Origin of the sequence: Streptomyces sp. SID8352, assembly GCF_009862265.1 — a bacterium.
Classification (GTDB): Bacteria; Actinomycetota; Actinomycetes; order Streptomycetales; family Streptomycetaceae; genus Streptomyces.
The window spans coordinates 1-56,540 of record NZ_WWGX01000047.1 but is presented as its reverse complement, the minus strand read 5'-3'; the positions used below and the strand labels follow the sequence as shown (position 1 = coordinate 56,540).

Here is a 56,540-nt window from a genome sequence, read left to right as displayed (position 1 = left end):
CTCCGGCCTGGGCGGACTGGCCCAGGTGGTGGCCCGCTCCTGGCTGCACAGCGACCGGAGCGTGCCGCGCGACCAGGCGGTGCAGTTGCTGGCCTCGCTGGCCTGGCGGGGCATCGCGGGCTTCCCGCTGCACGGCACCGAGCAGCACTGAGCCGGGGCGGACGGGCACACCCCCCAGACCCGGACCCCGAGGCCCGGACCCGCGCCCCGGCCGCTCGGTACCCCGTTCGTCCGGCACCCGGCCCGGGGGCGCCGCCCCACCCGGGCCCGCGCCCCGGCCCCGCGCCCGGCGCGGCCACCGTCCGCCGCCGGGCTCGCGCCCGCGCGCCCGCGGAACACCCGGCCACCCTGTTCGCTACCGGCGTTCAGGGACGCGCGGTGTACGTCCCCTCACCGGGTTAATGTGTGCTGGGTACGGCGCGTAAGGTCGCGCACCACTGACCGTCGGAGGGACATAGGCCGTGGAGGTCAAGATCGGCGTGCAGCACGCACCCCGCGAGATCGTTCTGGAGAGCGGTCAGAGCGCCGAGGAGGTCGAGCGCGTCGTGGCCGAGGCGCTGGACGGCACAGCGCGGCTGCTGAGCCTCGTGGACGAGCACGGCCGCAAGGTCCTGGTCCCGGCCGACCGCCTCGCCTACGTGGAGATCGGCGAGCCCAGCCCCCGCAAGGTGGGCTTCGGCGCGCTGTAGCCCGCGGGCGGCGCGTCGCAGGACGTATGAGCGAGGGCCCGGCGGCCATGGCCGCCGGGCCCTCGCGTTCACTGAGAGCGCACAGGGGGCACACAGGAGGAGGGTTGTGTTCCACGGGCCGCGGGTAGATCGGACAGTGCTGTGACCGACGGCTTTCCGGGCAGACCGGCCATGTGGGAGGGACCCCGACATGATCTTGGAAGTGCTCGGCGCCGTGATCCTCGGCCTCGCGTTCGCGGGGGCCGCCCTGCACCGTCTGCCGCACCGCCTGCCCGCCCGGCTCCTCGTCCTCGCCACCGGCCTCGCCGGGGCCCTGTTCGGGGCCCTGGTCACCCACAGCGCGCTCGGCGCGGGCGGCCCGCTTCCGGCGCTGCTGGGCGCGGCGGTGGTCTCGGCGGCCTCGCTGTCGCTGCTGCTGCGCCCCGACCGGGGCCTGCGCCGCGGCTCGTCGGCCACCACCGCCTGACTCCCGGGCCCTCCGGACCCCGTCGGCTCCCGGTCCGGGCGCCGGGCGCTGCCCCTCCCGCCCGGCCCAGCCTCCCGGGAGCACACTCCCCGTACCGTCCCCGAGCACTCCCCGCACCCTTCTGAGCGGCCCTTCCGGGCCCCTCCCGCCCGGCGCGGGCTCCGGGCCGGACTCGGCAGCGCCCGGCTCCGGGAGCGCCGGCGGCCGGGGCGAGCTCGCCGGGCCGGGGCAGGACGTCGGGCGGGGCAGGACGTCGGGCCGGTGCGGGAGGTCAGGCCGCGAGCCCCAGCGCCGCCATCCGCTTGGTGTGCGCCTCGGTGATCCGGGAGAACATCCGGCCGACCTCCGCGAGGTCGAAGCCGTCCGCGACCCCGCCCACGAGCATCGTCGACAGCGCGTCCCGGTCCGCGACCACCCGCTGGGACTGCGAGAGCGCCTCGCCCATCAGCCGCCGCGCCCACAGCGCCAGCCGCCCGCCGAGGCGGGGGTCGGCGTCGATGGCCGCGCGCACCTTCTCCACGGCGAAACCGGCGTGCCCGGTGTCGTCGAGCACGGCCAGCACCAGCTCCCGGGTGTCCGAGTCGAGCCGGGCGGCGACCTCGCGGTAGAAGTCGCTGGCGATGGAGTCCCCGACGTAGGCCTTGACGAGCCCCTCCAGCCAGTCCGAGGGGTCCGTCTGCTTGTGGAAGCCGTCGTAGGCGGCCACGAAGGGCTCCATGGCGGCGGTCGGCTCCTCGCCGATCCCGGCCAGCCGGTCGCGCAGCCGCTCGAAGTGGTGGAACTCCGCCGAGGCCATCTTCGCCAGCTCCGCCTTGTCCGCCAGCGTCGGCGCCAGCTTGGCGTCCTCCGCGAGCCGTTCGAACGCCGCCAGCTCGCCGTACGCGAGGGCGCCCAGCAGGTCGACGACCGCGGCGCGGTACTGCGGGTCGGCGGCGGCCGTCGCCCAGTCCCGGGCGGCGACCCCGGTGCGTTCGGGGGGAGTGGCGTCGGCGGCCTTGCCAGGCTTGTCAGAGCTCGTCATGGAGCGCACAATAGCCCGCTCCCCGCCCCCGGTAAGGCGCTGGTCAACCAGTGTGAGAACGACTACGTGACCGAATCGGCCATCGCATGTGCGTCAATCCGGGGTATGGTGGTAAAGCGCCTGCCGAGTATGTGACGTACGGGTACGTGACGTCTTCGTCGGGCCGCACGCATGAGGATGCCCGGTCGGTGGCCCGATCGGCTCCGACCCGACAGCCCTCCATCCGTACGGACTGCGTACGGGCTCCGGAGGGGGACCCTCAGCGGTACGAGCGCTAGAGCGTCGGCAGAGGTCCCGTGTCCCAGGGCTCGCCACACCAGGCGGCCGACGTCCCCGGCCCGGTCCGGCACGACCCCCGCGCTCGCCTCGCACCGCGCACACAGAAGAGGCAGCACCCTGACTACGACGTTCCGTTCCCTCGGAATCCTCCCCGAGACCGCCGAGGCCCTTGAGGCCGTCGGCATCGTGAACCCCTTCCCCATCCAGGAGATGACGCTCCCCGTGGCCCTGTCGGGCACGGACGTCATCGGCCAGGCCAAGACCGGCACCGGCAAGACGCTCGGCTTCGGGCTCCCGCTCCTCGAGCGGGTCACCGTCCCCGCCGACGTCGAGGCCGGCCGCGCCGCTCCCGAGGCCGTCACCGACACCCCGCAGGCCCTCGTCGTCGTCCCGACGCGCGAGCTGTGCCAGCAGGTCACCAACGACCTCCTGACCGCGGGCAAGGTGCGCAACGTGCGCGTCACCGCGATCTACGGCGGCCGGGCCTACGAGCCCCAGGTGGAGACGCTGAGGAAGGGCGTCGACGTGGTCGTCGGCACCCCGGGCCGGCTGATCGACCTGGCGGGCCAGAAGAAGCTCAACCTGAAGCACGTCAAGTGCCTGGTCCTCGACGAGGCGGACGAGATGCTCGACCTGGGCTTCCTGCCCGACGTCGAGAAGATCATCAACCTGCTGCCGGCCCGCCGCCAGACCATGCTGTTCTCGGCGACCATGCCGGGCGCGGTCATCGGCCTCGCCCGCCGCTACATGTCGCAGCCCACGCACATCCGCGCCACCGCGCCGGACGACGAGGGCGCCACGGTCGCGAACATCAAGCAGTTCGTCTACCGCGCGCACAACATGGACAAGCCCGAGATGGTCTCGCGCATACTGCAGGCCGAGGGCCGCGGGCTGGCCATGGTCTTCTGCCGCACCAAGCGGACCGCCGCCGACATCGCCGAGCAGCTCCAGCGGCGCGGCTTCGCCTCCGGCGCCGTCCACGGCGACCTCGGCCAGGGCGCGCGCGAGCAGGCGCTGCGCGCCTTCCGCAACGGCAAGGTCGACGTGCTCGTCTGCACCGACGTCGCCGCCCGCGGCATCGACGTCGAGGGTGTGACCCACGTCATCAACTACCAGTCGCCGGAAGAGGAGAAGACGTACTTGCACCGCATCGGCCGCACCGGCCGCGCGGGCGCCAAGGGTACGGCGATCACCCTCGTCGACTGGGACGACATCCCCCGCTGGCAGCTCATCAACAAGGCGCTCCAGCTCGACTTCAACGACCCGCCGGAGACGTACTCCACCTCCCCGCACCTCTACGCCGACCTGGACATCCCGGCGGGCACCAAGGGCGTCCTGCCGCGCTCGGAGCGCACCCGCGCCGGGCTGGACGCCGAGGAGCTGGAGGACCTGGGCGAGCCGGGCGGCCGGACCGGCCGTGGCCGCGGCGGCCGCGGCGGCCGGGAGGAGTCCCGCCCCGCCGAGCGTGAGCGCCCCGCGCGGACGCCGCGCCGCCGCCGCCGGATGCGCGGCGGGGCCCCGGTGGACGCGGAGGCGGCCGGGCAGACCGCGCCCGAGACCGTGACCGGCGGTGCCGACGTCGCCGGAACCGAGGGCGCCGCCCAGGCCGCCCGCACCCCGCGCCGCCGCCGCCGTACCCGTGCCGGCGACGCCCCGCAGCAGCAGGTGGCCGCCGGGACGGCGCCGGAGGCCGAGGCCGCCGTCGCGACCGCGGAGGGCACCGCTCCCGAGGCCGCCGAGGCCCCGGCCGCGCCTCGCCGCCGCCGGACCCGGGGGGCCGTGGAGGCGGCCGAGCCGGTGACCGCCGTGGCGGAGACCGCCCCGGTGGCCGCCGAGGCCGTCCTGGAGCCCGCTCCGGTGGCGCCCCTCGCTCCTGTGGCGGAGGAGCCCGCCGAGAAGCCGCGCCGCCGGACCCGGAAGACGGCGACGGCCGCCGAGGCCGCCGTCGACACCGTCGAGGCCCCGGAGGCGGCGGCCGAGGAGGCCAAGCCGCGCCGGACGCGGAAGACCGCGGCCACCAAGGCGGCCGAAGCCGCCGAGACGGCCGTGGACACCGCCGAAGGCACCGAGGCCAAGCCCCGCCGCCGCACCCGCAAGGCCACGGCCGGCGCCGAGACGGCCACCGAGGCCCCGGCCGACATCCCCGCCCAGGCCGCCCAGGAGCCGGAGACCGCCCCCCGGCGCCGGACCCGGAAGACCGCCGCGGCCGCCGAGGCCCCCGCCGACGCTGCCGAGGAGAAGCCGAAGGCGCGCCGCACCCGGAAGACGGCCGCGGCCGTCGCGCAGCCCGCGGAGCCGGTCGAGAGCTGATCCGCGCCGCCCGCGCACCCACACCGTCGGCCCGGTCCCGCCACCCAGCGGGGCCGGGCCGTCGGCCTTCCCGTCCGGCGCACCGGCCCGCGCCCGCCCCGCCCGGCACCCGAACCGCCCCGCCCGGCACCGTCCTCCCCCGGTGATCACCGCTCGGCCCGGCTACGCTCGCCGCGTGAGCAGGAACGCCGTCTTCGCCCCGCCCCCCGATGCCCGCGCCCACCGCCTGCGCACCGCGCGCGGCGCCTTCGCCGTCGTCGACTCGCCCCCGGCGGCCGGTGCCGGACCCCGGGGGACGGTGCTGATGCTGCCCGGCTTCACGGGGAGCAAGGAGGACTTCACCCTGCTGCACGGACCGCTCGGAGCCCGCGGCTACCGCACGGTCGCGGTGGACGGGCGGGGGCAGTACGAGACCGGCGGGCCCGAGCACGACGAGTCGGCCTACGCCCAGGAGGAGCTGGCCCGGGACGTGCTCGCGCTGGCCGACGCGCTCGGCCCGCCCGCGCATCTGCTGGGGCACTCGCTCGGCGGCCAGATCGCCCGGGCGGCCGTGCTGCTCGACCCCGCTCCCTTCGTCTCGCTCACGCTGATGTCCTCCGGCCCGGCGCAGATCTCCGTCTCGCAGCGGCAGCGCGTGAAGCTGCTCCGGGACGCGCTCGGCATCATGACGATGGCCGCCGTCTGGGACGTCATCCAGGCTCTGGAGCCGCCGGAGGAGATCGGCGACCCCGCCCCCGGCACCGCCGGTGAGCCCGGGCGGCTGCGCGAACGCTGGATCGGCACGGCACCGGCGCAACTGATCGCCACGGGGCGGCAGTTGTGCACGGAGCCGGACCGGGTGGCCGAGCTGGCCGCCACGGGGCTGCCCTGCCACGTGGTGTCCGGGGAGGAGGACGACACCTGGCCCGTGCCGTCGCTGGACGACATGGCCGTGCGCCTGGGCGCGCGCCGGACCGTCGTCGCCGGGGCGGGGCACTCCCCCAACACCGACCGGCCGGAGCCGACCGCCGACGCCCTGGCCGGCTTCTGGGACGACATCGGCGCGGGACGCCCGCCCCGGACGCCGTAGACCGGGTCCTCGGGGCCGGTCGGCGCGGGCGGCCTCCACGGCCGAACGCCGTCGCGGGCCCGCGCGGGCGGCCTCCGTCGCGGGCCGGGTGACCGGCCGCGATGGGCCGTCCCGGCCCTCCGGCCGCCGCGGCCGGAGCCCGCGCACCGGACGGCGCGCCGCGACCCGGCACGCCCCCGCACGGCCCCGCGCGCTGCCGGGCAGGCCCTCTCAGTACTGCGCCTGGAGATGCTCCCAGAAGCCGTCCCGCAGGGCGCGGCGCAGGTCCGCGTGGCCGCGCAGCGAGTACTGGAGCAGGCCCTCCGCCTCCACCAGGAGGTCCTGGTCGACGGGGCCGGGCAGATAGGGGTGGCCGGGGAGCAGCTCCACCAGGGCCTCGCGCCCCCGGGCCGACAGCCAGGTGGCGGCGATCCGGGCACCGACGAAGCGCACGTCCTCGCGGGTGGGCCGGTCCGTGCCGGTGGCGTCGTGGGGCTGGGTGGTGCGGCGGGAGACGTAGGGCTTGAAGAAGTCCAGGTCGAAGGTGCGCTGGCTGTCGACCTCCCAGAGCAGGGGCTCGGCCTGGTTGCGGCCCTCGGGCGCCTCGACGCCCCAGAGGTGCACGCGGGCGCCGTAGCCCTGGGCCGCCTCGACCGCCGGGACGAGGTCCTCGTCGCCGCCGAGCAGGGCCGCGTCGCTGATAGCGCGGTGCCGGGCGAGGGACTCCAGGTCGGTGCGGATCAGCGAGTCGACGCCCTTCTGCTGGTTGTTGGCATTGAGGTTGCCGAGCCGCACCTTGACGTCGGGGAGTTCCGCGATGGACTGCTGCTCGGTGGTGTGGATGCGGCGCCGGGCACCGTCGTACCAGTAGAGGCGGAGCAGCCGGCTGTCGGCGAAGACGGAGCGGGCCCGGTCGATGAGCGCCTCGATCAGCCCCTCGGTGTCCAGGTCGAAGGACCTGCGGTCCTCGGTGCCCGCCGCGAGCCGCCCGGCGGCCGCGTAGAGGTACCCGGCGTCGACGAAGATCGCGTGCGTGGAGGGAGTCCTCGCCACCTCGGCGAGGACGCGCCGCAGCAGCTCGTTGGTCTGGTCGATCCGGGCGCTGAGGGGGGCGAGGTCGTCGTTCATCGCCTCCATTGTCCCGGCGGTCACTGTACGAACACAACCGGTCCCGGTCAGTCTTGTGTGGAACACCTGCCGAAACAGCATGATCACCGAAGGTGATTTACCGGTCGGTAATTAGATGGTTGAAAAATTTCCTTAGCGTAGGGAATGTTTGCATCATGCAGCTCGTTGATCCCTGTGGCGACCCGGGCACCGACGACCCGGGAGCCCCGCCAAGTAGTTCTCCTCAGGAGGATGACCAGATCAAGGGAGAGGCCATGCACTTCGAAGTGATGCGACTCGACGACGTCGACGGCAGCCCCGTGGACACCACCGTCGTGGACGCCGCCTCCGTCAACCGGATCGTCCAGCAGGCCGCCGCCATAGGGCAGCGCCTGTGGATCCGCCCCGCCGACGGCTCGGCCTTGTAGCGCGCAACCTCTGCACGATGTCCGGGGCCCCAGGCGCGGTCGACGCCGCGCGGGGGCCCCGTTGCCGTGCCGGGCCGGGGTCAGCCGCCCCGGACGACCTGGGTGACGCCGTTGATGATCTGCTGCACGGCGATGGCGGAGAGCATCATCCCGGCCAGCCGGGTCACCAGCACCACGCCGCCGTCCTTGATGACCCGGATGATCAGCAGCGAGTACCGCATGACCAGCCAGAGCACGACGTGGATGGCGAGGATCGCGGTCCACACCGACACCTGCGTCGCCACGCTGTCGGCCTTCTGCACCGCCAGGATGACCGACACGATGGCGCCGGGCCCGGCCAGCAGCGGCATGCCCAGCGGCACGAGGGCGACGTTGACGTCCTTGGTCTGCTTCGGCTCGTCGGTCTTGCCGGTGAGCAGGTCCAGGGCGATCAGCAGGAGCAGCAGTCCGCCCGCGATCATCAGCGCGGGCACTGACACGTGCAAGTAGGCGAGGATCTGGTGCCCGAGCAGTCCGAAGACGGTGATGACCCCGCCCGCCACGCAGACCGCCTGGAACGCCATCCGCCGCTGGACCTTGGCGGGCCGTCCGGCGGTGAGCGCGAGGAAGATCGGGGTGATCCCGGGGGGATCCATGATGACGAACAGGGTGAGGAAGAGGGAGCCGAAGACGGCGACGTCGAACATGGTTGTGCTACTGGCCTTGCGGAGGAGGGAAGGGGGCGGGCGCGGGCGGGTGCTCAGGCCCCGCCGGCTCCGGGCACGGGGAACGCGCCGAACGCCCGCCGGGTGATCTCGCCGTACACCTCGGGGTCGGTGGTGTACTCGCCGGGCACACAGGTCTTCCGGCTGCCGTGGTAGTCGCTGGACCCGGTCACCAGGAGCCCCAGCTCCCCGGCGAGGCCCCGGAGCCGGGAGCGGGTCGGGGCGTCGTGGTCCATGTGGTCGACCTCGATGCCGTCCAGACCGGCGGCGGCCAGCCCGGCTATCGCGGACTCCGGCACCGTGCGGCCCCGCTTGGCGGCGCCCGGGTGGGCGAAGACGGCGACGCCGCCCGCGCCCTTGATCAGCCGGATGGCCTCGAAGGGGTCGGTCTCGTGCTTCTCCACATGGGCCCGGCCCCCGTCGGCCAGCCAGTCGGCGGTGAAGGCGTCGTTCACCGTGGCCACGACGCCCAGCTCGACCAGCGCGGACGCCACGTGCGGGCGGCCGACCGAGCCGTCCCCGGCGATCCGGGCCACCTGCTCCCAGGTGACCGGCACACCCAGCTCGTTGAGCCTGGCGACCATGGCTCGGGCACGGGGCACCCGGTCGTCCCGGACCAGCTCGCGCTCGGCGAGCAGGGCGGGCTCCTCGGGGTCGAAGAGGTAGGCGAGCATGTGCATGCTGACGCCGTCGAGGCGGCAGGACAGCTCGGCGCCGGTGACCAGGGTCAGCCCCTCGGGCAGCGCGGCGATCGCCTCGGCGTGGCCCCGGGTGGTGTCGTGGTCGGTGAGCGCGACGACGTCCAAGCCCGCCGCGGCGGCGTTGCGCACCAGCTCGGCGGGGGTGTCCGTGCCGTCGGACGCGGTGGAGTGGGTGTGCAGATCGATGCGCACGACGCTGACTCCAGGCGGTGACGGGGGCGGACGGGGACGCTTCAGGATAACCGGAGATCCCGGCCCCCCGGTCACCCCCGAAGCCGAGGTGCGCCCCCTACCGGCCACCGCGGTCCCCCCGGCGGCGCGGGCCGCGGGCCGCGGGCCGCGCCACCGTTTCCTCCGGCCGGTCCCTCCGGACCGGCGGCGGTCCCGGCCGGGTCGGCCGTCCCGCACCGCCTCCCGGCCGGGCCACCGCGCCGGAGGCCGGACCGCGACCGGACCCGGCGGTGCCACGAGCGGGCGCCCCGACCGGGCGCCCCGGGCAGGACCACACCCGGAACCCTGGCGCGAACCCCACCGGACCCGGCAGGGGCCACGGCCCGGTGGCGGTGGCGGGGCTACGGCTGGAGCAGCCGGGGCGACAGCGCCCCGCACGGCACCAGTTCCACCTCGGCCCCGGCGTCCCGCAGATCGGTCAGCACCAGTTCGTCGTACATCAGCGGCCCCGACCGCTCGGGCCAGACGACGGCCCAGAGCCATATCCCGAGGGCCTCCCCGGCGAAGACGGCGCGGTCCGGCGGGGCGCCGGTGACGTTCCAGAGGGGGGTGGGGCGGCCGGCCGCCAGCACCTTGGTCTCCGGGGGCCTGCCGACGTCCAGGTACGGGCCCGGGTCGGGGGCGTCGAGCCCGGCGTAGCGGGCGCCGAGACCGACGCCGAGTTCCTCGGCCACCAGGATCAGCTCGCCCGGGCCGCCGAGCGGACCCGGTCCCGAGCAGGCCACGGCGGTGGCCCGGCCGCCGCTGCGGTCGTCGCCCGCGCAGGCCACACCGGTGAACAGCCAGCCGACCGGCAGCGGCCACGGCATCCACACGGGCACCCGGGTGCGGTGCACCACGACGCCGAGCGCCTCGACGCCGGGCGGTATCACGGGCTGCACCGGATGGACGGTCCCGTGGACGGCGCACTGCCAGGAATCACGGAAGAGTCCGGGAGCCCTGACCCGGCCACCGCACTTCGGGCAACTGGGTTCGCCCCTCATAGGGCCCCACGGTCCTACCCCGGCCCGCGCGCGTCAAGGACGATCACCCATCCGGCACGGGGGCGGCCCCGGGGCCCGCGCGCGGTGCCGGGAAGCCGCCCGTGAGATGCGTCACTCCAGCGTGACCCCCGCCCGCAGCGGGTCGCGCAGATCCGTTCCGTGGGTCAGCCAGCGCTCCTGGAGGGCCTGCCCGCCGTGCACGCGCTTCCAGGCCGCCTCGTTGGGCGTCATCGGCAGCAGCGGCAGGAACCGGACCGGGTCCAGCGGGGCCTCCAGCGCCAGGTCCTCGACCAGGCCGCCCGGCTCGGCCACCAGCACCGAGGTGAAGGGGGCGCCCGGCCACAGCGGCTCCCCCACGTCCAGCGACGCACCGGGAGCCACGACCACCCCCTCCACCTGGGGGGACGCGGCGAGCACGGCGAGCGGGCGGAGCACCCGGTCGGTGTCGGCCGCCCCGGCCCGGACGGAGAGGACCAGCTCGGCGCGGGGGCCCGCGACCGGGTCGGCCACCATCGCCGTGGGGTCCGCCATGGGCTGCGCGGACATGCCGAGCGTGGCGTAGCGGACGAGGGCGCCCTCCGGCGCGGCGGCCGGGAAGCGCAGGACCTCGACGCGGTCGGCGCCGAGGAAGGTGACCGCCGCGCGCGCGTCCGGTTCGCCCAGCGCGGTGCGCAACCGGGTCTCGACCAGAGGAAGAACGTCAACCATGCGGCGAGCATAGGTCTCGTCAGGATGTGGCAAAGCGTCACCTTGACACGCCGGGTGACTGGTACTGTGACCCAGCGGTTCGGGGCAGCACGCAGAAGCGTCGCGATCGAGCTCCCGACCCTGTGAACACTCCCCTACGGGGAACCCCCTCAAACACGGGGGGATGGATCGTCCCCCACGGGGGACCGGCCGGAGGAGGTGGGCGGCATGGACCGAAGTCGACCGTGCAGTACCACTCGCTCTTCCCGCCGCTGACGCGACAGCCCCGGATTCGCCCGCCCCGGTTCCTCCCGTCGCCGCCCCGCGTTCGCGCGCCCTTCCACGGAAGAGCATTCCGTCTCGTATTGCCTGATCCGTCTGCCCGCAACAGCAGCTGAATCAGCAGTGAAGCCGGCCACCGCGACGGTGCGGTGCCCCCCGCTTTGTGGACGCGCCGCACACGCGTGGACAGGACGTCCTCATTCCGGGTGGTTCCACCCGCCGCCGGCACGCTCGCTGCCTGTCGCGAAGGAGCCCGTCATGTCGATGATCCGTGACCTGCGCGCCGCGGTCCGCCCGTCCCGCGTCACCCCGCACCGGGGCGGCGGCGCCTGCGACCCCGACCGCGATCCGGGGACCGCCTCCGCCGTCGTCGACTGCGCCGTCTACCGCGACGGCCGCCGGGTGCCCGCCGAGGAGCCGCTGAGCCCGCACCGCGCGCTGCGCCAGGTGCGCCGCGACGGCGGCTTCGTGTGGATCGGGCTGCACGAGCCGACCGAGGACGAGTTCGCCGGCATCGCCCGGGAGTTCGGGCTGCACCCGCTGGCCGTGGAGGACGCCGTCCAGGCCCACCAGCGGCCCAAGCTGGAGCGCTACGACGACTCCCTGTTCACCGTCTTCAAGACCGTCCACTACCTCGACCACGACCAGGTGAGCCCCAACAGCGAGGTCGTCGAGACCGGCGAGGTCATGTGCTTCACCGGACGGGACTTCCTCATCACCGTCCGGCACGGCGGCCAGGGCTCGCTGCGGACGCTGCGGCACCGGCTGGAGGAGGACCCGCAACTGCTCGTCAAGGGCCCGTCCGCGGTGCTGCACGCCATCGCCGACCATGTCGTGGACGGCTACATCGCGGTCGCCGACGCCGTGCAGCTCGACATCGACGAGGTCGAGACGGAGGTGTTCTCGCCGGGCCGCAAGGGCACCCCGCGCGGCACCGACGCCGGGCGCATCTACCAGCTCAAGCGCGAGGTGCTGGAGTTCAAGCGGGCGGTGGCGCCGCTGCTGCGGCCCATGCAGCTCCTCAGCGAGCGGCCCATGCGGCTGGTCGACCCGGAGATCCAGAAGTACTTCCGGGACGTCGCCGACCACGTGGCCCGGGTCCAGGAGCAGGTCACCGGCTTCGACGAACTGCTCAACTCCATCCTCCAGGCCAACCTCGCCCAGGCGTCGGTCGCGCAGAACGAGGACATGCGCAAGATCACCTCCTGGGCCGCCATCATCGCCGTGCCCACGATGGTGTGCGGGGTGTACGGGATGAACTTCGAGTACATGCCGGAGCTGCGCTGGCGCTACAGCTACCCGGTGGCACTCACCGTCATCGTGGGCATCTGCCTGGGCATCCACCGCACGCTCAAGCGCAACGGCTGGCTGTGACCGGCCCCTCGATAGGCTGACGGCATGACAACCGAGCTGCTCGACCCGGCCCTCGTCGAGGAGGCCACCAAGAAGTCCGGCCTCATCTGGGTCAGGGGGCCCGGGACGGCCGCCCGGCCGCTGTGGCACGTCTGGCACGACGGCGCCGCCTGCGTCGTCGGCGACGGCCCCGGCGAGCAGCCGCTGCCGGGCCTGGCCGACGGGGACGGTGCCGAGGTCACGGTGCGCAGCAAGGACAAGGGCGGCCGGCTGGTCTCCTGGACGGCCCGGGTGGTGGAGCGGGCCCCCGGCAGCGAGGAGTGGGAGGCGGCCGTGGCGGAGCTGAAGGGCAAACGGCTCAACGCCCCCGACGGAGAGGCGATGACCGCCCGCTGGGCCCGTGAGTGCCGGGTGCTGCGCCTGGAGCCGACCGGTGCCACCACCGCCCTGCCGACGGACGCGCTGGCCGTCCCCCCGCTGCCGACCCCGGCCACCACCCGCGAGCCCGTTCCGGCCGGACTGCCCCGCCTGCTGCGGCGGCGCGGGCGCGGTTAGGCCGCCGGGGCGCGGGCGCCGCTAGCCCGCCGGGGCGCGGGAGCGCCGTGGGACCGGGCGGGGCGCGGGCGGGGCGCGGGCGCGGCACGGGATGAGGCGCCGTACGGGCGGGCCGTGGGGAGCCGGGGCCCGGTGACCGTGCGCGCCGGGGCGTGAACCGGAGAGGACCTGGGCGCCGTGCGCCGTGCGGGTGCTCGCCACGGCCCGTGGAGCGCCGGGGCCGCGGGCGCCCCGCCCGGACGTCGTGTCAGGTCGTGGGGAGCTGCTTGCCGTAGTCCAAGGTGTCCGCCTCGGCGGGTTCCTCCAGGGGGAACGGCTTGTTCCAGTCGGAGAGGCCGAGGGTGCCCGCCCGGCCCGCGCGGACCAGACGCAGCGGGTAGGAGGTGCCCTCCAGGGAGACGTCCAGCGAGCCGCCGTCGCCCCGGTCGCCGGTGATGCGGACGGTCCGGACGCCGCCCTGCTCGTGGCGGCCGTCCTTGTCCACCGTGCCGTGCAGGGTCAGCAGCCCGTCGAGCAGTTGGTCCTTGTCCGTGAAGCCGCTGAACCGCTGGTAGGCCGGGTCGCCCTGGGGCACCTTCACGTACTTGTCGGCCAGCTTCCCGGCCGCCGACTCGTCGCCCCCGTCATGGGTCCAGAAGCCGGCGTCGGCCTTGAGGTAGAGCTGGTCGCCGATCCGCAGCAGCCGGAAGGTCGCCCCCTTCGCGGCCACCGACCCGGTGCCGCCGTCGGACCTCAGCCGCATGTCGAGGGTGTAGGTGGCGCCGCCGGCCTCCACCGTCCCGTGCAGCCGCACCGTCCCCGCGGCGCGGGCCGCGGCGCGGGCCTTGGTGTGGATCTCGGCGGCCGGGAGCTTCCCCACGCCGTTGGTCCCCGCGTCCGGGTCCTCACCGCCCCCGCAGCCCGTCAGCCCCGCCCCGGCCAGTGCGGCGCACAGCGTGCCCAGCACGGCGGCCCTGCGGATTCGGCGCCGGGATGTCGCAGTCACGGAGGGCCTTTCTGAGCGGACGGGCGGCCGTCGGGAGGGCGGCGGACGGCGGGGCGCCGCCGGGCGCGGACCGGCCGGGACCGCCGGGACCGGGCCCGGGGCCCGCGCGGCGTACGGCAGCGTACCGGGCGGGCGGGCACCGGGCGGAGCCGGTCCGTCCGGACCAGGCCACCCGGGCGGTCCGGTTCGCGACGGGCTAGCCTGAAGCCCGTCGGAGCGGGCAACCCTGGAGGGACGCGGTACGACGCGGTACGCGACAGCCCCCACCGACCACGAACGCACGAAAAGGAGCCGCGGCCATGGCAGCGGGCGCCCCCCGGATCTTCGTCTCCCACCTCTCCGGCATCGCCGTCTTCGACCCGGCCGGCGACCAGGTGGGCCGGGTGCGCGATCTGGTCGTCATGTTCCGGGTCGGCCGCAAGCCCCCGCGCGTGCTCGGCCTGGTCGTCGAACTCTCCAACCGCCGCCGGATCTTCCTTCCCATGACCCGGGTCACCGGGGTCGAGTCCGGCCAGGTCATCACCACCGGCGTGGTCAACGTCCGCCGGTTCGAGCAACGGCCCACCGAGCGCCTCGTCTTCGGCGAGCTCCTGGACCGCCGGGTCACCCTGATCGACACCGGCGAGGAGGTCACCGTCCTGGACCTGTCGGTGCGCCAGCTCCCCGCCCGCCGGGAGTGGGAGATCGACAAGGTCTTCGTCCGCCGGGGCAGGAAGGGCGGCGCCTTCCGCCGGGCCCGGGGCGAGACGCTGACCGTCGAGTGGTCCGGGGTGACCGGCTTCTCCCTGGAGGAGCACGGACAGGGCGCCGAGAACCTGCTCGCCACCTTCGAGCAGCTCCGCCCCGCCGACCTCGCCAACGTCCTGCACCATCTGTCCGCCAAGCGCCGCGCCGAGGTCGCCGCCGCCCTCGACGACGACCGGCTGGCCGATGTGCTGGAGGAGCTGCCCGAGGACGACCAGATCGAGATCCTCGGCAAGCTCGCCGAGCAGCGCGCCGCCGACGTCCTGGAGGCGATGGACCCGGACGACGCCGCCGACCTGCTCGGTGAGCTGCCCGAGGTGGACAAGGAGCGGCTGCTGAGCCTGATGAAGCCCGCCGACGCGGCCGACATGCGGCGGCTGATGGCGTACGAGGAGCACACCGCCGGCGGTCTGATGACGACCGAGCCCATCGTGCTGCGGCCCGACGCGACCGTCGCCGACGCCCTGGCCCGCATCCGCAACCCCGACCTCTCCCCGGCGCACGCCGCGCAGGTCTACGTCTGCCGCCCGCCCGACGAGACGCCGACCGGCAAGTACCTGGGGACGGTGCACTTCCAGCGGCTGCTGCGCGATCCGCCCTACACCCAGGTCGGCTCGATCATCGACGACGACCTCCAGCCCCTGGAGCCGGACGCCGCGCTGCCGGTGGTCGCCGGCTTCTTCGCCACGTACGACATGGTGGCGGCGCCGGTGGTGGACGAGTCCGGGGCGCTGCTGGGCGCGGTCACCGTGGACGACGTCCTGGACCACATGCTGCCCGAGGACTGGCGGGAGACCGAGTACCACCTGGACGAGGAGGTGGGCGCCGATGGGGCCTGAGCGCGAGACGACGGGCCGCGAGCGGGTGCCCGCCGGGGCCACGGCGGCCTCCCGGCCGCGCGGTGCCCGGCTGGACCAGCCGCGTCCGCCCCGCCGGCGCTTCCTGCCCGAGTGGGACCCGGAGTCCTTCGGCCGCCTCTCGGAGCGCGTGGCCCGCTTCCTGGGCACCGGGCGGTTCATCGTCTGGATGACGGTCGTCATCATCCTGTGGGTGCTGTGGAACGTGGCGGCCCCGGGCGGGCTGCGGTTCGACGAGTACCCGTTCATCTTCCTGACGCTGGCCCTGTCCCTCCAGGCCTCCTACGCGGCGCCGCTGATCCTGCTGGCGCAGAACCGGCAGGACGACCGGGACCGGGTCAACCTGGAGCAGGACCGCAAGCAGAACGAACGGTCGATCGCGGACACCGAGTACCTCACGCGGGAGATCGCCGCCCTGCGCATCGGTCTAGGCGAGGTGGCGACCCGGGACTGGATCCGCTCGGAGCTCCAGGATCTGTTCAGGGAGCTGGAGGAGCGGTCGGACGGCCACCGCGGCCAGGACGGCGCGGCACCCGCCGAGCGGTCCGCCGGAAGGGATCCGCACGAGCGGTGACGGGGCTTCCCACCCTCCGCGGCGGGAGCCGTACCATCGTAGCCATGGCTACGGAAGACGCGGTGCGCGAGGCACTGGCGACGGTGAACGACCCCGAGATCAACCGGCCCATCACCGAGCTGGGAATGGTCAAATCGGTGGACATCGGCGCGGACGGAGCGGTCGCGGTCGCCGTGTACCTGACGGTCTCCGGCTGTCCGATGCGGGAGACGATCACCCAGGGCGTGCGGGACGCCGTCGCCCGGGTGGACGGCGTCACGCGCGTCGACGTCGAGCTGGACGTGATGAGCGACGAGCAGCGTCGGGAGCTGGCCACCGCGTTGCGCGGCGGCCAGGCCGAGCGCGAGGTGCCGTTCGCCAAGCCCGGCAACCTCACCCGGGTGTACGCGGTGGCGTCCGGCAAGGGCGGCGTCGGCAAGTCGTCGGTGACGGTGAACCTGGCGGCGGCGATGGCGGCCGACGGGCTGAAGGTCGGTGTCGTGGACGCCGACATCTACGGCCACTCGGTGCCGCGCATGCTCGGCGCCGACGGGCGGCCGACCCAGGTCGAGAACATGATCATGCCGCCCTCGGCGCACGGCGTGAAGGTCATCTCCATCGGCATGTTCACCCCGGGCAACGCGCCGGTGGTCTGGCGCGGCCCGATGCTGCACCGCGCGCTCCAGCAGTTCCTCGCGGACGTGTACTGGGGCGACCTGGACGTGCTGCTGCTGGACCTTCCGCCCGGCACCGGCGACATCGCGATCTCCGTGGCGCAGCTCGTGCCGAACGCGGAGATCCTGGTGGTGACCACGCCGCAGCAGGCGGCGGCCGAGGTGGCCGAGCGGGCCGGCGCCATCGCGGTGCAGACCCATCAGAAGATCGTCGGCGTGGTCGAGAACATGTCGGGCCTGCCCTGCCCGCACTGCGGCGAGATGGTCGACGTGTTCGGCACCGGCGGCGGCCAGATGGTCGCGGACGGCCTGACACGCACCACCGGCGCGACCGTGCCGGTGCTCGGCTCCATCCCGATCGACGTGCGGCTGCGCGAGGGCGGTGACGAGGGCACGCCGGTCGTGCTGTCCGACGCCGCCTCCCCGGCGGGCGCGGCGCTGCGCTCCATCGCGGGCAAGCTGGGCGGACGGCAGCGCGGGCTGTCGGGACTGTCCCTGGGGATCACCCCGAAGAACAAGTTCTGACCGACGGGTCCGTGCGCCCCGGGGCGGGTCCCGGGGCGGGCGGCGGTCAGGCGTAGGCGGCGATGTCCCCGACGACCGAGAAGGCGAGCCCGTAGGCGCTCATGCCCCGGCCGTACGCCCCCAGGTGGACGCCCTGTCCCGTGGAGCCGGCGAGGACCCAGCCGAAGGCGGACTCCCGGTAGTGGAAGGCGGTCGGCACCCCGTCGACGGGCAGGGACAGGGTGGACCAGTCCGCTCCGTCGAGGTCGTCGGCGAGGACCCAGGCCGTCTCGGTCTGCTGCTCCAGCCAGTCGTCGCGCAGGGAGTGGTCCATCTGGCCGGGCCAGGTGAACGACAGCAGCCCCACGCCCGCCAGCCAGGCCGCCGAGGAGACCGAGGTGGCCTCCAGCAGGCCCGTGCCGTCGGCGCTGCGCCGGGAGGGGCTGGCGGCCACGGTCACGACGACCGCGAACTTCTCCTTGGCGTCCTGCTCGTCCCCGGCCAGGTGCTCGTTGCGCACGGACGGCTCGTCGCCGTGGCCGATCGAACCGTGCTCGACCCCTCCGTCGGCGGCCGTGCCGACCTGCATCAGCCAGCGCCGGCCCGTGAACGCCTCGTCGAGGCCGTACCAGGGGAAGGGCGCCCGCAGATAGCCGTCGGCCGTCCGCCGGCCGGAGGGGACCGCTGGTCCGTCCTCCGCGGACGGCGTCTGTGCGACCGCCGCGCTCGTCGTCTCCATGTGCCCGGACGCCTCCTCGCTCTCGTCGACGGCCCGCCCCCCTTCGGGCGCACTCGTCCGCTCCGCACAACAACTCGGCAGCATAACCACAGGAGTGCGGGCGGCCGGGACCTCGTCCGGCGCGCGGGGCGCGTGGACGCCGTGTTCGGGTGGCGCGCGGGCCCGTGCGGAGTGTGAGGCGCGTCACGTGCGGCGGCGGTGCGGGGAGCGCGGGGGTGCGGACGACGCGGGGCGGGTGGGGCGGGCCGGGCGCCGTCCGTGCCGGACGGCGGCCGGGTCAGGTGGCGTCGCTGTCGAACGGGGGCCGGTCGTCGGAGGCCCGGGGCTCGGGCTTCTTGGTCATGTCGATCCGCCGGGGGGCGGGGGGGGGGGGCCGGGCGCCGTCCGTGCCGGACGGCGGCCGGGTCAGGTGGCGTCGCTGTCGAACGGGGGCCGGTCGTCGGAGGCCCGGGGCTCGGGCTTCTTGGTCATGTCGATCCGCCCGCCGGACGTCCCGGTGTCCGAGGAGGAGGAGCCCGGGGAGGAGCCCGCGGCGTCGGCGTCGCGGCCGTGCACCGCGTCCGTGACCTCGGCCATCTCCTTCTTCAGGTCGAAGCCGTTGCGGATCTCCTTGAGCCCCAGCTCGTCGTTGTCGAGCTGCTTGCGCAGGAACGTCTTGGGGTTGAGGTCCTCGAACTCGAAGTCCTTGAACTCGGGACCCAGCTCCTGCCGGATGTCCTGCTTGGCGCTGTCGGAGAACTCGCGCACCTTGCGGATCATGCGGGAGACGTCCTGGATGACCTTGGGGAGCTTGTCCGGACCGAAGACGAGCACGGCGAGGACAACGAGCGTCACCAGCTCTAGTGCGCCTATGTCATTGAACACCTGAAGCTCCTTGGGATGTCCGGGCCGCAACCACCGTACCCGCCGACCCCGCCCGTCCGGTACTGTCCCCGGCCCGCCGGACAGGTGCGGACGAAGGCTTTCCGTGTTGTTTGCCCGGCCCCTTCGACGGGGCCGGGCGGCGAATCCCCCGGTGCCGGCGGCCTCCGGTCAGTCTCCGCCGGAGGAACCGAGCACCACTGAGACCTTCGTCTCGCGGCCGTCGCGTTCCAGGGTCAGTTCCAGCCGGTCGCCGGGGCGGTGGGAGCGGATCCGCACGATCAGTTCCTCGCCGGAGCGGACGCGCCGGCCGTCGGCCGCGGTGATGACGTCCCCGGCCCTGATCCCGGCCCGCGCGCCGGGGCCGCCCCCGGTGACCGGGGGGCCGCCGCCGCTGCCCCGGTCGGCGACGCGGGCGCCGCCGCCGTCGTAGCCCATGTCGAGGGTGAGGCCGATGACCGGGTGGGTGGCCCTGCCGGTGTTGATGAGTTCCTCGGCGACGCGTTTGCCCTGGTTGATCGGGATGGCGAAGCCGAGCCCTATCGACCCGGCCTGTCCGCTCCCGGAGCCGCCGCCGCTGCCGCCGCCCGCGGAGCGGATGGCGGAGTTGATGCCGATGACCCGGCCCCGGGTGTCCAGGAGGGGGCCGCCGGAGTTGCCGGGGTTGATGGGGGCGTCGGTCTGGAGCGCGTCGACGTAGGACACGTCGCTGCCGTCGCCCTCCTCGCCGCCCGCCGTGATGGGTCGCTCCTTGGCGCTGATGATGCCGGAGGTGACCGTTCCGGCCAGGTCGAAGGGGGCGCCGATGGCGACGACGGGGTCGCCCACCCGGACGTTGTCGGAGTTGCCGAGGGGCATGGGGGTGAGCCCGCGCACGCCGCGCACCTTGACGACGGCCAGGTCGTACCCGCTGTCCCGGCCCACGACGGTGGCCTCGGCGGTGTCGCCGCTGTGGAAGGTGACGATGATCCGGCCGTCGCGCCCGACGACGTGGTTGTTGGTCAGGATGTGGCCCCGGCCGTCGAGGACGAACCCGGTGCCGGTGCCCGCGGAGCCGCCGCCGCTGACATGCAGGGTGACGACGCCGGGCAGGGCCCTGGCGGCGATGCCGGCCACGCTGTCCGGGGCCCTGCCGGTGGGCTCGGGCCCGGCCTGCGGCAGTTCCACGGTTCCGAGGCCGCCGTTGCGTTCCAGATAGGTGCCGATGCCGCCGCCGATGCCGCCGGAGACCAGGGCGATCAGCAGCGCGCCGCCGAGCAGCGCCGTCCGGCGCCGGACGGGGCGCCGCGGCGGCTCCGCCGGTCCGCCGTGCTGGAGCGGTCCGACGGGCACCGGGGCCCAGGGGTCGTAGCGGCCCCAGGGGTCGGCCCCGGAACCGGACGCCGCGAGGGCGGCGGAGGGCGCGGCGGCGTCGGCGGGCGCGCCGGGACGGGGGACGTGGGGGGCCCGCGCGCCGGGGACGGGCGCATCGCGGGGGGCGGTGCCGCGGGGGGCTGTCTCGTAGGGGGCCGCTCCGTGGGCGGCGGGGCTGTGCGGGGCGCCGTGCGGTGCGGGGTGGGGCGCCGCCGTCCCGTGGGCCGGGACGGCCGGTGCGGGGGCCGTGGGCGGCTCGTGACCGGGTTCCCGGGGCGGGGCGGCGGACGCGCCGGTGCGGGGCGGCGGTACGGCCGTGCCGTGGGCCGGGGTCGCGCCGGGGTGCTGCACGGGCGGAGCGGGCGCCCAGGGGCCCGGTTCACCGTACGGAGGGGTCCCGTAGGGGTCGGGGTCGTGCAGCGGCCGTACCCGGGCCTCCACGGGCGCGGACGCGGCCGCGCCGGGCCGGGCGGGGGCGGGGGCGGGGGGCCCGTCAAGGTGGTGAGCCTCGTCGTGGGCGCGGCCCGCGAGGCCGGGGACAGCAGCCCCGCCGGGGGCCCGGGCCCCCTCCGGGGACGGGATGGAGGCCGCCCGAGAGGTGTCCCCCGGGTCCGGCGCCGGGGCGGCGTCCCCGGCGGGCGCCCCGCCCACGCTCCCCGGCGCCGTACCGGCGTCGCGCGCGTGCGCGGCCGGGCCGGGCGTCCCGGGGCGCGGTGCCCCGTCCGGGCCGCCGTCCGGCTCCGGCCCGGGGCCGGACGGAGGGCGGGGGTCCGGGCGGTGCAGCACGAAGTCGCCGTCGGCGGGGGCGTCCCCGGCGCGGGGCGCGGCGGGGCGCGGCGGGACCCCGCCGCCGTCCGGCCCCGGAAGACTGTCGCCGGGGCCCCGGGCCGGGCGGGGGCGCTCCAGCTCGAAGTCGCCGTCGCCCCCGTCGGCCGCCGGGGCGGAGCCGGGCTCGTCGCCGTCGGCGGCCGGGGGCCGGCTCCACCACTTCGCCCTCGTGGGTTTCCCCTCGTTCATGTTCTCCCCGCCGCCGGCCGCAGATCCTCGGCTCCAAGTGCCCTGGCGCCACCCAGGATTCAATCAGGTCCGCGGAAAACCGCCCGCCGGCGCGTCAGGGCGCCGGGCGGGAGGAGGCCGCAGGTGACGCGACGGGGTAGGCGGCGGGAAGGGAGTTGGAGACGGCGAGCAGCTCCGGCGGCCGGACCCGCGAGGTCTCCGCCCAGGAACCCGGCCCCAACGGCGGCACCGATTCCAGCGGGCGTATCAGCGGCGACATGGCGGCGGCACCGGCCAGCAGGGGCGCGGCCAGCTCCCGCAGGGTCTGCCGCCGCGTCTCCTGCTCCACCCGCTCCGGCAGACCGGGCAGCAGGGGCGCGGAGACGCCCGCCCGGGTCATCGGGCCGTCACCGGCCGGACGGTAACCACTCTGGCTGTAGCCGAGCGGCGGGCCGCCCGAGCGGCGGCGCTGGCCCTCGGGAGTGGTGACGGCCGCCCCGCCCTGGGTGCGCAGTGGTGTGACGTTGCTGCCGGACCCGGCGCCGCCGCGGGCGTCGGTGCCGGTGGCGGGCGCGCCCAGGGTGACGCCGCCGAGCGCGATGGCGGCCAGCGACACCGCCCCGGCGGCGGCGACCGCGAACCGCATCCCGCGCGAGGCGGACCGCTCGGCCTCGTGCCGGCTGACGTCGTGGATGCGGAAGCCGCGCTCCCGCCCGTCGGCGGCGGGCATCGCCGTCGGCAGTACGGGGCGGGCCTGCACGTAGGGGAACTCGAACGGCTCGGGCAGCCCGGGCAGCCCGTCCCCGAAGTCACCGCCGCCCGGCCGTGTGCCGGTGCCCGAGCCGGGCAGGCCCTGGAGGCGGGCCAGGAAGCTCTCCGAGGGGGCGGGCGGGGCCGCCGCCGCGAAGACGTTCTTCAGCCGCCGCTGGGCGTCGACCTCGGCCCTGCACTTCCCGCAGGTCGCCACGTGCGCCAGTACGCGCTCACGCGCGTCATGACCGAGCTCTCCGTCCACCAGGGCGGAGAGTCGGTCTCCCAGATGCTGTTCCGCGAGGTGTCCCTCGGCGTTCGGTCGTGAGCCGCTCACGCGCTCGTGCCCCCTCCTCCCAGTGCGGGAACACGGGCCGCGAACGAGCGTCGCCCGGCGCGGGCCTGGGGGGAGCGGTGCGCGAGCGCCTTGCGGAGCTGGGAGCGCCCCCGGTGGATGCGGGAACGGACGGTGCCGAGCTTCACGCCGAGCGTCGCGGCGATCTCCTCGTAGGACAGCCCCTCGATGTCGCACAGCACGACCGCCGCCCGGAACTCCGGCGCGAGGGTGTCCAGCGCCTGCTGGACGTCGGCGTCGAAGTGGGCGTCGTGGAAGACCTGCTGGGGGCTGGGCTCCTTGCTGGGCAGCCGCTCGGCCGCGTCGTCGCCGAGCGCGTCGAAGCGGATGCGCTGCTTGCGGCGCACCATGTCCAGGAACAGGTTGGTGGTGATGCGGTGCAGCCAGCCCTCGAAGGTGCCCGGGGTGTAGGTGGACAGGGAGCGGAAGACGCGGACGAAGACCTCCTGCGTGAGGTCCTCGGCGTCGTGCTGGTTGCCCGTGAGGCGGTAGGCGAGCCGGTAGACCCGGGCGCTGTGGGTGCTGACGATCTCCTCCCAGGTGGGCGGAGTCCACGCCTGCCCGTCCGCGTCGCCGGCGAAGGTCGCGGTCTGGGTGTGTCCGGTGGCAGGACCGGCGTGGCTGTTGTCAGCGGTGTCGTTCACGGATTTCGGCCTGCCTGCCGATCCGAGGAAGCGCCGCAGCACTCCCCCCCGATCCGCGGGTGCGGCCGCACCTCCCCTGTCGGCTCTGGTGGTGGCCTGTGGAGCCCCTACCATAGCCACCCCGCCCGTTAGCTCCGGATAAGGGGTTTTACGAAAATTTGATCTGGGCTGACCCGGCTCGTACGGCTGCGTCAGCACTTGCTCGGCGCTGTTGGCCATCCACCGCTCCCCGTGACCGTCCGGGCCCTGTCGCCCGTGTCTTCCCGTACCCCTTTCAACGGCCGGTCCCATCTGCGGGTTCCCGACGCCAACGGATACAGTCACGCCGAGGCAACGACAGGGACGGGAGAGGGTCATTACCGGCAACCGGCAGACGGGCTGGGCGTTCTCCGACGCCTATGTCGCCGAGGACGACGCGCTGCTCTGGGCGCGTGATCGGGCCCACGAGGCGGGCCTGCGCTCGGTGACCCCCGGCACGGGCTCCGCGCTGGGTCTGCTCGCCGCCGCCGTGGACGCCAAGGCGGTGGCCGAGATCGGCACCGGCTGCGGCGTGTCGGGCATCCACCTGCTGCGGGGCATGCGCCCGGACGGGGTGCTGACCACGGTGGACCCGGAACCGGAGCACCAGCAGTTCGCCCGCCAGGCCTTCCGCGCCTCCGGCTTCGCCAGCAACCGGGCGCGCTTCATACCGGGCCGCGCCCTGGAGGTGCTGCCCCGGCTCGCGGACGCGGGCTACGACCTCGTCTTCTGCGACGGCGACCGTCTGGAGTACCTGGACTACCTGGCGGAGTCGCTGCGTCTGCTGCGGCCCGGCGGACTGGTCGTCTTCGAGGGCGTTCTCGCCGCCGGCCGCACCGTCGACTCCGGCCCCCAGCCCGCGGAGGTGCTGCGGCTGCGGGAGCTGCTGCGGGCGGTGCGGGAGAGCCAGGAGCTGGTGCCGTCCCTGCTGCCGGCCGGGGACGGGCTGCTGTGCGCGGTGAAGCGCTGAGCCGTCCCCCGGGACTGCTCGGCGGCCGCGCCCCGGGCCCGGGGTCGGGCCCGGCACGCCGCGGCGACGCCCGGCGGGTGCGGTGCGGGACGGCAAACGCCCCGGCGCCGCAGGGGCACCGGGGCGATTTGATCGGGTATGGTCGCCCGCGCGTCAGCCGACGACCTTCTTGAGGGCGTCGCCGAGCGCGCCGGCCTCGTCGGGGGTCAGCTCGACGACGAGTCGACCGCCGCCTTCGAGCGGAACGCGCATGACGATGCCCCGCCCCTCCTTGGTCACCTCGAGCGGGCCGTCGCCCGTCCGCGGCTTCATGGCCGCCATGCTCGTTCCCCTTCCTGATACCAGCTCACCGTCCAGCCGACGGCCCACGAAGGGCACGCGGTCCGGCTGGACACGCGACACCGGCATCGAACACATTGCTTCCCGGTCATTATCCCGCATCCCAGGACCCGATGACCAACGTCGGTCGGCATCGCTTGGGCAACGCGCGCGAGCAAAACCACTCAATTCGGGGATCTGACTGCGATACTTCGCGGTCCCGCCCACTTCCGCCGAATGGAATCGGACCGGAATTCTTTGACGCAGGTCACATTTGTCCGGGGTGCGGCGCGGGTGGTCTCCGTCATGCTGGGGCGCGGACACAGGCCCCGACGCCGAGGAGGCATCCATGGCAGACACCGTGCTCTACGAGGTGAGCGACGGGCTCGCGACGATCACGCTGAACCGCCCGGAGGCGATGAACGCGCTGAACACCGAGGCCAAGGTCGCGCTCCGGGAGGCGGTGCGGTCCGCGGCGGCGGACGGGGCCGTCCGGGCGGTGCTGCTGACCGCGGCCGGGGACCGGGCGTTCTGCGTGGGGCAGGACCTCAAGGAGCATGTCGGGCTGCTGGCCGCCGACCGGGAGAGCGGCGGCAGGGGCGGCACCATGCGCACGGTGGGCGAGCACTACAACCCGATCGTGCGGGCCCTGGCCGAGGCGCCCAAGCCGGTGGTGGCGGCGGTGAACGGGGTGGCGGCCGGGGCGGGCTTCGGCTTCGCGCTGGCGGCGGACCACCGGATCGTCGCCGAGACCGCGACCTTCACCACGGCCTTCACCGGGGTCGCGCTGACCGCCGACTCGGGGCTGTCCTGGACGCTGCCGCGGGTCGTCGGCCCCGGGCGCGCCACCGACCTGCTGCTCTTCCCGCGCGCCATCGACGCCCGGGAGGCGTACGAGCTGGGCATCGTCGGCCGGGTCGTCCCGGCCGGCGAGCTGCGGGCCGAGGCCGAGCGGACGGCGCGGGCGCTGGCCGCCGGCCCGACCCTGGCGTACGCGGCGGTGAAGGAGTCGGTGGCGTACGGGCTGTCGCACTCGCTGGCCGAGACGCTGGAGAAGGAGGACGAGCTGCAGACGCGGGCGGGCGCCTCGCAGGACCACGCCATCGCGGTGCGGGCCTTCGTCGACAAGGAGAAGCCGGTGTACCTCGGCCGCTGATCCGCCCGCCGGGGCGGGCCGGGACCCCGGCGCCCCGCCCCGTCCCGTCCCAGCCCAGGGTCCAGGGGATCCGGGGCGGGGCGGTGCGGTGCGGTCAGGGGCGGCGGGACGCGCAGTCCGCGAGGTGGTCGTCGACCAAGCCGCAGGCCTGCATCAGGGCGTACGCCGTGGTGGGGCCGACGAAGCGCAGGCCGCGCCGCTTCAGGTCCTTCGCCAGGGCCGTCGACTCCGGGGTGACGGCCGGCACGTCCGCGAGGGTCTTCGGGACCGGGCGGCCGATCGCCTCCGGCGCGTGCGACCAGATCACGGCGTCCAGCTCGCCCTCCGCCCAGCCGCTGAGCACGCGCGCGTTGGCCAGGGTCGCGTCGACCTTGGCGCGGTTGCGGATGATGCCCGGGTCGGCGAGCAGGCGCTCGCGGTCCTCGTCGGTGAACTCGGCCACCTCGGCGATCCGGAAGTCCGCGAAGGCGGTCCGGAAGCCGGGGCGGCGGCGCAGGATCGTGATCCAGGACAGGCCGGACTGGAACGCCTCCAGGCTGAGCCGCTCGAACAGGGCGTCGTCCCCGTGGACCGGGCGGCCCCACTCGTCGTCGTGGTACGCCACGTAGTCCTCGGCGGACAGCGCCCAGGGACAGCGCCGTGCCCCGTCCGGCCCGGCGAGGGCCTCCCCGGTGCTCACGCGTCCTCCTTGCCGGTCGCGTCGGCCGCGGCGTCGGACGGCTCCGCGGCGGGGGCGTGGGCCCCGGCCAGCGCGGATTGCAGCTCGGAGATCCGCGCGTCGCGCTCGGCCAGCTCGGCGCCGAGGCGGCCGAGGGCGTCGTCGACGTCGGCCATGCGGTAGCCGCGGACGGTGAGCGGGAAGCGCAGCCGCTCCACGTCCTCGCGGACGGCCGGGCGGTCCGGGGGCAGGGCGTCCACCGGGCGCTCCGGCGGGGCGTCGGGCAGCGGCCCGCTCTCACCCCCGGCGACCACGGCGAGCGTCACCGCGGTGACCACGACCGCGAGTGCGATGACGAGGAACAGGAACATGACCATCGCTGGGGCCCCCATGGTCGGATCGGTGTGGCTGGTTGGATCGGTCCGGGAGCGGTCCGGCGCCCTGCGGGCGCGCCGGTCCGGCCCCGGAGCCGGTGGTGTCGGCTCCGATCGTGCCATGCGAGTCTGACAGCCGGGGCCCCAGGCGGTGTCCGGGTACGAGAAGCGGGACGTGGGAGCGAAATGGACGTGCAGCGGTCACAGGGGATGCTCAGGCTGGGCGGGCGGGAGTTCGCGCCGGACGAGCCGGTCGTCATGGCGATCGTGAACCGGACCCCGGACTCCTTCTACGACCGGGGGGCCACCTTCCTCGACCGGCCGGCGCTGGAGCGGGTGGAGCGGGCGGTGGCCGAGGGCGCCGGGATCATCGACATCGGCGGGGTGAAGGCCGGTCCGGGCGAGGAGGTGTCGGCCGAGGAGGAGGCGCGGCGCACGGTCGGGTTCGTGGCGGAGGTCCGGCGGCGCTTCCCGGACGTCGTGATCAGCGTGGACACCTGGCGGCACGAGGTCGGCGCGGCCGTCTGCGAGGCCGGTGCCGACGTGCTGAACGACGCGTGGGGCGGGGCGGACCCGCGGCTGGCGGAGGTGGCCGCGCGGTACGGCGCCGGGCTGGTGTGCACGCACACGGGCGGGGCGCTGCCCCGCACCCGGCCGCACCGGGTGGCGTACGACGACGTGATGGCCGACGTCCTGGGCGCGACCGTGGCCCTGGCCGAGCGGGCGGTGGCGCTGGGGGTGCCCCGGGAGTCGGTGATGATCGACCCGGGGCACGACTTCGGGAAGAACACCCGGCACAGCCTGGAGGCCACGCGGCGGCTGGGCGAGATGGTCGCCACGGGCTGGCCGGTGCTGGTGTCGCTGTCCAACAAGGACTTCGTGGGCGAGACGCTGGACCGGCCGGTCAAGGACCGGCTGGTGGGCACGCTGGCGACGACGGCGGTCTCGGCGTGGCTGGGGGCGCGGGTGTACCGGGTGCACGAGGTCGCGGAGACCCGGCAGGTGGTGGACATGGTGGGCGCCATCGCGGGGACGAGGGAACCGGCGGTGGCCCGGCGGGGGCTGGCGTAGCCCCCTGCACCCCGCGCCGCCCCGCGCACGGCGCGATCCGGCCAGCGCGAACGGGGTCCGGGGCGGAGGCGGCGCGGCGCACCGGGACCTCACGGCGAGACCCGCCGGGACAGACACCCCGCACTCCGCGCCCCCACGCCTCACGGATCCGCTCCGGCAGCCCCGGGGCCGGTCAGGGGAAAGGTACCCCGAGCCGTGGGGGCGCCCATCGCGGCGGAGGCGGCGCGGCGCACCGGCAACCCCGGGCCGGGATGCCGGAGGCCCCGGACCCCGCGCTCCGCGCCCCACGCCCGCCCCGCGAACCCCCTTGGGCACCCGGCCGCGGCAGCGCGTGCCCCGGGCCGGGGGGGCGCCCGTCGTGGCCGGGCCGGGAGTGGGGGGCCGGGCGTGGGCATCGGGCGGTGTCCGCCCCGCGCTCCGGTCGTCCGCGCCGCCCCGACGCCTCCGGGCGTGATCCCCCACGGCACGGTGGGGACGCCACGGGCCCGCCGCGGGCCGCGCCCCCGTCGGCGCGCCGACGCCCCGTCCCCGGACCGGGGGCCGGTCCCGCGGGGACGCCGCCACAGACGGAGGAAGGGTCAGCGGCCGGCTTCCTTGGAGACCAGCGCGACCGCCTCCTCCACGTCGTCCGTGACGTGGAACAGCAGCAGGTCCTTCTCCGCGGCCTTGCCCTGGGCCACCAGTGTGTCGCGCAGCCAGGTGACGAGGCCGCCCCAGTACTCCGTGCCGAACAGCACGATGGGGAACTTGGTCACCTTCTGCGTCTGGACGAGGGTGAGCGCCTCGAACAGCTCGTCGAGGGTGCCGAGGCCGCCGGGCAGCACCACGAAGCCCTGCGCGTACTTGACGAACATCATCTTGCGGACGAAGAAGTAGCGGAAGTTCAGGCCGATGTCGACATAGGCGTTGAGCCCCTGCTCGAAGGGCAGTTCGATGCCGAGGCCCACCGAGACGCCCCCCGCCTCCAGGGCACCGCGGTTCGCCGCCTCCATGGCACCGGGGCCGCCGCCGGTGATGACCGCGAAACCGGCGTCGACCAGCCCCTGGCCGAGCCGGATGCCCGTCTCGTACTCCGGGGAGCCGACGGCGGTCCGGGCGGAGCCGAACACGCTGATGGCGGGCGGGAGTTCGGCCAGGGTGCCGAAGCCCTCGATGAACTCGGACTGGATGCGCAGCACCCGCCAGGGATCGGTGTGCACCCAGTCGGTGGGGGCGCGCCCGTCCAGCAGCCGCTGGTCCGTGGTGCTCTTCTGGACCTGGCTGCGACGCCGGAGGACCGGGCCGAGCCGCTGCTCGTCCGGCGGCTGCTTCTTCCCCTCGGGGTTACCGGTGGCCATGCGCGCTCCCTGCCGTAGTGCGGGTGATACGTCCTCAGCGTAGATCCACGGGGGTTACCCGCGGGGGACCTGAGCATGTCCGGAACACGGCGAGGCAAACCCCGCCGCGGATCAGGCGGTCAGCCAGGCCCGCAGCCGCTCCTCGCCCGCGAGGACCTTCGCCACCTCGACCCGCTCGTCACGCCGGTGCGCCAGATGGGGGTTGCCGGGGCCGTAGTTGACGGCCGGGATGCCAAGGGCGGCGAACCGGGACACGTCCGTCCAGCCGAACTTCGGCTGCGGGGTGCCGCCGACCGCCTCGATGAAGGCGGCGGCGGCCGGGTGCGAGAGGCCGGGCAGGGCGGCGCCGCTGTGGTCGTCCACCTCGAACCCGGCCACCCCGCAGCCGTCGAAGACCTCGCGGACGTGCTCCAGGGCCTCCTGCTCGCTCCGGTCGGGCGCGTAGCGGAAGTTGACGGTGACGACGCACTCGTCGGGGATGACGTTCCCGGCCACGCCGCCCTCGACGCGGACCGCGTTCAGGCCCTCGCGGTACTCCAGGCCGTCGATCACCGGGCGGCGGGGCTCGTAGGCGGCGAGGCGGGCCAGGATCGGGGCGGCGGCGTGGACGGCGTTGGAGCCCATCCAGCCGCGCGCGGAGTGCGCCCGCTCGCCCGTCGTCCGCAGCAGCACCCGCAGCGTGCCCTGGCAGCCGCCCTCGACCTGGCCGTCGGAGGGTTCGAGCAGCACCGCGAAGTCGCCCCGGAGCCAATCGGGGTGGGCGGCGGCCACGTGTCCCAGGCCGTTGAGGTCGGCGGCGACCTCCTCGTTGTCGTAGAAGACGAAGGTGAGGTCGCGGTTGGGGGCCGGGACGGTGGCCGCGATCCGGAGCTGGACGGCGACGCCCGCCTTCATGTCGCAGGTGCCGCAGCCCCACAGGACGCCGTCCTCGTCCAGCCGCGAGGGCACGTTGTCCGCGATGGGGACCGTGTCGAGGTGTCCGGCCAGGATCACCCGCTCCGCCCGGCCCAGGTCGGTGCGGGCCACGACGTTGTTGCCGTACCGGTCGACGGTCAGGTGGGGCAGGGCCCGCAGCGCGCTCTCGACCGCGTCCGCGAGCGGCTTCTCGGAGCCGCTCTCGGAGGGGAGGTCCACGAGCCGCGCGGTCAGCTCGGCGGCGTCCAGCGTGAGGTCAAGCGGGGTGTCGGCCATGACCTCGACCCTACCCGTGGCGCGCCGGACCCGGCGCCGGCGACCGTGCCGCGGCCGCACCGGAGACGTACCGCGCGCACCGGCATGGGCTCCGGACATGCTCTCCAGTACCTTGTAGGCGTGCCCGATCCGTCGACGACCCACCGTCCCAGGGGCCGCCTCCACCGTTCCGGGGCGGCCCTGGTCGTCCTGCTCGCGGTGGCCGGATACCTGGTGGTGCAGTACGTCACCGGCGGAGCGGGCGCGCCGGGCTGCAAGGTCGTCTCCGCGGGGGACGGCGGCACCTCCTCCTACGAGTTCACCCCGGAGCAGGCGGTGAACGCGGCCACCATCACCGCCGTGGGCACCGCGCGCGAACTGCCCGACCGGGCGGTGACGATCGCGCTGGCGACCGCTCTCCAGGAGTCGACGCTGCGCAACCTCGACCACGGCGACCGCGATTCGCTCGGCCTGTTCCAGCAACGCCCCTCGCAGGGCTGGGGAACACCGGCCGAGATCATGGACCCGGCGTACTCCGCGGGCGAGTTCTACGACCATCTCGTCAAGGTGCCCGGCTATCTGGAGCTGCCGCTGACGGATGCCGCGCAGCGCGTGCAGCGCAGCGCCTTCCCCGACGCCTACGCCAAGCACGAGCCGGACGCCGCACTGCTGGCCGCCGCGCTGACGGGCGGTGCCGGGGCGACGCTGACCTGCGAGGGCCGCCCCGGCACCACCCGGGCCCAGGGGCCGGACGCGGTGCGCGAGGCGCTGGTGCGGGACTTCGGGCGCGATGTGCTCCAGCCCGCCGGTGCCCGGGCGGACGCCCCGGCGACGGCCGCGCCCGCGCCGGGCGGCTCCGACGGGCGGACCGTGACGCTGCCGGTGTCCGGGGGCTCCGGGCCGGGGGCGGCCCGGGACACGGAGCGGCGCGGCTGGCAGCTCGCGCACTGGGCGGTCGCCAACTCCTCGGCGCTGCGCATCGAACGGGTCTCCTACGCCGGGCGCGAGTGGGTCGCCGGGAACACCGGCAGCACCTGGCGGCCGACGGGCGCGAAGGGCGCCGGGGCCTCGGGCGGCGAGCCGGACGGGGGCCCGGTGCGGATCACGGCGGCCCGGCACACGCGGTAGCGGCGGCCTTCGCAAGGGGACGGCACCCGCCGGGACACGGCGCACGCGGGACACGGCGCACCAAGGTTCCGGCGCGCCCGCGGGAACGGCGCGCCCGCGGGAACGGCACCCGCGCGGGGCCCGGCGGCACCCGCCGCCCCTCCGGTCCCGCGGACGCAGGCGGCCCCCGGCACCCGGCCGGGGCGCAACCCGCCGCACGGCACTCACCGGCCCGTCCCGCGGGCACCGTCCACCGGATCGAACCGCTCGTACGGCGGGGCGGCCGGGCGTGCGGGACGTCACCCGGGCGGGGTACGCACGGTGCCGCCGGCACGGCGCCGCACGGCCGTTCACCGCACCGGGCGGGATATGCGAAGGCCCCGGGAATCGCGGGCCGGGGGAATCGACGGCATTCCCGCCGCCGCCCGTTCGACCGCTTTTCCGGGGAACCGATAATGCGACGCATTACCAACTCTTTACGTCAACTCGCCGCAACCTTCCGCGACTTCGAGCGGTATCCAGGCCGTACGAGCCGATTGCCAACTCCCTCGAAGGAGCATCATGACCCTCCCCCTGACCCGCCGGATCGCCCGTGCCGCGCTGCTCGTCGCAGCGGGAGCGGCCGCCGGGGTCGGTGCGGCCGGCTCCGTGAGCGCCGCGCCGCAGCTCCCCGCCGCGCCGGACCTCGGCGGGCTGTCCTCGCTCGACACCGCGCACCTGGGCACGGCCGTGGACGGCGCGACCGGGACCGCCACCGGGGCCGTCTCCGGTGCCGCGGGCGAGACCGGCGGCAAGGCCGTGCGACAGGCCGAGCCCGCCGCGCGCGGCGCCGCCGACAGCGTGACCGGCGGCGCCGGGGACGTGCTGGGCGGCGCGGCCCGCACCGCGACCGGCGCGCTGCCGCTGAACTAGGTCTTTTGTTCGGATCGGGCCGGATCAGGGAGCGGGGTCCGGCGCCGTGTGTCGCAGGGCGGAGGAGGGAGTCGGGGCGGAGCCCCGGCGACCGACGACGACGCGGCGAGGTGCGGCGCCGGGGCCCACGAGCCCGGCATCGTCCAGACGAGAGGCCCTCGGGCCCGTCCGACCATTGCCGTCGTGGCCCGCGGGGCGGCCGCGCGGCGTCGGGCACATGCTCTCGGCGCGCCCCGGGCCTTCGTACGGGACGCACTCGGGGCCGGGGCGGGCGCGGCGGGAGTGCGCGCATGGCGCCGTGAGGCGGACGGGAATCGTCAGACAGGCCTCAGCGCCCCGCGCCGGGCGCGGCGGGGCCGGACGGATGCCGCCCGCCGCGCCTCCGGCCCGCCGCCTCCCGGGGACGGGGACGGGGCCCGGGGGCTCTCCCCCGGGCCCCGTCGCATGCCGTGGCGCGGCTACAGGCGGCGGGCCGCCTCCGCGACGCGCTCGTCGGTCGCCGTGAAGGCCACCCGGACGAAGACGTCGCCCGCGGGCCCGTAGAAGTCGCCCGGGGCCACCAGGACGCCGAGTTCGGCGAGGTGGGCGACGGTGTCCCAGCAGGACTCGTCGCGGGTGGCCCACAGGTAGAGGCTGGCCTCGCTGTGCTCGACGCGGAAGCCGTGGCCGAGCAGCGCCTCGCGCAGGACGGCGCGGCGGGCGGCGTAGCGCTCCCGCTGGACGCGGACGTGCTCGTCGTCGCCCAGGGCGGCGGCCATGGCCGCCTGCGTCGGCGCCGACAGCATCATCCCGCCGTGCTTGCGGATCTGGAGCAGCGGGCCGAGCACCTCCGGATCGCCTGCGGCGAACGCGGCCCGGTACCCGGCCAGGTTGGACCGCTTGGACAGGGAGTGGACGGCGACCAGGCCGTCGTAGGAACCGCCGTTGACGTCCGGGTGGAGGACGGAGACCGGGGCGGCCTCCCAGCCCAGCTCCAGGTAGCACTCGTCGGAGACGACCAGGACGCCGTGCTCGCGCGCCCAGGCCACGATCCGGGTCAGCTCCTCGCGGGACAGCACCTCGCCCGTCGGGTTGGACGGGGAGTTGAGCCAGAGCAGCCGCAGCCCCTCCGGGTCCAGCGCGGTCGGGTCGTCGTACGCCTCGTACCCGGCGCGGGCCAGGCGGGCGCCGACCTCGTACGTCGGGTAGGCCAGACGGGGGAAGGCCACCCGGTCGCCGGGGCCGAGGCCGAGCTGGGTGGGGAGCCAGGCGACCAGTTCCTTGGAGCCCACGACGGGCAGCACGTGCCGGTGGGTGATGCCGCGGGCGCCCAGGCGGCGCTCCAGCCAGCCCGTGATCGCGTCGCGCAGCGCCGGGGTGCCCCAGACGGTGGGGTAGCCCGGGGAGTCGGCCGCGTCGGTCAGCGCCGTGCGGATCAGCTCGGGGACCGGGTCGACCGGCGTGCCGACGGAGAGGTCGACGATGCCGTCCGGATGGGCGGCGGCCGTCTTCTTGTACGGCTCCAGCCTGTCCCAGGGGAACACGGGCAGGCGCTGGGAGACTGCGGACACGGTGGGTGGCTCGCTTTCGTCGGTGGGCGTCCGGTACGTCGAACGCCTCGGCCCCGTGCGGCACCGGTCGGGATGACCGGGCCGCACGGGACCGAGGCGGCGCGGGCGCGGCCGTTACCGTCCGCCCGGATGCTTACGCCTGCGGCGGCAGGGCGGCGATCAGGGAGTGGTCGCGCTCGATCAGCCCCAGCTTGCTGGCGCCGCCGGGCGAGCCCAGCTCGTCGAAGAACTCGACGTTGGCCTTGTAGTAGTCCTTCCAATCCTCCGGGACGTCGTCCTCGTAGAAGATCGCCTCGACCGGGCAGACCGGCTCACACGCACCACAGTCGACACACTCGTCCGGGTGGATGTACAAGGACCGCTGGCCCTCGTAGATGCAGTCGACCGGGCACTCCTCGATGCACGCCTTGTCCTTCACGTCGACACAAGGCTGCGCGATGACGTAGGTCACGCTGTCGTTCCTCCTCGATTGGGCGCTGGCGGGCCTCTTCAGGCTCCGCCGCCTGGCGCGCGGGAGCGCGGCGTCGTCGATGCCCGCCCCTAGTATCTCCGTTCTTGGGCATGATCCGAACAGGAGGGGTGTACTGACCCGTGGAAATCTCCGCCGCCGGCCGACTCGAGGTCCGTATCACCGCCGCTGACGTGGGCAAACGGGTCTCCGTACGCCGCTTGACCGAATCCGGTGCCACGCGGGCGAGGTTCACCGACACGGTCGGCGTTCTCACATCATGGGACGATGATGTGCTGCTGATCACACGCAGGGACGGCGAGTCCGTCCGGATCGACGCCTCCTCCCTGGTCGCCGGGAAGGTCGTCCCGGCCGCTCCGGCGCGCCGCCGGGGGCCCGCCGCCTCGTACCCGGAGCTGGCCCGGGTGGTCGCGCGGGCCTGGCGGCCGGTGGAGTCCGAGCGGCTCGGGGAGTGGGAGCTGCGGGCCGCCGCGGGGTTCACCCGGCGGGCCAACTCCGTTCTGCCGCTGGGTGATCCGGGGCTCCCGCTGGACGCGGCGCTGGACACGGCGGTCCGCTGGTACGCGGCGCGGGGGCTGCCCGCGTACGTCCAGGCGGCGACCGGCGCGGAGGGCACCGAGGAGGCGCTCTGCGCCGCGCTGGAGCGGCGCGGCTGGACCCGGGAGGTGTCGGCCGAGGTCTGGACGGGCGAGCTGGCACCGGTGGCCGACCGGGCCGACCCGGCCGGGGTGCTCCTGTCCCGGCACTCGGACGGGGCGTGGCTCGCCCGGTACGGGCGGAGCGGGACGGGCGAGGCGGCGCTGCGGGTGCTGGGCAGCGGGCCGTCGGTGTGGTTCGCGACGGTGCCCGGCGACGGCGCGCCGGCCGCGATCGGGCGGCTGGTGGTGGACGGGCGCTGGGCCTCCTTCGCGGCCGTGGAGGTGGATCCCGCGCGACGGCGGCGGGGCCTGGGCACCGCGGTGATGGCGGCGCTGGCCGGGCGGGCGCTCGAGGAGGGCGCCTCGGCCGCCTGGCTCCAGGTCGAGGCGGACAACACGGGGGCGCGGGCCCTGTACTCCGGGGCGGGCTTCGCCGCCCACCACGCCTACCACCACTACCGGGCGCCCGAGGGCGACGGTACGGACCGGAACTGAGCACCACGAGAGGGTACGAGTCCGCCATGGGTCAGCATCCACGCCGCCTTCCCCCGCCGCACCCGCCCACCGGGGAGCGCTCCGCCGAGGTGCGGCTGCGGTTCGCCGAGGAGGCGCGCGCCGCCCGGCCCGACCTGGCGGAGCTGTGCCTGCTGGTGGGCGCGGCGGCGGACGGCTCACTGGACGACACGGGGCTGGACGCCGCGCAGATGGAACTGGACGCCCTGGCCGGGCGGTTGCCGTTCCGGCCGGGTGGTCCCGGGGCGTGGGCCGCGGCGCTGCGGGAACTGCTCGGCGAGCGGTGCGGGTTCCGCGGGGCGCCCGCGGACTACCGGCGGCTGGAGTCGTCGCTGCTGCACGAGGTGGTGCGGCGGCGACGCGGGCTGCCGATCCTGCTGTCGGTGCTGTGGCTGGAGGTGGCCCGGCGGGCGGGGGCCCCGGCGTACGGGGTGGCCCTCCCGGGGCACTTCGTGGTGGGGCTCGGGACGGCTGAGGGCGAGCGGGTGCTCGTCGACCCCTTCGACGGGGGGCGGGTCCTCGACGAGGAGGCCGCCGGGGCGCTGGTCGCCGACGCGCTGGGCGCGCAGGGGATGCCCGGGGCCGCGGCGCGCGGGCTGCCGGAGGAGCTGCTGGAGCCCGCGGCGCCGCTGGACGTGGTGGCCCGGGTGCTGAACAACATCCGCTCCTGGGCGGCGGCCCGCCCGGAGCGGTCGGACGTGGGGCTGTGGGCGGTGGAGCTGGCGCTGCTGCTCCCGTCGCACCCGGCGCGACTGCGCTACGAGCGGGCGCGGCTGCTGGTCGGCCGGGGTGACTTCGCCGCCGGGGCGGACGAGTTGGAGGCGTACGCCGAGGTGGTGGAGGCGGTGGACGAGGAGGCCGCGGAGCGGCTGCTCGGGGAGGCCCGGGCGGCGCGGGCACTGCTGAACTGACGTACGCGGCGGGCGGGTTGCCCGAAGTGCCCGCCGGTGCCGGAGGTGCCGGGCCCACCGGGCGGCCGGGGGCTCCGAGGCGCCGGGTCTCCTGGCGCCCGGGGGCTCCGAAAGTCGCCGGGCATCCTGGCGGGCGGGGTCACAGCCAGGCCGAGGGCCCGGGCGGGAACACGGGGTTGGGGGTACCGGGAGCGACCGAGGACAACTACGGGAGCAGCGGCGCGACGGTGACGGCGATGAGCGCACCGGGTCCACACCCAGCGGAGACGGCGACCGACGCGCCGGGGACCGCACACGGCACACGACGCGCTCGCTCCCCCACCGGAGGCCGAGGGCCCGGCGGCGGGCGCACCGGATGGGGCCGGGGCCGGACGTCCCCAGGCGGTTCGACGGGAGCGGCAGACGGGAAGCCTGACGGCGGCGCGGCGGAGACGGCAGCGGGCGCACGGGGCCGCACACGGCACACCCCGCTCCCCCCGCCGGATGCCGAGGGCCGGCGGGGACGCGGGGTGCGGGGGCGCGCCGGGCGGTGCCGGGCGGTGCCGGGCGGCCCGGGGCGGTACCGGGCGGGCCCGGGTGCGGACCGGCGGGCCGTCAGCTCGGGTCGGTGTCGATCACGGCGTCGCGGGCGTCCGTGCTCAACAGGGCCTGGCGCAGGGCTCCGTAGACGTCCTGCGGGGTGACGGCGGTCTTCTTGCCGGTGCCCCGGGTGATCTCCACGCCCTCGAACGTGCCGCCGTACAGCTCTTCCAGGGCCTTCAGGTCGGGGGCGTCGACCAGCCGGCCGTCGACGGCCTTCACCCGGAGGAACTTCCACAGGGAGTTCTGCGGGCTGAACTCGATCCGGTGCGCGGCGTCGGTGCGCACGCTGACGAAGCCGGACATCGCCGGGCGGGCGTACTCCTTCATCATGCGGTCGACCTCGGCGTTGCTCACCTCGGGCTGCCGGGCCGTCGTCGGGACGTTCACCGGCGCGGAGGCACCTGTCTCCACCTGGGCCCGGTAGGCGCGCTCGACGGCGTCGGTCGACCCGGCCACGTCGATGCCCTTGCCGGGCTTGCCGTAGACGGCGACGGCCCGGCCCGCCTCGAAGGTGATGGTGCCCTCGGTGACGGAACCGGACGCCCCGGCCGCGTCGCGCAGGGCGGCGTGCAGCTTCTCCTCGTCGACGGGCATCACCGGGTCGACGACGCGCTGCCGGCCGAAGAGGGAGCCGATCACGGACACCGGGTTGTAGTCGCTCCTGGCCGCCGCGCTGGCCGTGGCCTGCGCGTCGAACTGGAGGCCCGCCTGGTCGGGCCGGAGCGGGACGGTGCCGCCGTCGACCGCCAGCTCCAGCGGCTTGGCGGCCCGGGTGCCGAGGGTGTCGCCCAGCTTCTGGACGGCGTCGTCGCGGGTGCCGCCGCCGATGTCGACGCCGAGCACGGTGGTGCCCTTCGGCACGTCGGAGCGGTTCATCAGCAGCCCGGCGCCGTAGGTGACACCGGCGACGAAGAGGACGCCGCCGACCAGCAGGGCGAGCTTGCTGCGCCCCTTCTTCCGCGCCGGGGCCGCCGCGGCGCCCCTGGCCGGGGCCGGGGCCGCGGTCCCGGACGGGCCCGGGCCGCCGGGGGGCGGGGGGACGGCCTGGAAGGGGGACTTGCGTTCGGCGGGCGGCGAGTCGCCGGTGAAGGCGTTCCCCGCGGCCGGGCCCGGGGCGCCGTGCCGGGCGGCGCCCGCGAGTCCGGCCTGGATCTGCGGGGTGAGGATCGCGGTGTCGTCGCTCAGCCCGCCACCGGGGCCGGGACGCGGGGTGTCCGCACCGGGGCCGGGCGCGGCGCCGGGGAGGCGGGGGCCGCCGGGCGGGCCGGGCTCCCCGGCGGGGGACGGAGCCAGGGGGCCGGCGCCGGTGGCGGGGCCGCCGGTGGGCCCGGCGGGGGCCTGCGGGGTCCCGGGGACGGTGCCGAAGGGGGGGCGGTCGTCGGCGCGGGGGCCCGGCGCCTCCGGCGCGGCGGTTCCGGTGCCGTGGAACCCCTGGGGGTCCCCGGCGGCCCGCTCGTCGCCGGGCTCCGGGAAGAAGGCCAGGTCCTCGCCGCGGGGCTCGTGGCCGGGGCGCGTGCCGCCGCCCAGCGGGCCGACCGACAGGGCCTCGGTCACGTCGAAGGAGCCGGTGCCGCCGCCGTGCCCGGGGGCCACGGGGCCGCCGGTGGCGCCCGTGAGGGCGGAGCCGCCGCGGGAGCCGGCGGTCGTGCCCAGGGCGCCGGTGACACCGCTGGGGCGGCTCGCGCCGGCGGGCCGGGGGCCCGTCCCCGTGCCGGCGGCCGGGGTGCCGCCCGCGGGGGTCGGGGCGCCCGAACCGGCGGGAGCGCCGGAGCCGTCGGGGGAGCCGCCGCCCTGACCGGGGCTGCCGGGGGCGGACTTGCGGGGGGCGAACCAGTCGCTGGGCGCCCGGTCCTCCGCCGACGGGGCGGACGGCACGGGCTCGGCGGCGGCCTCGGCACCGCCGGTGGGCGCGGGGGCGGCCGGCGCCGGGGTCTCGGCCGTCGTCCCGGAACCGGTGGGCCCGCCCTCGGCGCCGTCGGCGTCCGCGACGGGCTTGCGCATGACGACCGGGGGGATGGGCCGCGATCCGGGGATGTTGATCCGGATACGGGTCGTCAGCGTCGTCTCGGTCTTGCGGTCCTCCGGCCGCGCGGCCGGACGGGCCGCCGGGGCACCGGCGTCGGAAGCCGCGGGCGTCCCGTAGGGCGGGGTGCCCGAGGGGTAGGCGGCTCCGCCGCGCCCGTGGGGCCCGGAGGACGGACTGTCAGTTTCACGACTCAAGGCAGGTTCTCCCGATTGGCTCCACCGCCCGTCACACCTGACTGCGGGCGGCTCGGCGGCGCGCACCACCATACTGGCCACTTCTGACGCGCTTCCCATGACCGCTGGGGAAACCCCCGGGGGACGCGCGCGCCCGGGCGGCGCCGAAACACCGGGTCACTTCCCAAGTCGGGCGGTCCCGCCGTCCGGTCGCCGCACGGGGGCGAGGGTGGCGCACATCACAGCCACGGCGATGCCGCCGAGGAGGAAGAGATAGGAGCCGCTTCCCGCGGCGAAGAGGAAGTCGCCCTCCGGGCGGCTGGCGGTCAGCAGCACCACGACCAGCGCCCATCCGGCGGCGGGCGCGACGGCCCCGGCCCGGCCGCCGGTGGCGCGGCCCGCGCCCAGGCAGAGCCCGGCTTCGGCGGCCAGCGCGAGCAGCAGCCCGCCGGGGAACCAGGCCGGCTGGACCAGTGCGCCCGCGACACCGACGACGGCGCCGAGGAGGAAGAGGCCCAGGTGGAGGGCGACCCGCCCGGGGGAGGGCGCGCGCAGCGGCCGGGCCAGCGCGGAGCCGTGCGCGTCGCGTCCGTCGTGCGCGTCGCGCGTGCTCACGACGCCGCCCCGCGCGGGGACGGGGTGCCGGGGCCGCCGTCCGGGGCGGGGCCGCCGGGGCCGCCGGGGCGGCCGCCGTCCGGGGCGGGGCCGGTGCCGGCGTCCGCGGCGATTCCCTCGAAGAGATCACTCTCCCGTGCGGCGCCGTCGCGTCCACCGGTCCGCCCACCGCGCACCAGTTCGTAGTACTCGGTGGTGAGGATCGGCTGCGCCAGGTCGTTGGAGAGGACGAAGTACGGCCCCGCCACGGTGATCTGGGTGGCGTGCGCCCGCATCGCGGCGGCCTTGGCGGCGGCGTGAGGGGTGCCCTCGCCGCGGATCACGGTGGTGATCCGCCCGTCGTCCACCACGCCCGGCACGTCCCGGACGTCGGCCGCCCGGTCGAACGGCAGGGCGGGCAGCTCCTCGCGCAGCCGGGCGAAGGCGTCCTCGGCGACGCCGCGCGGCACCCGGTTCCAGTAGACCTTGGCGACGGGGCAGCCCGCCTCGTCGGCCAGTTCCACGGCGCGCATGGCGATGCGGTGGGCCTGGATGTGGTCGGGGTGGCCGTACCCGCCGTCGGGGTCGTAGGTGACCAGGACCTGGGGGCGCACCTCGCGGATGACGTCGAGGAGCAGCCCGGCGGCCTCGTCGACGTCGGCCTGCCAGAGGCAGCCGGCGTCGTCGTTGTCGGGCAGGCCCATCATCCCGGAGTCGGCGTACCGGCCGGGTCCGCCGAGCAGCCGGGCGTCCGCCACGCCGAGCGCGCGCATGGCCTCGGCCAGCTCACCCCTGCGGTGCCCGCCGAGGGCGGGGCCGCTCAGATGCGCCAGGCCGGGCGGAATCACCTCGCCCCGCTCGCCGAGCGTGCAGGTCACCAGGGTGACCCGGGCGCCTTCGGCGGCGTACCGGGCCATGGTGACGCCGTTGTTGATCGACTCGTCGTCCGGGTGCGCGTGCACCAGCAGCAGACGCCGGGCGGGCAGTTCCGTCATGCCCCCAGCTTATGAGGCACGGCGGAGCCGCCCGGGCGCGGGCACACCTCAGAACTTGAGGTTTCCGATCATCCCCGCGATGTTCGACGTCAGCTCGCTGATCGTGGGTGCGATGGTCGAAGAGGCCAGGTAGAAGCCGAGCAGCATGCAGATGACCGCATGCCCCGTCTTCAGTCCTGACTTCTTGACCAGCAGGAAGACGATGATCGCCAGCAGCACCACCGCCGAAATCGAGAGTGCCACGGCGGCTCACCTCCAAAGAACCCAGGGACAGGGGGTCGGACGCGGTCGGACTATCGGAACTCCTGTGGAACACACCCGCTGCGCACCACTGAAGCAGATAAATCCACACGGCGGGCACCCAGTTGATACCCACTGTGCGCTAGTGATCATAACTATCCGTACGCGCGCATCGCTCGGCGCACAGCCGCACAAGGGGGCGCACGGCCAATATGGTCGGGGTATGACGACCGAGTCCGAGTCCTTCCCCCGACGGCACGCCCGCACCCAGCGGTTCACGCTCGGCGCGCCGCGTTCGTTCACCGTGGCGCCCGACGGTTCCCGGGTGGCCTTCCTCCGCTCCGGTTCCGGTACGGACCGTGCCAACTCCCTCTGGGTGCTGGACACCGCCACCGGCACCGAGCGGGTGGCCGCCGATCCCCGGGCCCTGCTCGGCGGCGCCGAGGAGCGGCTGTCGCCGGAGGAGCGCGCCCGCCGCGAACGCAGCCGCGAGGGGGGCGCCGGGATCGTCGGCTACGCCGTCGACGCCGCCGCCGAGCTGGCCTCCTTCGCCCTGTCGGGGCGGCTGTTCACGGCCGGGCTGCGGTCCGGGGAGGCCCGCGCCCTGCGCACCCCGGGCCCCGTGATCGACCCCCGCCCGGCCCCCGACGGACGGCACGTCGCCTATGTCGCCCGGGGTGCCCTGCGGGTGGTGGGCGCGGACGGCGAGGGCGACCGGGCGCTGGCGGAGCCGGAGGGCGAGGGCGTCACCTGGGGGCTCGCGGAGTTCGTCGCGGCCGAGGAGATGGGCCGCCCGCGGGGTTTCTGGTGGGCCCCGGACTCCGAGCGGCTGCTCGTGGCGCGGGTGGACGACACGCCGGTGCGGCGCTGGTGGATCTCCGATCCGGCCGATCCCGGAAGCGCGCCGCGGCAGGTGGCCTACCCGGCGGCCGGGACGCCCAACGCGGAGGTGCGGCTGTTCCTGGCCGGCCTGGACGGTACGCGTCTGGAGGTGCTCTGGGACCGGGCGCGGTACCCGTACCTCGCCCGGGTGCACTGGTCGGCGGCGGGTGCGCCGCTCCTCCTCGTCCAGGCGCGCGACCAGCGCAGCCAGCTCTTCCTGGCCGTGGACACCGGGACCGGGGCGACCCGGATGGTGCACGCCGACGAGGACCCGATTTGGCTGGAACTCTTCCCCGGGGTCCCGTGCTGGAGCCCCTCCGGCCGTCTGGTGCGGATCGCGGACGAGGGCGGGGCCCGGGTCCTGGCGGTCGGCGAACGCCCGCTGACGGGCGCGCAGCTGCACGTGCGGGCGGTGCTGGACGTCTCCGACGACGACGTGCTGGTCACCGCGTCGGCCGGGGAGGGCGCGGCGGTCCCGGAGACCGGCGAGGTGCACGTGTACCGGGTGAACGAACTGGGCGTGGAGCGCGTCTCCGAGGAGCCCGGCGTCCACTCGGCGGTGCGCTCCGGTGACGTCACGGTCCTGGTCTCCGCCACCCCGGACCGGCCGGGCGCCCGGGTCCGGGTGCTGCGGGGCGGCAGGACGGTGGCGGTCGTCGCCTCGCACGCCGAGAATCCCGGTCTGTCCCCGCGTGTCACGTTCACGGAGGGGGGCGCACGCCGTATCCCGTGCGCCGTGCTCATGCCGTCGGACCACCGCGGGGACGCCCTCCTGCCGGTGCTCCTCGACCCCTACGGTGGTCCGCACGGTCAGCGAGTGGTGGCCGCCCACAACGCCCATCTGACCTCGCAGTGGTTCGCGGACCAGGGCTTCGCCGTGGTCGTGGCCGACGGCCGGGGCACCCCGGGCCGCTCCCCCGCCTGGGAGAAGGCGATCCGGGACGACGTCGCCGCCATCGCGCTCCAGGACCAGGTGGACGCGCTCCGGGCACTCGCCGGGGAGTTCCCGCTCGACCTGGACCGCGTCGCCATCCGCGGCTGGTCCTTCGGCGGCTACCTGGCCGCGCTGGCGGCGCTGCGCCGCCCGGACGTCTTCCACGCCGCCGTCGTCGGCGCCCCGGTCACCGACCTGCGGCTCTACGACACCCACTACGAGGAGCGGTACCTGGGGCTGCCCGACGCCCAGCCCGAGGTCTACCGGCGGAACTCGGTGATCGACGACGCGGGGCTGGTGGACGCGGCCGGGCCGCACCGGCCCATGATGATCGTCCACGGGCTCGCCGACGACAACGTGGTGGTCGCGCACTCCCTGCGGCTCTCCTCGGCCCTGCTGGCGGCCGGGCGCCCGCACGAGGTGCTGCCCCTGTCGGGTGTCACGCACATGACGCCGCAGGAGTCGGTCGCGGAGAACCTGCTGCTGCTCCAGGTGGACTTCCTGAAGCGGTCCCTCGGGCTGGGCGGGACGCAAACCGGGCCCGCCTGACGGACCCGGCCCCCCGGGGTGGGGAGGGAACGGCCGGGACGCCGGGGGTGCGGCCGGCGCCCGGGCGGTCCCGGGCGCCGCCCGGCACCGAGGCGGACGCGGGCCGGGACGCCATCGGTCCCGGTCGGTCCCCGAGCCGGGGCGGACGCGGGGCCGGGCGGGGCGGCCCCGGCTCCGGGCCCTCCGCCCCGGGGCCGGGCGGACGCGAATCCGGGACGGCCCGCTCCCGGGCGGCCCCGGAACCGGACTTCCGGCCTCGGGCGGGCCCCGGGCCAAGGCGAACGCCGGGCGGCGAACCCGGACCCGGGCTCCCGGTCCGGAAGCAGGCGAAAGCGATCCCGGGGCGCCTGGGGCGGAGCACCCCGGGGCCGGGCTCGCTGTCCCGGACAACCCGAGCCGGGGCGAAGGCCGGTACCGGTGACGGTGAGTACGGGGCCGGGCGCGCGCGGGAGGCCCACCATGCCCGCGCCAGGGAATTCGGTGCAGGCTGCGGGGCCGGGCACGCACGGGCGTCCCAACGTTGGCTCTGGAGCGAGGGGTTGGGTACACCCGTACCGGAACCACCCGCGCCGGTTGGGGAGTCGCTCCGGCAGCGGCACCGGCCGGGCGCACCTCCGCGGCCCCTCCCCCGCCATAAGCGCATCCACTCCTACGGGGCTACCCCCGCCCGTAAGGGAGTCCACCCACCGCGCACGACGTCCAACATCCGCCCTGACGCCAGGGGTTCGGCACACCCGCACCGGAACCACCCACGCCGGTCGGGGAGTCGCAGCGGCAGCGGCACCGGCCGGGCGCACCTCCGCGACCCCTCCCCCGCCATAAGCGCATCCACTCCTGCGGGACTGCCCACACCTGTGACGGAGTCGACCCACTGCGCACGGACATCCCAACATCCGCCCTGACACCAGAGGTTGGGTACACCCGCACCGGAACCACCCACGCCGGTTGAGGAGTCGCTCCGGCAGCGGCACCGGCCGGGCGCACGTCCTCAGCCCCTCCCCCGCCGTAGGCGCGTCGGCTCCTGCGGGACTGCCGCCGCCCGTTAGGGAGTTGGCCCGCCGCGCCGGGAAGGGGTCGCCGCACCGGGACCGCGCCCGAGCCGTGCCGCGGCGGTCCCGCCGCCGGGCCCGCACAACGCCCTTCCCGCGCCCTGGAGGCCCCTCTAGCGCCCGTCCGGGCCCCCGTCCTCCCCGGGGGCCTTGGGAGCGCCGCCGGGGCCCTCCCGGCCGTTCTCCGGGCCTTCCCCGCCCCGCGTCTCCCCCGCGCCGCCAGCACCGGGGCCGGGCTCACCGCGGTCACCGGCCGGCCCTGCACCACCGTGCCCCGCACCGCCCGCCGGTCCCGCACCGCCGCCCGGCCCGGCCGCATCGCCCCGCGGGGCGGCGGAACCCGGCCCGGCACCGTCCTCCGGCCCGGCGGCGGAACCCGGCCCCGCGCCCCCTCCCGGCCCGGCGCCGTCGTCCGGCTCCCCGCCGGTCCCCGGCCCCGGGCGGTCCGTCCGGTCGTCCGTGCCGCCCTCCGCGGCGCCCTCCGCGCCCGCGTCCCGCCCCCCGGCCGGGCCGGGCCCGACGTCCTCCCGGTGCGCACCGTGCGGGGCAGTGTCGGGGGCGGGGGCGGAAGCGGGGCTCGGGGCGGGGCCCAGCCCCGCGTCCTCCGGCGGCACCACCCGCTTCTCCTCCGCGAAGTGGCACGCCGAGTCGTGCGCCGCGGGCCCCTCCGTGTCCCGGAACACGGCGGGCACAGCCAGCAGCGGGACCTCCAGCGCGCAGCGCTCCTGCGCCTTCCAGCAGCGGGTGCGGAAGCGGCAGCCGGAGGGGATGTTGGTCGGGGACGGCACGTCACCGGCGAGGATGATCCGCTCGCGGTGCTCGCGCGCGTCCGGGTCGGGCACCGGCACCGCCGAGAGCAGCGCCTGGGTGTACGGGTGCGTGGGGTGGTCGTAGATCTCGGCGTCGCGGCCGGTCTCCACGATGCGGCCCAGGTACATCACCCCGATCCGGTCGGAGATGTGCCGCACGATGGACAGGTCGTGGGCGATGAAGATGTAGGACAGCTCGAACTCCTCCTGGAGCCGCCCCATCAGGTTGATCACCTGGGCCTGCACCGACACGTCGAGCGCCGAGACGGGCTCGTCCGCCACGATGATCTCCGGGCGCAGGGCCAGCCCGCGCGCGATGCCGATGCGCTGGCGCTGCCCGCCGGAGAACTGGTGCGGGTAGCGGTTGATGTACTCCGGGTTGAGGCCGACCACGTCCAGGAGGTGCCGGACGCGGGCGCGCCGGTCGCCCTTGGGGGCCACCTCGGGGTGGATGTCGTAGGCCTCCCCGATGATGTCGCCGACGGTCATGCGGGGGTTGAGGGAGGTGTAGGGGTCCTGGAAGACCATCTGGATGTTGCGGCGCACCGCCTTGAGGGCGCGGCCGGAGAGCCGGGTGATGTCCTCGCCCTTGTAGCGGATCTCGCCCGCCGTGGGACGTTCCAGGTTGACGAGCATCCTGGCGACCGTGGACTTTCCGCAGCCGGACTCCCCGACGATGCCGAGGGTCTCGCCGCGGCCGAGGACGAAGTCCACGCCGTCGACGGCCTTGACGGCGCCGACCTCCTTCTTGAAGAGGACGCCGGAGGTGAGCGGGTAGTGCTTGACCAGCCCGCGCACCTCCAGGAGCGGTTCGGTGGTGGACCGGTTCGCCTCAGCCATTCAGGCACTCCCTCCAGAAGTGGCAGGCGCTGCCCCGCTCGGCGTCCGCCCCGGTCACCTCGTAGAGGGGCGGCACGTCGGTGCGGCAGACGTCCTGGGCCATGGGGCAGCGGGGGTGGAAGGCGCAGCCGGAGGGGATGCGGGTGAGGTTCGGCGGCAGGCCCTTGATGGCGTACAGCTCCCGGCCCTTCTGGTCCAGGCGCGGGATGGACTCCAGCAGGCCCCGGGTGTACGGGTGGGCCGGGGCCTTGTAGATGTCGTGGACGGGGGCGGTCTCGACGATGCGGCCCGCGTACATCACGGCGATCCGGTCGGCCACGTCGGCGACGACGCCGAGGTCGTGGGTGATGAGGATGAGGCCCATCCGGTACTCGCGGCGCAGCTCGGCGAGCAGGTCCATCACCTGGGCCTGAACGGTGACGTCCAGGGCGGTGGTCGGCTCGTCGGCGATGATCAGCCTGGGTTCCAGGGCGATCGCCATCGCGATCATGATGCGCTGGCGCATGCCGCCGGAGAACTGGTGCGGGTACTGCCGGACGCGTTCGCGGGCGGCGGGGATGCGCACCCGGTCCATCAGCTCGACGGCCTTGGCGCGGGCGTCCTTGCGGGACATCCCCCGGTGCACGGTGAACATCTCGCCGAGCTGCTCGCCCACGGTCAGGACGGGGTTGAGGGAGGAGAGCGCGTCCTGGAAGATCATCGCCATCCCGGCGCCGCGCACCCGGCGGCGCTCGTCCTCCTTGAGCTTCAGCAGGTCCCGGCCGTCGAAGAGGATCTCGCCGGAGGTGATCCGGCCCGGCGGGACGTCGAGGATGCCCATGATCGTCTGGGCGGTGACGGACTTGCCGGAGCCGGACTCGCCGAGCACGGCGAGGGTCTCGCCGGCGTCGACCGCGTAGCTGACGCCGTTGACGGCCTTGGCGACACCGTCGCGGGTGCGGAACTCCACGTGCAGGTCGCGTACTTCGAGCAGCATGGCGGCGGCTCACCTCAGCTTCGGGTCGAGGGCGTCGCGCACCGCGTCGCCGAGCATGATGAACGCGAGGACGGTGATGGCCAGCGCTCCCGACGGCCAGAGCAGCGCGTGCGGGGCGTTGCGGATGTAGGGGGAGGCGGCCGAGATGTCGATGCCCCAGGAGACGCTGGGCGGCTTCAGCCCGACGCCGAGGAAGGACAGCGTCGCCTCCAGGGAGATGTAGGTGCCGAGCGCGATGGTGGCCACCACGATGACGGGGGCCACGGCGTTGGGCGCGATGTGCCGCAGCAGCAGCCGGGTGTTGGAGGCGCCGAGGGCGCGGGCGGCCTGGACGTAGTCGTTCTGCTTGGCGGTGATCACCGAGCCGCGGGCGATGCGGGAGATCTGCGGCCAGCCGAGCAGCACGATGAAGCCGATGACCGGCCAGATGGTGTTGCTGGTGATGACGGAGAGCAGGACGAGTCCGCCGAGGACGACGGGGATGGCGAAGAAGATGTCGGTGATGCGGGAGAGCACGGCGTCGCCCGCCCCGCCGAAGAAGCCGGCCAGACCGCCGAAGACGCTGCCGAGGAGGGCGACGCCGAGGGTGGAGAGGACGCCGACGGCCACCGAGGTGCGGGCGCCGTAGACGGTGCGGGTGTAGACGTCGCAGCCCTGTCCGTCGAAGCCGAAGGGGTGGCCGGGCTGGGAGCCCTGCTGGGCCTTGGCCAGGTCGCACTTGAGGGGGCTGCCGGAGGCGATCAGGGAGGGCCAGACGGAGATGACGACGAGGAAGAGGATGACCAGCGCCGAGCCGATGAAGACCGGATTGCGGCGCAGGTCGTGCCAGGCGTCGGACCAGAGGCTGCGCGGCTTCTCCTGGGGGCCGGTGCCCTCCGGGCCGCCCGGGGTCTTCTCCAGGGTGGTGGCCTCGCTGGCGCCGAGGTCCATCTGGCCGCCCATGCCGGTGCCGGCGATGGCGCGCTCGGGCTCGTAGGGCTGCTCAGGCATAGCGGATCCTCGGGTCCAGTACGGCGTAGAGGAGGTCGACGACGAGGTTGGCGACCAGGAAGACCAGGACGAGGACGGTGACGAAACCGACGACGGTCTGGGTGTTCTGGCGCAGGATGCCCTGGTAGAGCTGGTAGCCGACGCCGTGGATGTTGAAGATCCGCTCCGTGACGATGGCGCCGCCCATCAGGGCGCCGATGTCGGTGCCGATGAAGGTGACCACGGGGATCAGGGAGTTGCGCAGCAGGTGCCGGGTGATGACCCGGTGCCGGGGCAGGCCCTTGGCGATGGCGGTGCGGACGTAGTCGGAGCGCCGGTTCTCCGCGATGGAGGTGCGGGTCAGCCGGGTCACGTAGGCGAGCGAGACCGAGGCGAGGACCAGCCCGGGGACGATCAGCTCGTCGAACGGCGCCGAGGAGGAGACGGCGGGGTTGATCCAGCCCCACTGGACTCCGAGCAGGAGCTGGAGGAGCAGACCGGTGACGAAGGTGGGGACGGAGATCACGACGAGGGTCAGCAGCAGCACCCCGGTGTCGACGGGGCGGCCCCGGCGCAGTCCGGTGACCACGCCGAGGACGATGCCGACGACGATCTCGAAGAGGATCGCCACGAGGGTCAGCCGGATGGTGACGGGGAAGGCGGTGCCCATCAGCTCGGTGACGGGCTGGCCGTTGAAGGCCGTGCCGAAGTCACCGGTGAAGACGTTGCCCATGTAGGTGAGGTATTGCTGCCACACCGGCTTGTCGAGGCCGAACTCCCGGCGGAGCTGCGCCGCGGTCGCGGGGTCGCACTGCCGGTCCCCGCACAGGCCCGCGATGGGGTCGCCCATCACGTTGACCATCAGGAAGATCAGCAGCGTGGCCCCGATGAAGACCGGGATCATCTGGAGCAGCCGCCGGACGACGTACCGTCCCATGGCGCCCCCTCAGCTGACCTTGATCTCGTTGTAGACCGGGACGCTGAACGGGTTGAGCTTGACGCCGGACAGCCGCTGCGAGTAGCCGGCGCTGCCGTTCTGGTACCAGAGCGGGATGGCGCCCATCTGGTCCCTGAGGACCCCCTCGGCCTGCTGGAAGGTCTTCACGGCCTCGGCGGTGTCGGTCTGCCCGTTGGCCTTGTCGACGAGGCCGTCGAACTCGCTGCTGGACCACTTGCCGTCGTTGGAGGAGGCGTTGGTGTAGTACAGCGGCTGGAGGAAGTTCTGGATGAGCGGGTAGTCCATCTGCCAGCCGGCCCGGAAGGGACCGTTCATCTTCTGGTCGGTGATCTGGTTGCGGAAGTCCGCGAAGGTGCCGACGGGGTTGCCGACGCAGGCGCGGTCGTTGCCCAGGGCGTTGTTGATCGAGTTGCAGACCGCGTCCACCCACTGCTTGTGGGAGCCGGTGTCGGCGTTGTAGGTGATCCGGACCTGGCCGCCGGGGAGCCCGCCGCCCTCCGTGACCAGCTTCTTGGCCTCGTCGGGGTGGTACTCGCACCACTTGCCGCACAGCCCCTCCTTGAACCCGCCGTCCTTGCCCAGGACCGGCGAGGTCCAGTCGGTGGCCGGGGTGCGGGTGTTCTGGAAGATCGTGTCGGTGATCTGCTCGCGGTTGATCGCCATGGACAGGCCCTGGCGGACCTTCACGGAGCCGGGCTGGTTCCAGCCGCTGTCGTAGAAGGGGAACGCGAGGGTCTGGATGATGCCGGCCGGGGTGTTGATGTAGCGGTTCCCGAGGTCCTTCTTGACGTTCTTGAGCTGGGCCGCGGGGATGTCGTCGACGAGGTCGAGGTTGCCGGCCATCAGGTCGGTGTAGGCGGTGTTGTTGTCGGTGTAGACCTTGAGGTCGACGCCGCCGTTCTGCGCCTTGTCGTCGCCGGGGTAGTCGCTCCAGGTCCGCAGGGACATCTGGGAGCCGCGGGTGTAGCTGTCGATCTTGTACGGCCCGTTGCCGACCGGCTTCTTCAGCCAGGCCGCGTGGTCGTCGAAGAACGCCTTGGGCAGGGGTGCGAAGGCGGAGTAGCCGAGCGTGTCGGGGAAGCTGGAGAACTTCTGGTTGAGCCTGACCGTGAAGGTGCGGTCCCCGGTCACCTTCAGCCCGGAGAGCGTGTCGGCGGTCTGCGCGCTGCCGTCCTCGGGGTGGACCTGGTCGTACCCGTCGATGTAGCCGAAGAAGTACGCGTTGCGCTGGTTGTTCTTCAGGCTGGCGCCGTAGTTCCAGGCGTCCACGAAGGAGGCGGCGGTGACCTTCTCGCCGTTGCTGAAGGTCCAGCCGTCCTTGACGGTGACGGTGTAGTTCTCGGAGTCGGTGCTGTCGATCTTCTCGGCGAGCATGTTCTTGGCCTCGCCGGTCTCGGGGTCGTAGCGCTTCAGGCCCCGGAAGACCATGTCGAGGACCTTGCCGCCCTGCACCTCGTTGGTGTTGGCCGGTTCCAGCGGGTTCTGCGGGTCGCCCCAGGAGGAGCTGAGCACCGAGCCGCCGTCCCCGCCGCCGCTCCCGCCGCCGCCTCCGCAGGCCGTCGCCGCGAGTGCCACCGCCGCCGCGACGGCGGTCCATTTGGCCTGCGTGGCTCCGCGCATGGAATGCCTCCTTGCCCCGACGCGTCCGAGGACCCGTCCGGATCGTCCGCTGATCCATTACCGGCCAATATCGGGGCAAGTACGGCATTCCGCACCCGCATGCCCCCCTTTGGAGGAACCCCACACTCCGCCACAGGGCACGAGGGGCTCCCCTATCACACGTTCGCGTGAACGGTGACGGTGGATCATGAACGGGTGCGCAACCGATCTTCGGGAAGCGATGCGGAACCGTTGGATTTCGACCGTTCGGTGTACGCATTCCGACAACCCGGCGTCCGGATAACGAACCTGTTGCCCGTTTCGTGCAATTAGTCCGTTGTAAAGCACGGATCGATCACGGCGCGCTACCCACCCAACTACGGAATGGCAAAGGCGAGGCAAAGAAGGTAAAGAGAGCGTCAACTCGAACCAGTTTTTATTGACCTTGAACGAATTGCGTTGAAAAAGTCCGGCGTAGCCCGTAGGGGGACGCCCTGCGGAGTCATCAGACCCTCCCTTGGGCCAGGAGCACCATGACCCCCCCAACTCCATCAGCGGCTGCCCCGCTAGAGGTGACCGACGAGAGCGTCGACAAGTCGCCCACGCCCGCCACCCCTCAGGGCAACGAGAGCCGCTCCCCCGGGCGCCTGGCCTGGAAGCGCTTCAAGCGCGACCGCGCGGGTGTCGTCTGTGCCTGCGTCGTGATCTTCTTCTTCGTGATCGCGCTCGCGGCGCCCCTCATAGCCAAGCTGTACGGAAAGAACCCGTACACCACGTACGCCAGTGACCGGCCCGAGCTGCTGGACGCCTTCGCCTACCCGGCCGGCCCCAACGGCGGCATGAGCTCGGAGTTCTGGTTCGGCATCGAGCCCCAGCTCGGCCGGGACGTCTTCACGTTCCTGCTCTACGGCATCCGCACCTCCCTGGGCATCGCGGTCACCGCGACCCTCCTCACCACGCTCGTGGGCGTCGTCATCGGCACCACGGCGGGCTACCTGGGCGGCAAGACGGACTACTTCGTCAGCCGGATCATCGACATCCTGCTGTCCTTCCCGTCGACGCTGTTCTTCATCGCGTTCATGCCGGTCGTCTACGGCCTCTTCGTCGCGGCCGACGAGAACGTCCCCACGTCGCTGCGGGCCGTCTCCCTCATCCTGGTGCTCTCCTTCTTCGGCTGGGCCTCCCTCGCGCGTCTGCTGCGCGGCCAGGTGCTCGGTCTGCGCGAGCGCGAGTTCGTCGAGGCGGCCAAGGTCACGGGCGCGTCCCCGTGGCGCATCGTCTTCAAGGAACTGCTGCCCAACCTGTGGACACCCATCCTCATCCAGTCCACGCTCATGCTCCCGGCCTACGTGACCGCGGAAGCGGGTCTGGCCTTCCTCGGTGTCGGCATCATCGACCCGACCCCCGACTGGGGAGTCATGATCCAGCGAGGCGCCCAGTTCTACACCGAGGACCTGACCTTCATGCTCTTCCCGGGCGTCTCGATGGTGATCTTCGTTCTCGCCTTCAACCTGCTCGGCGACTCGGTGCGCGACGCACTCGACCCGAAGTCCAAGCGCTGATCCGTTCCGCCTCCGGTCCGAACACAGGAGTCCGGCCGGCCCTCCGTCCCGCTGACCACCCTTGGTAGGTTCACCATGTCCTTCTCCCGCAGAAACTTCCTCGTCGCGACGGGTGTCGTCGCGGCCTCGTCCTCTGTGCTGACCGCCTGCGGCGGCAGCGACAACAAGAGCGGCGGCTCCCGCAACAACGCGCCCAAGGTCAGCGGCAGCAAGACCACGGAGATCCTGGTCGGCACCAAGGCCGACTCGACCGGCCCGGCCCCGGCCGTCCCGGACGCCGTCAAGGGCGGCACGGTCTACTCGCTCGACCAGTTCGACATGGACCACCTGGACCCGGCGCAGATCTACGTCTCCACCACGGGCGCCATCACCGTGCCGATCATGCGCGGTCTGACCGGCTACAAGCTGGACGGCAAGGGCGGCACCACCCTGGTCGGCGACGCCGCCACGGACGCCGGCACCATGAAGGACGGCGGCAAGACCTGGTCCTTCACCATCAAGGACGGGCTGAAGTGGGAGGACGGCTCCGACGTCACGATGGATGACGTCCGCCACTCCTTCGAGCGCCTCTTCGCGTCGTTCATCACCGAGGGCCCGCGCTACGTGCAGCAGTTCCTCGTCGGCGGCGACAAGTACAAGGGCCCGTACGAGGGCAAGCACCTCGACTCCATCGAGATCGACGGCAAGACCATCACCTTCCGCCTGAACGAGGCCCGCGCCGACTTCAACTTCACGCTGGCCATGCGCGGCTTCTCCCTGGTGCCCCAGAAGCACGACACCAAGGAGAAGTACGACAAGCGCCCGTTCTCCTGCGGCCCCTACAAGATCGGCGCCCGCAGCATCGGCAAGTCGCTCACCTACGTGCGCAACGAGCACTGGGACGCGAAGACGGACCCGATCCGCAACGCGTACCCGGACAAGTTCGTCTTCCAGTTCGGCTACGAGCTGATCGCGTCCACCGACCGCTACATGGCGGACCGGGACAACGACCAGTACACGATGTCGATCTTCAACGAGGTCGCCCCGCAGCGCATCGCCCAGGTCCTCACCAACGCGGAGCTGAAGAAGCGCGTCCTCACCGTGGTCGACACGGTCACCTACTACTGGCCGATCAACACCACCCGGATCAAGGACGTCAAGGTCCGCCAGGCGATCAACTGGGCGTGGCCGCACCAGCAGCTGCAGACGATCCGCGGCGGCGCCTCCACCAGCGAGCTGGCCACCACGGTCCTCAGCCCGGTGACCCCCGGCTACACCAAGTTCGACCTGTACGGCGTCACCAAGAAGCCCGGTGGCGACCCGGCCAAGGCCAAGGAGCTGCTGAAGGAGGCCGGCGCCGAGGGCCAGAAGCTGGTCATCGCCTACCAGCAGTCCGAGAACTCGGTGAAGTCCGCCGTCGCGATCAAGAACGCCCTGGAGGCGGCCGGCTTCCAGGTCGTCAACAAGCAGGTCGACAAGTCGACCTTCTACACCCAGATCGGCAAGGTCGACAACGGCTTCGACCTGTTCGCCGCCGGCTGGAGCCCGGACTGGCCGAACGGCTACTCCGTGTTCTACCCCTGCTGGAGCGGTGAGAACATCGGCGACGGCCGCAGCAACTACGCCCAGCTCGACGACGCCGGTGTGAACCGCGCCATCAACGCCGCCTCCAAGATCGAGGACCCGGAGCAGGCCAACAAGGCCTGGGGCGCCGTCGACCGCCAGATCATGGAGCTGGCGGCCGTCGTTCCCGACTACCACTCGATCCGCAACTGGATGTACGGATCGAAGGTCGGCAACGTCGTCTTCGACAACGGCAACACCTGCATCGCGCTCTGCCAGCTCTACCTGAAGAAGTAGGCGCGTACGATCCCTCGGGGGCGGCCACCATCCACACGGCCGCCCCCTTCGGGCCCACCCCCCTCCACCCCTGGCGACGGCGCCCCGTCCGGAAAGTCACGCCCTCATGCTCCGCTTCCTAGCCCGCCGAGTCTCCGGCGCCGTGGTGATCCTGCTGATCATCAGCGCCGTCACTTTCTGGCTCTTCTACGCAATCCCGCGTGACCCTGCCATGATGTCCTGCGGCAAGAACTGCTCGCCGGAGAATCTGGAGCAGATCCGGAAGAACCTGGGCATCGACGAGTCCATCATCATGCAGTACTGGCACTGGCTGGTGGGCTTCTTCGTCGGCCGCGACTACGGCAGCGCCGGCTTCTGCGACGCTCCCTGCCTGGGCTACTCCTTCGCCAACAGCGAGCCCGTCCTCGGCACGATCATGGACCGGCTGCCCACGACGCTGTCGCTGGCCTTCGGTGCCGCCGTCTTCTTCGTGCTCATCGGCATCGGCGCGGGCATGCTGGCCGCCCTCAAGCAGGGCAAGTTCCTGGACAAGTTCGCCAGCTCGGTCTCCCTGCTGGGCTCTTCCCTCCAGATCTACTTCGTCGGCTACGTCGCCATGTACTTCTTCGTGTCGCAGCTCGACCTGCTCAGCCAGCCGTCGTGGACACCCTTCTCCCAGAGCCCCACCAGTTGGTTCTCGGGACTGCTGCTGCCCTGGATGACGCTGTCGATCATCTTCACCGCCAACTACACCCGTATGACGCGCTCCCAGTTGGTGGAACAGCTCAACGAGGACTACGTGCGGACCGCGCGGGCCAAGGGCCTGTCCGGACCCAACGTCTTCTTCCGGTTCGCCTGGCGCGGTGCGATGGGACCGATCGTCACGATCTTCGGCATCGACCTCGGTGTCCTGATCGGCGGCGCCATCATCACCGAGTCCGTCTTCTCCCTCCCGGGCATCGGACGACTGGCGCTCCAGGCCGTGGACAAGAGCGACCTGCCCATGCAGCTCGGCGTCACCATGCTGGCCGCCACCGCGATCGTGCTGTCCAACATCGTCGTCGACGCCGTCTACGCCCTCATCGACCCGCGGATCCGGCTCGCCTGATCCCGGTCGCAGCCGCCAGTCCTCCCCACCGCCCCCACCCCGGCGACCCCCGCATCACCTCTGGAGCGTCCCCGTGACGAGCACCGAACAGCAGCCCTTCCTCTCCATCCGGGACCTCAGGGTCCACTTCTCCACCGAGGACGGCATCGTCAAGGCCGTCGACGGGCTCACCTTCGACCTCGCCAAGGGCAAGACGCTCGGCATCGTGGGTGAGTCGGGCTCCGGCAAGTCGGTCACCAACCTGACGATCCTGGGTCTGCACGACCGGGACCGCACCCGGATCGACGGGGAGATCGTCCTCGACGGCCAGGACCTGCTCGCCACCTCCGAGCGGCAGCTGGAGCGGCTGCGCGGCAACAAGATGTCCATGATCTTCCAGGACGCGCTGGCCTCGCTGTCGCCGTACCACACCATCGGCAAGCAGATCAGCGAGACGTACCGCAAGCACACCGGCGCGTCCCGGCTGGAGGCCCGGCACCGGGCCATCGAGATGCTGCGCCGGGTGGGCATCCCGCAGCCCGACGTCCGCGTCGACGACTACCCGCACCAGTTCTCCGGGGGTATGCGCCAGCGCGCGATGATCGCCATGGCGCTGGTCTGCGACCCCGAGCTGCTGATCGCGGACGAGCCGACCACCGCGCTCGACGTGACCGTCCAGGCGCAGATCATGGACCTGCTCAAGGACCTCCAGCAGGAGTTCGGCACCGCCATCATCTTCATCACCCACGACCTCGGCGTCATCGCCGACATCGCGGACGACGTGCTGGTCATGTACGGCGGCCGGTGCGTGGAGCGCGGCACCAAGGAGGAGGTGCTGCGCACCCCGCAGCACCCCTACACGCTGGGCCTGATGAACTCCATGCCGAGCCTGGACGGACCGGTCGACGTGCCGCTGTCCCCGATCCCGGGCTCCCCGCCCTCGCTGCTCAACCCGCCCTCCGGCTGCCGCTTCCACCCCCGGTGCGCCTTCGCCGAGAAGGTCCCCGGCGGTCTGTGCTCCGGTGAGAGCCCGGTGCTGGAGGTGGTCGACGGCCGGGGTTCCGCCTGTCACCTGCCCAAGGAGCAGCGTTCGGAGCTGTTCGCCGACTTCGCCGGTACCCGGCACAACTGACGTACAAGAGACGGGACTTCACCAATCATGAGCAACGCACAACCGCTCCTGGACGTCAGCGGTCTGACCAAGCACTTCCCCATCAAGGGCGGCTTCCCGATACCGCGCACCGTCGGCGCCGTCCGCGCCGTGGACGGCCTGGACTTCCAGGTGCACGAGGGCGAGAGCCTGGGCCTCGTGGGCGAGTCGGGCTGCGGCAAGTCGACCACGGGCCGGCTGATCACCCGTCTGCTGGAGCCCACCGCCGGGAGGGTCGTCTACCGGGGCCAGGACATCACCCACGCGAAGCGGCGGGCGCTGGCGCCGATCCGGTCCGAGATCCAGATGATCTTCCAGGACCCGTACGCCTCGCTCAACCCGCGCCAGACCGTGGGCAAGATCATCTCCGGGCCGATGGAGATCAACCGGATCGACCCGCCCGGGGGCCGGGAGAACCGGGTCCGGGAACTGCTGGAGATCGTGGGCCTCAACCCCGAGCACTACAACCGGTTCCCGCACGAGTTCTCCGGCGGCCAGCGCCAGCGTATCGGCGTGGCCCGCGCCCTGGCCCTGGAACCCAAGCTGATCGTCGCCGACGAACCCGTCTCCGCCCTGGACGTCTCCATCCAGGCCCAGGTCGTCAACCTCCTCCAGAAGGTCCAGCGCGAACTCGGCATCGCCTTCGTCTTCATCGCCCACGACCTCGCCGTCGTCCGCCACTTCTCCGAACGCGTCGCGGTCATGTACCTCGGCAAG

The 56,540-nt window shown here is 74.1% G+C and carries 51 protein-coding genes and 1 pseudogene (1 of these 52 running past the window's edge); 24 read left to right on the top strand and 28 right to left on the bottom strand.

The genetic code is table 11. The features are described 5' to 3' along the window. The 3 genes from GTY84_RS17610 to GTY84_RS17600 all read left to right on the top strand — a co-directional run. On the top strand, positions 1–151 hold the end of the coding sequence (locus GTY84_RS17610) for a TetR/AcrR family transcriptional regulator (protein WP_161227243.1). It extends 491 nt beyond the left edge of the window; only the last 151 of its 642 coding nucleotides appear in the window; the start codon falls outside the window, past its left edge; the stop codon is at positions 149–151. A gap of 310 nt (positions 152–461) precedes the next feature. After that, positions 462–689, top strand: coding sequence for a DUF3107 domain-containing protein (locus tag GTY84_RS17605; protein WP_161227242.1), 228 nt, complete (start codon positions 462–464; stop codon positions 687–689). 190 nt (positions 690–879) lie between these two features. Next, on the top strand, positions 880–1,155 hold the full coding sequence (locus tag GTY84_RS17600; protein ID WP_161227241.1) for a hypothetical protein: 276 nt from the start codon (positions 880–882) through the stop codon (positions 1,153–1,155). A gap of 271 nt (positions 1,156–1,426) precedes the next feature. On the opposite strand, the gene GTY84_RS17595 is transcribed toward GTY84_RS17600, so the two are convergent. Continuing rightward, positions 1,427–2,176: a ferritin-like domain-containing protein gene (locus GTY84_RS17595; RefSeq protein ID WP_161227240.1), complete on the bottom strand. Its 750-nt coding sequence runs from the start codon at positions 2,174–2,176 to the stop codon at positions 1,427–1,429. Positions 2,177–2,665: 489 nt separating this feature from the next. On the opposite strand from GTY84_RS17595, the gene GTY84_RS17590 reads away from it, so the two are divergent. Then, positions 2,666–4,765, top strand: a complete 2,100-nt coding sequence (locus GTY84_RS17590; protein ID WP_237532338.1) for a DEAD/DEAH box helicase — start codon at positions 2,666–2,668, stop codon at positions 4,763–4,765. A gap of 175 nt (positions 4,766–4,940) precedes the next feature. Further along, complete coding sequence (locus tag GTY84_RS17585; RefSeq protein WP_161227239.1) at positions 4,941–5,834, top strand: alpha/beta hydrolase; 894 nt, start codon at positions 4,941–4,943, stop codon at positions 5,832–5,834. Positions 5,835–6,044: 210 nt separating this feature from the next. On the opposite strand, the gene GTY84_RS17580 is transcribed toward GTY84_RS17585, so the two are convergent. Next, on the bottom strand, positions 6,045–6,941 hold the full coding sequence (locus tag GTY84_RS17580) for an NYN domain-containing protein (protein ID WP_161227238.1): 897 nt from the start codon (positions 6,939–6,941) through the stop codon (positions 6,045–6,047). Between the two features lie 155 nt (positions 6,942–7,096). Here GTY84_RS17580 and GTY84_RS33050 point away from each other — a divergent pair, with 155 nt between their 5' ends. After that, entirely contained in the window at positions 7,097–7,348 is a 252-nt protein-coding gene (locus tag GTY84_RS33050; RefSeq protein ID WP_202551314.1) for a hypothetical protein, read from the top strand. Positions 7,349–7,428: 80 nt separating this feature from the next. Here GTY84_RS33050 and GTY84_RS17575 read toward each other — a convergent pair whose 3' ends face one another. The 4 genes from GTY84_RS17575 to GTY84_RS17560 all read right to left on the bottom strand — a co-directional run bounded on the left by GTY84_RS17575 (position 7,429) and on the right by GTY84_RS17560 (position 10,675). Next, positions 7,429–8,034 (bottom strand): MarC family protein, encoded by a 606-nt coding sequence (locus tag GTY84_RS17575; RefSeq protein WP_161227237.1) that lies wholly within the window; start codon positions 8,032–8,034, stop codon positions 7,429–7,431. Between the two features lie 53 nt (positions 8,035–8,087). Further along, positions 8,088–8,945 carry a PHP domain-containing protein gene (locus GTY84_RS17570; protein ID WP_161227236.1) on the bottom strand — a complete coding sequence of 286 codons (858 nt, stop codon included), beginning with the start codon at positions 8,943–8,945 and terminating at the stop codon, positions 8,088–8,090. 380 nt (positions 8,946–9,325) lie between these two features. Next, complete coding sequence (locus GTY84_RS17565; protein ID WP_161227235.1) at positions 9,326–9,967, bottom strand: DUF6758 family protein; 642 nt, start codon at positions 9,965–9,967, stop codon at positions 9,326–9,328. Positions 9,968–10,078: 111 nt separating this feature from the next. Beyond that, positions 10,079–10,675: a suppressor of fused domain protein gene (locus GTY84_RS17560; RefSeq protein ID WP_161227234.1), complete on the bottom strand. Its 597-nt coding sequence runs from the start codon at positions 10,673–10,675 to the stop codon at positions 10,079–10,081. Positions 10,676–11,194: 519 nt separating this feature from the next. Here GTY84_RS17560 and GTY84_RS17555 point away from each other — a divergent pair. Continuing rightward, positions 11,195–12,310, top strand: coding sequence for a magnesium and cobalt transport protein CorA (locus GTY84_RS17555; protein WP_161227233.1), 1,116 nt, complete (start codon positions 11,195–11,197; stop codon positions 12,308–12,310). A 24-nt stretch (positions 12,311–12,334) separates the two neighbouring features. Continuing rightward, a complete protein-coding gene (locus GTY84_RS17550) occupies positions 12,335–12,844 on the top strand; it encodes a hypothetical protein (RefSeq protein ID WP_161227232.1) in 510 nt (169 codons plus the stop codon). A 247-nt stretch (positions 12,845–13,091) separates the two neighbouring features. Here GTY84_RS17550 and GTY84_RS17545 read toward each other — a convergent pair whose 3' ends face one another. Next, positions 13,092–13,829: a hypothetical protein gene (locus tag GTY84_RS17545; protein WP_161227231.1), complete on the bottom strand. Its 738-nt coding sequence runs from the start codon at positions 13,827–13,829 to the stop codon at positions 13,092–13,094. Between the two features lie 299 nt (positions 13,830–14,128). Here GTY84_RS17545 and GTY84_RS17540 point away from each other — a divergent pair, with 299 nt between their 5' ends. Genes GTY84_RS17540 through GTY84_RS17530 form a run of 3 tightly spaced genes read left to right on the top strand, consistent with a single transcriptional unit; the run spans position 14,129 to position 17,182 of the window. Further along, positions 14,129–15,412: a CBS domain-containing protein gene (locus GTY84_RS17540; protein ID WP_161227230.1), complete on the top strand. Its 1,284-nt coding sequence runs from the start codon at positions 14,129–14,131 to the stop codon at positions 15,410–15,412. Continuing rightward, complete coding sequence (locus GTY84_RS17535; RefSeq protein ID WP_161227229.1) at positions 15,402–16,004, top strand: DUF1003 domain-containing protein; 603 nt, start codon at positions 15,402–15,404, stop codon at positions 16,002–16,004. The genes GTY84_RS17540 and GTY84_RS17535 overlap by 11 nt, the downstream gene beginning before the upstream one ends. 44 nt (positions 16,005–16,048) lie before the next feature. Further along, entirely contained in the window at positions 16,049–17,182 is a 1,134-nt protein-coding gene (locus GTY84_RS17530; RefSeq protein WP_161227228.1) for an Mrp/NBP35 family ATP-binding protein, read from the top strand. 46 nt (positions 17,183–17,228) lie between these two features. On the opposite strand, the gene GTY84_RS17525 is transcribed toward GTY84_RS17530, so the two are convergent. The 5 genes from GTY84_RS17525 to sigE all read right to left on the bottom strand — a co-directional run bounded on the left by GTY84_RS17525 (position 17,229) and on the right by sigE (position 22,901). Further along, positions 17,229–17,900 (bottom strand): hypothetical protein, encoded by a 672-nt coding sequence (locus tag GTY84_RS17525; RefSeq protein ID WP_161227227.1) that lies wholly within the window; start codon positions 17,898–17,900, stop codon positions 17,229–17,231. Between the two features lie 405 nt (positions 17,901–18,305). Continuing rightward, complete coding sequence (locus GTY84_RS17520) at positions 18,306–18,764, bottom strand: sec-independent translocase (protein WP_161227226.1); 459 nt, start codon at positions 18,762–18,764, stop codon at positions 18,306–18,308. 168 nt (positions 18,765–18,932) lie between these two features. Further along, the gene (locus GTY84_RS17515) at positions 18,933–21,131 is read right to left on the bottom strand and encodes a trypsin-like peptidase domain-containing protein (protein WP_161227225.1); all 2,199 of its coding nucleotides are present in this window, start codon (positions 21,129–21,131) and stop codon (positions 18,933–18,935) included. A 94-nt stretch (positions 21,132–21,225) separates the two neighbouring features. After that, positions 21,226–22,197: a zf-HC2 domain-containing protein gene (locus GTY84_RS17510; protein WP_161227224.1), complete on the bottom strand. Its 972-nt coding sequence runs from the start codon at positions 22,195–22,197 to the stop codon at positions 21,226–21,228. Next, positions 22,194–22,901, bottom strand: coding sequence for an RNA polymerase sigma factor SigE (gene sigE, locus GTY84_RS17505; protein WP_161227223.1), 708 nt, complete (start codon positions 22,899–22,901; stop codon positions 22,194–22,196). The genes GTY84_RS17510 and sigE overlap by 4 nt, the downstream gene beginning before the upstream one ends. A 247-nt stretch (positions 22,902–23,148) precedes the next feature. On the opposite strand from sigE, the gene GTY84_RS17500 reads away from it, so the two are divergent. Next, complete coding sequence (locus GTY84_RS17500) at positions 23,149–23,847, top strand: O-methyltransferase (protein ID WP_161227265.1); 699 nt, start codon at positions 23,149–23,151, stop codon at positions 23,845–23,847. 153 nt (positions 23,848–24,000) lie between these two features. Here the strand turns inward: GTY84_RS17500 and GTY84_RS17495 are convergent, their stop codons facing one another. Next, positions 24,001–24,168 carry a DUF3117 domain-containing protein gene (locus GTY84_RS17495; RefSeq protein ID WP_069086806.1) on the bottom strand — a complete coding sequence of 56 codons (168 nt, stop codon included), beginning with the start codon at positions 24,166–24,168 and terminating at the stop codon, positions 24,001–24,003. 346 nt (positions 24,169–24,514) lie between these two features. Between GTY84_RS17495 and GTY84_RS17490 the strand changes: the two genes are divergently transcribed. Beyond that, positions 24,515–25,321 (top strand): enoyl-CoA hydratase-related protein, encoded by an 807-nt coding sequence (locus tag GTY84_RS17490; protein ID WP_161227221.1) that lies wholly within the window; start codon positions 24,515–24,517, stop codon positions 25,319–25,321. A 94-nt stretch (positions 25,322–25,415) separates the two neighbouring features. On the opposite strand, the gene GTY84_RS17485 is transcribed toward GTY84_RS17490, so the two are convergent. Then, positions 25,416–25,925, bottom strand: a complete 510-nt coding sequence (locus GTY84_RS17485) for a DNA-3-methyladenine glycosylase I (protein WP_345943472.1) — start codon at positions 25,923–25,925, stop codon at positions 25,416–25,418. Positions 25,926–25,996: 71 nt separating this feature from the next. Next, positions 25,997–26,356, bottom strand: coding sequence for a DivIVA domain-containing protein (locus GTY84_RS17480; protein ID WP_161227219.1), 360 nt, complete (start codon positions 26,354–26,356; stop codon positions 25,997–25,999). Positions 26,357–26,563: 207 nt separating this feature from the next. Between GTY84_RS17480 and folP the strand changes: the two genes are divergently transcribed. Further along, positions 26,564–27,424, top strand: a complete 861-nt coding sequence (gene folP / locus GTY84_RS17470; protein WP_161227264.1) for a dihydropteroate synthase — start codon at positions 26,564–26,566, stop codon at positions 27,422–27,424. Between the two features lie 578 nt (positions 27,425–28,002). Here the strand turns inward: folP and GTY84_RS17465 are convergent. Together GTY84_RS17465 and dapE are read right to left on the bottom strand one after the other, a co-directional pair. Continuing rightward, the gene (locus GTY84_RS17465) at positions 28,003–28,761 is read right to left on the bottom strand and encodes a TIGR00730 family Rossman fold protein (protein WP_161227217.1); all 759 of its coding nucleotides are present in this window, start codon (positions 28,759–28,761) and stop codon (positions 28,003–28,005) included. A 111-nt stretch (positions 28,762–28,872) separates the two neighbouring features. Further along, positions 28,873–29,952, bottom strand: coding sequence for a succinyl-diaminopimelate desuccinylase (gene dapE, locus GTY84_RS17460; protein ID WP_161227216.1), 1,080 nt, complete (start codon positions 29,950–29,952; stop codon positions 28,873–28,875). A gap of 120 nt (positions 29,953–30,072) precedes the next feature. Between dapE and GTY84_RS17455 the strand changes: the two genes are divergently transcribed. Then, a complete protein-coding gene (locus tag GTY84_RS17455) occupies positions 30,073–31,059 on the top strand; it encodes a heavy metal transporter (RefSeq protein WP_161227215.1) in 987 nt (328 codons plus the stop codon). A 540-nt stretch (positions 31,060–31,599) separates the two neighbouring features. Next, positions 31,600–31,950, top strand: a complete 351-nt coding sequence (locus GTY84_RS17450) for an ATP-binding protein (RefSeq protein WP_161227214.1) — start codon at positions 31,600–31,602, stop codon at positions 31,948–31,950. A gap of 458 nt (positions 31,951–32,408) precedes the next feature. On the opposite strand, the gene dapC is transcribed toward GTY84_RS17450, so the two are convergent. Further along, a complete protein-coding gene (gene dapC / locus GTY84_RS17445) occupies positions 32,409–33,500 on the bottom strand; it encodes a succinyldiaminopimelate transaminase (RefSeq protein WP_161227213.1) in 1,092 nt (363 codons plus the stop codon). Between the two features lie 133 nt (positions 33,501–33,633). Further along, positions 33,634–33,951 carry a ferredoxin gene (gene fdxA / locus GTY84_RS17440; RefSeq protein WP_161227212.1) on the bottom strand — a complete coding sequence of 106 codons (318 nt, stop codon included), beginning with the start codon at positions 33,949–33,951 and terminating at the stop codon, positions 33,634–33,636. A gap of 140 nt (positions 33,952–34,091) precedes the next feature. Here fdxA and GTY84_RS17435 point away from each other — a divergent pair, with 140 nt between their 5' ends. Together GTY84_RS17435 and GTY84_RS17430 are read left to right on the top strand one after the other, a co-directional pair. Then, positions 34,092–35,102, top strand: coding sequence for a GNAT family N-acetyltransferase (locus tag GTY84_RS17435; RefSeq protein WP_161227211.1), 1,011 nt, complete (start codon positions 34,092–34,094; stop codon positions 35,100–35,102). A 26-nt stretch (positions 35,103–35,128) separates the two neighbouring features. Continuing rightward, positions 35,129–36,031 carry a transglutaminase-like domain-containing protein gene (locus tag GTY84_RS17430; protein WP_161227210.1) on the top strand — a complete coding sequence of 301 codons (903 nt, stop codon included), beginning with the start codon at positions 35,129–35,131 and terminating at the stop codon, positions 36,029–36,031. A 594-nt stretch (positions 36,032–36,625) separates the two neighbouring features. On the opposite strand, the gene GTY84_RS17425 is transcribed toward GTY84_RS17430, so the two are convergent. The 4 genes from GTY84_RS17425 to GTY84_RS17410 form a co-directional block, all read right to left on the bottom strand. After that, entirely contained in the window at positions 36,626–38,833 is a 2,208-nt protein-coding gene (locus tag GTY84_RS17425; protein ID WP_202551293.1) for a hypothetical protein, read from the bottom strand. Positions 38,834–38,989: 156 nt separating this feature from the next. Continuing rightward, positions 38,990–39,427: a DUF6113 family protein gene (locus GTY84_RS17420; protein ID WP_161227208.1), complete on the bottom strand. Its 438-nt coding sequence runs from the start codon at positions 39,425–39,427 to the stop codon at positions 38,990–38,992. Further along, complete coding sequence (gene mshB / locus GTY84_RS17415; RefSeq protein WP_161227207.1) at positions 39,424–40,401, bottom strand: N-acetyl-1-D-myo-inositol-2-amino-2-deoxy-alpha-D-glucopyranoside deacetylase; 978 nt, start codon at positions 40,399–40,401, stop codon at positions 39,424–39,426. The genes GTY84_RS17420 and mshB overlap by 4 nt, the downstream gene beginning before the upstream one ends. Positions 40,402–40,449: 48 nt before the next feature. Next, positions 40,450–40,644, bottom strand: coding sequence for a hypothetical protein (locus GTY84_RS17410; protein WP_161227206.1), 195 nt, complete (start codon positions 40,642–40,644; stop codon positions 40,450–40,452). A 220-nt stretch (positions 40,645–40,864) separates the two neighbouring features. Here GTY84_RS17410 and GTY84_RS17405 point away from each other — a divergent pair, with 220 nt between their 5' ends. Beyond that, entirely contained in the window at positions 40,865–43,006 is a 2,142-nt protein-coding gene (locus GTY84_RS17405) for an alpha/beta fold hydrolase (RefSeq protein WP_161227205.1), read from the top strand. Between the two features lie 1,651 nt (positions 43,007–44,657). On the opposite strand, the pseudogene GTY84_RS17400 reads toward GTY84_RS17405, so the two are convergent. The 5 genes and pseudogenes from GTY84_RS17400 to GTY84_RS17380 form a co-directional block, all read right to left on the bottom strand. After that, positions 44,658–45,704, bottom strand: a pseudogene (locus GTY84_RS17400) (dipeptide ABC transporter ATP-binding protein); the annotation flags it as partial. After that, positions 45,697–46,680 carry an ABC transporter ATP-binding protein gene (locus GTY84_RS17395; RefSeq protein ID WP_161227204.1) on the bottom strand — a complete coding sequence of 328 codons (984 nt, stop codon included), beginning with the start codon at positions 46,678–46,680 and terminating at the stop codon, positions 45,697–45,699. The pseudogene GTY84_RS17400 and the gene GTY84_RS17395, both read right to left, overlap by 8 nt. Before the next feature lie 9 nt (positions 46,681–46,689). Continuing rightward, positions 46,690–47,670: an ABC transporter permease gene (locus tag GTY84_RS17390; protein WP_161227203.1), complete on the bottom strand. Its 981-nt coding sequence runs from the start codon at positions 47,668–47,670 to the stop codon at positions 46,690–46,692. Further along, positions 47,663–48,586, bottom strand: a complete 924-nt coding sequence (locus tag GTY84_RS17385) for an ABC transporter permease (RefSeq protein ID WP_161227202.1) — start codon at positions 48,584–48,586, stop codon at positions 47,663–47,665. Before GTY84_RS17385 ends, GTY84_RS17390 begins: the two co-directional genes overlap by 8 nt. 9 nt (positions 48,587–48,595) lie before the next feature. Beyond that, the gene (locus GTY84_RS17380) at positions 48,596–50,227 is read right to left on the bottom strand and encodes an ABC transporter substrate-binding protein (protein WP_161227201.1); all 1,632 of its coding nucleotides are present in this window, start codon (positions 50,225–50,227) and stop codon (positions 48,596–48,598) included. Positions 50,228–50,739: 512 nt separating this feature from the next. Between GTY84_RS17380 and GTY84_RS17375 the strand changes: the two genes are divergently transcribed. The 5 genes from GTY84_RS17375 to GTY84_RS17355 form a co-directional block, all read left to right on the top strand. After that, positions 50,740–51,768 (top strand): ABC transporter permease, encoded by a 1,029-nt coding sequence (locus tag GTY84_RS17375; protein ID WP_202551292.1) that lies wholly within the window; start codon positions 50,740–50,742, stop codon positions 51,766–51,768. 75 nt (positions 51,769–51,843) lie between these two features. Then, entirely contained in the window at positions 51,844–53,607 is a 1,764-nt protein-coding gene (locus GTY84_RS17370) for an ABC transporter substrate-binding protein (RefSeq protein WP_161227199.1), read from the top strand. Positions 53,608–53,713: 106 nt separating this feature from the next. Further along, complete coding sequence (locus GTY84_RS17365; RefSeq protein ID WP_161227198.1) at positions 53,714–54,694, top strand: ABC transporter permease; 981 nt, start codon at positions 53,714–53,716, stop codon at positions 54,692–54,694. A 73-nt stretch (positions 54,695–54,767) separates the two neighbouring features. Further along, the gene (locus GTY84_RS17360; protein WP_161227197.1) at positions 54,768–55,805 is read left to right on the top strand and encodes an ABC transporter ATP-binding protein; all 1,038 of its coding nucleotides are present in this window, start codon (positions 54,768–54,770) and stop codon (positions 55,803–55,805) included. A gap of 27 nt (positions 55,806–55,832) precedes the next feature. Next, positions 55,833–56,540: dipeptide/oligopeptide/nickel ABC transporter ATP-binding protein (locus GTY84_RS17355; RefSeq protein ID WP_161227196.1), on the top strand; the 708-nt coding region annotated here is incomplete at its 3' end.

Coding starts and splice junctions, on each gene's coding strand:
- GTY84_RS17600 (WP_161227241.1), top strand. CDS start 880: ATGATCTTGGAAGTGCTCGGCGCCGTGATCCTCGGCCTCGCGTTCGCG.
- GTY84_RS17595 (WP_161227240.1), bottom strand. CDS start 2,176: ATGACGAGCTCTGACAAGCCTGGCAAGGCCGCCGACGCCACTCCCCCC.
- GTY84_RS17590 (WP_237532338.1), top strand. CDS start 2,666: ATGACGCTCCCCGTGGCCCTGTCGGGCACGGACGTCATCGGCCAGGCC.
- GTY84_RS17580 (WP_161227238.1), bottom strand. CDS start 6,941: ATGAACGACGACCTCGCCCCCCTCAGCGCCCGGATCGACCAGACCAAC.
- GTY84_RS33050 (WP_202551314.1), top strand. CDS start 7,097: ATGCAGCTCGTTGATCCCTGTGGCGACCCGGGCACCGACGACCCGGGA.
- GTY84_RS17575 (WP_161227237.1), bottom strand. CDS start 8,034: ATGTTCGACGTCGCCGTCTTCGGCTCCCTCTTCCTCACCCTGTTCGTC.
- GTY84_RS17565 (WP_161227235.1), bottom strand. CDS start 9,967: ATGAGGGGCGAACCCAGTTGCCCGAAGTGCGGTGGCCGGGTCAGGGCT.
- GTY84_RS17560 (WP_161227234.1), bottom strand. CDS start 10,675: ATGGTTGACGTTCTTCCTCTGGTCGAGACCCGGTTGCGCACCGCGCTG.
- GTY84_RS17555 (WP_161227233.1), top strand. CDS start 11,195: ATGTCGATGATCCGTGACCTGCGCGCCGCGGTCCGCCCGTCCCGCGTC.
- GTY84_RS17550 (WP_161227232.1), top strand. CDS start 12,335: ATGACAACCGAGCTGCTCGACCCGGCCCTCGTCGAGGAGGCCACCAAG.
- GTY84_RS17540 (WP_161227230.1), top strand. CDS start 14,129: ATGGCAGCGGGCGCCCCCCGGATCTTCGTCTCCCACCTCTCCGGCATC.
- GTY84_RS17535 (WP_161227229.1), top strand. CDS start 15,402: ATGGGGCCTGAGCGCGAGACGACGGGCCGCGAGCGGGTGCCCGCCGGG.
- GTY84_RS17530 (WP_161227228.1), top strand. CDS start 16,049: ATGGCTACGGAAGACGCGGTGCGCGAGGCACTGGCGACGGTGAACGAC.
- GTY84_RS17525 (WP_161227227.1), bottom strand. CDS start 17,900: ATGGAGACGACGAGCGCGGCGGTCGCACAGACGCCGTCCGCGGAGGAC.
- GTY84_RS17515 (WP_161227225.1), bottom strand. CDS start 21,131: ATGAACGAGGGGAAACCCACGAGGGCGAAGTGGTGGAGCCGGCCCCCG.
- GTY84_RS17495 (WP_069086806.1), bottom strand. CDS start 24,168: ATGGCGGCCATGAAGCCGCGGACGGGCGACGGCCCGCTCGAGGTGACC.
- GTY84_RS17490 (WP_161227221.1), top strand. CDS start 24,515: ATGGCAGACACCGTGCTCTACGAGGTGAGCGACGGGCTCGCGACGATC.
- GTY84_RS17480 (WP_161227219.1), bottom strand. CDS start 26,356: ATGGTCATGTTCCTGTTCCTCGTCATCGCACTCGCGGTCGTGGTCACC.
- folP (WP_161227264.1), top strand. CDS start 26,564: ATGCTCAGGCTGGGCGGGCGGGAGTTCGCGCCGGACGAGCCGGTCGTC.
- GTY84_RS17465 (WP_161227217.1), bottom strand. CDS start 28,761: ATGGCCACCGGTAACCCCGAGGGGAAGAAGCAGCCGCCGGACGAGCAG.
- dapE (WP_161227216.1), bottom strand. CDS start 29,952: ATGGCCGACACCCCGCTTGACCTCACGCTGGACGCCGCCGAGCTGACC.
- GTY84_RS17450 (WP_161227214.1), top strand. CDS start 31,600: ATGACCCTCCCCCTGACCCGCCGGATCGCCCGTGCCGCGCTGCTCGTC.
- GTY84_RS17430 (WP_161227210.1), top strand. CDS start 35,129: ATGGGTCAGCATCCACGCCGCCTTCCCCCGCCGCACCCGCCCACCGGG.
- mshB (WP_161227207.1), bottom strand. CDS start 40,401: ATGACGGAACTGCCCGCCCGGCGTCTGCTGCTGGTGCACGCGCACCCG.
- GTY84_RS17405 (WP_161227205.1), top strand. CDS start 40,865: ATGACGACCGAGTCCGAGTCCTTCCCCCGACGGCACGCCCGCACCCAG.
- GTY84_RS17395 (WP_161227204.1), bottom strand. CDS start 46,680: ATGCTGCTCGAAGTACGCGACCTGCACGTGGAGTTCCGCACCCGCGAC.
- GTY84_RS17390 (WP_161227203.1), bottom strand. CDS start 47,670: ATGCCTGAGCAGCCCTACGAGCCCGAGCGCGCCATCGCCGGCACCGGC.
- GTY84_RS17385 (WP_161227202.1), bottom strand. CDS start 48,586: ATGGGACGGTACGTCGTCCGGCGGCTGCTCCAGATGATCCCGGTCTTC.
- GTY84_RS17380 (WP_161227201.1), bottom strand. CDS start 50,227: ATGCGCGGAGCCACGCAGGCCAAATGGACCGCCGTCGCGGCGGCGGTG.
- GTY84_RS17375 (WP_202551292.1), top strand. CDS start 50,740: ATGACCCCCCCAACTCCATCAGCGGCTGCCCCGCTAGAGGTGACCGAC.
- GTY84_RS17370 (WP_161227199.1), top strand. CDS start 51,844: ATGTCCTTCTCCCGCAGAAACTTCCTCGTCGCGACGGGTGTCGTCGCG.
- GTY84_RS17365 (WP_161227198.1), top strand. CDS start 53,714: ATGCTCCGCTTCCTAGCCCGCCGAGTCTCCGGCGCCGTGGTGATCCTG.